This is a genomic window from Paraburkholderia sp. RL18-101-BIB-B (assembly GCF_046026985.1).
In the GTDB taxonomy this organism is placed as follows: Bacteria; Pseudomonadota; Gammaproteobacteria; order Burkholderiales; family Burkholderiaceae; genus Paraburkholderia.
This window is the reverse complement of record NZ_JARESV010000019.1, coordinates 1-57,671: the sequence shown is the minus strand read 5'-3', so window position 1 is coordinate 57,671 and position 57,671 is coordinate 1. Positions and strand designations below refer to the sequence as shown.

The window sequence follows — 57,671 nt, the reverse complement described above, 5'->3', positions numbered from 1 at the left end:
TGGCCGCCGACATTCCGCTCGCTATCGATCACTTCCGCTATTTTGCCGGCGCCGTGCGCGCGCAGGAAGGCTCGATCTCCGAGATCGATCACGACACCGTTGCGTATCACTTTCATGAACCGCTCGGCGTGGTCGGCCAGATCATTCCGTGGAATTTCCCGATCCTGATGGCCGTGTGGAAGCTCGCGCCCGCACTCGCCGCCGGCAACTGTGTGGTGCTCAAGCCGGCCGAGCAAACGCCCGCTTCGATTCTCGTGCTCGCCGAACTGATTCAGGACTTGCTGCCCGCAGGCGTGCTGAACGTGGTGAACGGTTTCGGCCTCGAAGCCGGCAAGCCGCTCGCTTCCAGCAAGCGCATCGCCAAGATCGCGTTTACCGGCGAGACCACGACCGGTCGTCTGATCATGCAGTACGCGAGCCAGAACATCATTCCTGTCACGCTCGAACTCGGCGGCAAGAGCCCGAACATTTTCTTCGACGACGTGATGAATGCTGACGACAGCTATTTCGACAAGGCGCTCGAAGGCTTCACGATGTTCGCGCTCAATCAGGGCGAAGTGTGCACGTGTCCGTCGCGTGTATTGATCGATGAAAAGATCTACGACCGCTTCATGGAACGTGCGCTAAAACGGGTCGCGGCGATTACGCAAGGGCATCCGCTCGACACCAAGACGATGATCGGCGCGCAGGCCTCGCAGGAACAGCTGGAAAAAATCCTCTCGTATGTCGACCTCGGCAAGCAGGAAGGCGCCGAATGTCTGATCGGCGGTGAACGCAATGCGCTCGACGGTGAATTGAGCAAAGGCTATTACGTGAAGCCGACCGTGTTCCGCGGCCACAACAAGATGCGCATCTTCCAGGAAGAGATCTTCGGACCGGTGGTATCGGTCACGACGTTCAAAACCGAAGAAGAAGCGCTCGAAATCGCCAACGACACGCTCTACGGTCTCGGCGCCGGCGTGTGGACACGCGACGGCACGCGCGCCTATCGCTTCGGCCGGCAGATTCAGGCAGGCCGCGTGTGGACCAACTGCTATCACGCTTATCCGGCGCATGCGGCGTTCGGCGGCTACAAGCAGTCGGGCATCGGCCGTGAAAATCACAAGATGATGCTCGACCACTATCAGCAGACCAAGAACCTGCTGGTCAGCTATAGCGACAAGCCGCTCGGTTTCTTCTAAGCGTCGCGTTCCTGTTCGAGCGGGCCGCATTGCGCGGCTCGCTCTTTTTTCTGCGAGGGCATGTGATGGCCGATAAGAAAGCAGTCGCCCGCGTGATCGCAACGCCTGCCGCTGTCGAGTTGATCGACAAGTTGCGCGCCGAGCATGGCGAGGTGCTGTTCCATCAATCCGGTGGATGCTGCGACGGCAGCGCACCAATGATGTTTCCTCAGGGTGAGTTCATGGTCGGCTCGTCCGATGTCAAACTCGGCACGATTGCGGGCGTGCCGTTCTACATGAGCGAATCGCAGTTCGAGTACTGGCAACACACGCAGTTGATCATCGACGCTGTGCCGGGAAATGGCGGAATGTTTTCTTTGGAGCGGCCCAGCGGATTGCGGTTCTTGACGCGCTCCCGTCTTTTCGAGGATGAAGAGAATGCGTGGCTGGAAACGCATCCGGTCGAGCGTGTCGATGGCTGATCGTTTACGTTCCGCTCGAGTCCGAATCGTCGCTGACGGCGGGTGCCGATGGTGTACCTGCCAGCAGCGCATCGCTGTCGTCTTTCAGGCCGACGCCGGTCAGACCCAAACGCCTTGCATGCGTCAGCAGATAGTGCAGCTTGTGCGCGGCTAACGGATAGTCGAGTCCTTCGGGACGCACATTCGAAATACAGTTGCGTTGCGCGTCGCTACAGCCCACTTTCGGCGCGTACGTAAGATAAATTCCGAGGCTATCGGGCGAACTCAAACCCGGCCGCTCACCGATCAGCATCACCACCAGTTTCGCATTCAGCAATTCGCCGATCTCGTCACCCAACGCGACGCGCGCCTGGCGTGCGACCACGATCGGGCCGATCTTCCAATCCGCGAGACGGGGAAGGACGGCTTGCAGCAGTGGGATCGATTGCTTCGATGCGGCGAACGCCGAAAGACCATCGCCGATCACGAAGACCACTTCGGGCGAATCGTTCGGCACCGCCGCCAGCGCCACGCGACTCTCTTCCGATAAACGCCGCCCAAGATCGGGACGCCGCAAATAGTGCTCGCGATCCGGCGCGGCGCTATGCACGTCGAGCGTCTTGAAGTTTTGCGCGCGCAATTGCTCGTGCAACACGTCCGTGTCCAGCGGATGATGCACAGCGTCGCGCGCCTGCGCGTGCGACAGGTTGAACGCGAGCAGCGGCGCGGTCGGCAAGCTATTGCCCGCGCGGCCCAACGCGATGCGCGCGTTGGTGAACTGCCGCAACGCGTTCCACGGATTCTTTTCGAGGAAGTCGCTCATGCGATGCCCATCCAGTCGCGCGCCCCTTCCAGCAAGGGTTGTTGCGTCGATGCGCTGAGCAACGCGCCGCGGGCGTCGGTGATCTGCATCGACTCCAGCCATTCTTCGAATTCCGGCGCGCGGCGCAAACCAAGTACGTCCCGCACGTAAAGCGCGTCATGGAAGGACGTGCTTTGATAGTTGAGCATGACGTCGTCGGCGCCGGGAATGCCCATGATGAAGTTGATGCCCGCCACGCCGAGCAGCGTGAGCAGGTTGTCCATGTCGTCCTGATCGGCTTCGGCATGGTTCGTGTAGCAGATGTCGCAACCCATCGGCACACCGAGCAGTTTGCCGCAGAAGTGATCTTCGAGACCGGCGCGTGTGATCTGCTTACCGTCGTACAGATACTCCGGCCCGATGAAGCCGACCACCGTGTTCACCAGGAACGGATTGAACTTGCGTGCAACTGCGTAGGCGCGCACTTCGCACGTCTGCTGGTCCACGCCGAAATGCGCATCCGCCGACAACGCGCTGCCCTGGCCGGTTTCGAAGTACATCAGGTTATTGCCGACCGTACCACGCTTTAACGAAAGTCCCGCTTCATACGCTTCCTGCAGCAGCGCGAGCGAAATGCCGAAGCCCGCGTTCGCTTTCTCCGTGCCCGCAATCGACTGAAACACCAGATCGACCGGCGCACCTTTTTCAATTGCGGCAATCGTATTGGTGACGTGGGTCAGCACGCACGATTGCGTCGGCACCTGATAGCGTTGGCGGAAGTCGTCGATCATCAGCAACAACTTGGTGATCGCGGCGAGATTGTCGCTGGCCGGGTTGATGCCGATCATCGCGTCGCCGCAACCGTACATCAGGCCGTCGAGCATCGAGGCGGCGATGCCTTTGACGTCGTCGGTCGGATGATTCGGTTGCAAACGCACCGACATGTGCCCCGGTAAACCGACCGTGTTGCGAAAGCGCGTGATCACCGGACGTTTGCGCGCCGCCGCGATCAGATCCTGATTGCGCATCAGTTTGGACACCGCGGCGACCATCTCCGGCGTGAGGCCCGCGGTGATACGCGTGAGCGCGTCGGCATCGGTCGTGCTGCTCAACAGCCAGTTGCGAAAGTCACCGACTGTGAGGTGAGATATCTCAGCGAATGCCTGCGGCGAATGATCGTCGATCACGAGACGCGTGACTTCGTCGCTTTCATAGGGAATCAGCGCTTCGTTGAGGAAGGTGCGCAGCGGCACTTGCGCGAGCGCCATCTTGGCCGCGACGCGTTCTTCCTCACTCGCTGCCGCCACGCCCGCGAGCTGGTCGCCGGAGCGTTGCGGGCTGGCCTTCGCCATCAGGGTTTTCAGATCGGCAAAGCGATACGTGCGGCTGCCGATCGTCTCGGTGTAGCTCATCTTTACGACTCCATCGCCGCTGCTCGCGCAGCGGCTCGATCCGTCATTCCTCGAGCAAGGCGTCCGCCGGCGCGGCTTCGCGTTGATGGCGCGTCATCAGGAAGTAGACGTAGCCCAGCGCGAGAAAGATTGCGAACACGATCGCCACCAGAAAATTGAAGTAGACCATCGTCGCCAGACAGATGACCGCGGCCACCAGCGCGAACGCCGGAAAGACCGGAAACAGCGGCGCGCGGAACGGTCGCTCCATGTTCGGCTCGGTGCGGCGCAGCTTGAACAGCGACAACATGCTGATGATATACATCACGATAGCCCCAAATACGGACATCGTCACGATGTTCGCCGTCAGCGTCTGGCCGCCGAACTGGATCAGCTCGTCGCTGTAGATCGCCGCGATGCCGACCACGCCGCCCGCAATGATCGCGCGATGCGGCGTCTTGAAGCGCGGGTGCACCTTCGAGAGCCACTCCGGCAGATAGCCGGCGCGCGCCAGCGCGAAGATTTGCCGCGAATAGCCGAGGATGATGCCGTGAAACGACGCGACGAGTCCGAAGAGACCCAGCCACACCAGCATATGCATCCAGCCGCTATGTTCGCCGACGATGAATTTCATCGCCTGCGGCAGCGGATCGTTGATGTTCGACAGCTTGGTCCAGTCGCCTGCCGCGCCGGCAAACACCATCACGCCAATGGCGAGCACCACCAGCGTCAGAATGCCTGCGACGTAGGCAATCGGAATCGAGCGCTTCGGGTTTTTGGCTTCTTCGGCGGCCATGGCCACGCCTTCGATCGCGAGGAAAAACCAGATTGCGAACGGAATTGCCGCGAACATCCCGTGAAACGAGCCCATGCTGAAGGTGTCGGCACCGGACCAGCCGCCTTTGGTGAAGTTCGACCACTGAAAACCCGGCGACACGACGCCCATGAAAACCAGCAGTTCGAAAATCGCGAGCAGCGTCACACACAACTCGAACGCCGCGGCAATCTGCACACCGACGATATTCAGCGCCATAAAGATGAGATACGCGCCCATCGCCGCGTGTTTCGGTTCGAGACCCGGAAACTGCACGTGCAGGTACGCACCGATCGCGAGCGCAATGGCCGGCGGTGCAAACACGAATTCGACAAGCGTTGCCGCGCCGGCCAGATAACCGCCGGTTGGGCCGAACGCGTGGCGAGCGTAGGCGAACGGGCCGCCCGCGTGCGGAATCGAGGTGGTGAGTTCCGTGAAACTGAAAATGAACGTCGTATACATCGCGGCAATGAAAATCGCCGTGATGACGAAGCCGAGCGTGCCGGCGCTCGCCCACCCATAACTCCAGCCGAAATACTCGCCGGAAATGACGAGACCGACCGCGATGCCCCACAGTTGCCACGTGCCGAGCGTCTGCTTCAACTCGTGATGCGTGACTTTGCCGACGTGCTGATTCTTGGACACTGATTTCATCGGGAGCTCCCTGATGGTGCCGCCGGCTCGACGCCGCAAGGCTTTGCGGTGCATTGGGCGGACAGGCTTCAGCCGATAGTAGTGAGCCATTATTCGAAGTGTTATCGAAATTCGGCAAAGTTCTGGCGGCGTAGTGTCAGTGGGTGCTTAATTGCGCGTCGCGTTAAGGGTGAAGTTCGCAGGATTTGGTAAATGGGGACGTGGTACTTTCGTTCGCATCCGTTCGACAATTTTTGTGCTCATTTGGTGTTCACCAGCCATGACCGAATCAGGTAATCGAGCTCCCTATGAAACCCGGCTCGGCCGCGTGCTCGACCATATTTACGATCATCTCGAAGAGCCGCTCGACATCGGTCGTCTGGCGGAAATTGCCTGTCTGTCGCCGTACCACTGGCACCGGATTTATCAGGCGATGTATGGCGAGACGGTGGCCACCACGGTGCGGCGTTTACGGCTGCATCGCGCGGCCGGCTATCTGGCGAACGGTTCCATGCCGATTGCGGAAATTGCCGAGCGCTCCGGCTACAGCAGTCTGCAATCTTTTTCCCGCACTTTTCGCGCGGCGTTTGGCATGCCGCCGGCGCAGTATCGCAAGCAAGGCACCCATAGCCGGTTTCGGCCGGCGCTATCAGGAGACGATCAAATGACGATGCGTGAAGTGGTGATTCGTCACGTGGAGACGATGGCGGTTTTGTCGGTGGATCACGTTGGACCGTATATGCAGATCGGCAAGGCGTTCGACGCGCTGTTCGGCTGGCTCGCAAAACACAATTTGCTCGCGGCTGAGATGCGCATGATCGGCGTTTACTACGACGACCCTGGCGTTGTTGCGGAGAGTGAGTTGCGGTCGAAGGCTGGGGTGTTGTTGCCGCATCCGGTTCAGGCGTCCGTGACGGTGAGTCCGCCGGTTTCCGTGGCGCATGTGAAGGGCGGTGAGTATGCGGTGTTGCGACATCAAGGACCGTATAGCGATATGCGTGCCGCGTATGAGTGGTTGTACGGGACGTGGCTCGTGCAGTCCGGGCGAGAAGCGGCCGACGCGCCGGTATTCGAGGAGTATCTGAATAGCCCGAAGGATACGGCGCCAGCCGATCTCATCACGGAGATCTGTTTACCGCTGGTTTGACGGTTTGCCTGCCCGGTGCTCGCTTGTGCAGCGTGCTGCGCGGATGCTTCTCTGGTTTTTATAGTCTTTGTATATGTATACGTAGTAATAGTTAACAAGCCTCGCATCTTTCTGTGGATAACTTGAAACTTCGTTTACGGATCAACGCACTGCGGAATCGATAACCCTGCGGAGCGTGCGCGCACAGGAACACGGAGCCAGGGAAAACTTTTGTGCGACCTGGCGACGTCGCGTTTTTATCAAGGTTCCACCCACAACGTGTTAGACGGCTTGTACAAAAGTTGTCCAGAGGGGGCTGTGGATAACTTGAGGGGCGTGGCGTCGCGCAACCGCACCGCGTTGGTCCGGCGTGAACTGCGCTGCGCCCGTCCGTTCGACGACGCGGCCGTCAGATTGTCGCCGTCCGTCTATGGCGAAAAATCGCTTCGTACTGCCAATGCGTTGACAAGCTCCGAGCGGCTCGTTTATTGTCGCCACGCGGGACGGCTGGTCAAGCACGCCTCTCAGTTGAAATCCACTCGGCAAGTCACACTGTTTTCATTGCACTACTATCTGCGGACTTGCTTCGAACGGGCGCATCCGAATCCTTGGTTGATCGATGCATCTTGTATCGAAATTCGACCCGACTTGTTGCAATTGAAAATGTCGAAAGCTCCGGATCGAACTTATAATCCATTAGCCATCCGCCCGGAGATTGAACGCATGCATTTGCCATTGCCAAAGTTGGTTAAGCTTACAGTTGTCCCGCTGACGGTATTCGCATTTTCTTTCCCGGCATGCAGCCAGACTGGCCAATCTCCTGAAGTCACAGCACTCGTCAAAAAATCGCTCGCGGATATGATTTTCGTGAAGGGCGGGACCTTCACGATGGGAGATTTCGGTCCGCAAGTGACACCGGAAAAACTTCCATTTACGTCGCAGCAGGAAAACAAACCTGCTCATTCGGTGACGCTGGATAGTTTTTCGATCAGCAAGTACAAGGTCACGTACGCAGACCTCGATATCTATACCGCTGCGACGGGCAAACCATCGTGGCCGCAAGACAAAGCGGATCGGCAATACAGGGCCGCCGACCACCCGGCCGGCGTTCCGTGGCAGATGGCCAAAGATTATTGCGAGTGGCTTGGCAAGCAAGGCGGCGCGCCGGTCGATCTGCCTACTGAAGCGCAATGGGAATATGCCGCCCGTTCGGGTGGCAAGCCGGTCATTTTCGGAACGAACAACGGCAAGTACGAAGCGGATCACAACCTGCCATCCGCCGATACGGTCGAGCAGAAGTACACGCCTGATACCGCCGTTTCACAATATGTTTATCCCGTCGGCAAATATCCGCCGAACGCCTTGGGTCTTTACGACATCGGTGTCGACGGTCGAGACTGGGTCAACGACTGGTTCGCCCCGGACTACTATGAACACTCACCGGCGAAGAATCCCACGGGACCGGCGAGCGGGACCATGAAAGTGATTCGTGGCGCGGAAGGCGACAACTCCGAAACCGCCATGACGGTTTATCGCTACAAGGCGCCGCCTGCCGGTTACGCCATCAAAACCAAGGACGGGCGCACGTTAGGACCCACGGCTGTCACGCTGACCTTCCGCTGCGCGGTGCAAAAGACCAGCCCTCTGTGAATTTCGCGGCGCGCCGTCAGACCACCCGCACGTCCGGCATGTTGTCGTAAAACGGGTGTCTGCCCACGGCAGCCTGGAACTGGTAATCGGTCGAGTCGACCTGCGCAACGGCATAGCCAGGCGTGGGGTCGACTTTCAGCATCGCTTGCAGGCTGTCGTAGTAATCGTCAATTTCTTTCCCGTCTCCCGCAGGAGCGCTCGTCAGCGACATCTCGAGAAATTCCTTTAGCTGTTGTCGCCGCACAGTAATGTCGCCGGAGCGCCCCTGCGGATGGATGTGCTGGACGACGTTGTTCAGATCGTGCTTGGTGTGCGACCACTTGAGGATCTGCTTAACAGCATCCTTGCGATTCCCGTACCACCGACCGTACTTGTGATTAGCCATGTCGATGCCATCCGTCGCGTACCAATGGCGAGTCAACTGATAGATCATGATGCCCTTCGCTTCGGGCGTCGCGTACTGGAGCATCCATGGATTGCTGAGAACGCGGTTCATCAATTGCACGCGTGCGGCCTCTTTCTCGTATTCCTCGATGAGGTCCGTGAAAAGCCTGTTTATTTCATCGACTTCCTGACCGACGGTGGAGGCCAGATCCTGAATGCCTTGAATGACCATCACCTGAATATGTGAGAAGGCGTTAAAGGCGGTCGTTTCGACGAACTTCAACTTTTGGAAGTTCGCGTGATAAAGCTGGTAGAAGAACCATTTGACGAATTCAGCAATGCGCAGCGCGTCGACCGACACCTCGATGTCGCCTTTCGCTCCCACGCCCAGGCATAGTCCGGCCTTCGCCTTGATTCTGAAACGGCCCGCCGCGTAGCTCACGTCGAGCATGCAGGTAAGTCCGGCGCCCGCCATTGCGGTGATGGTATCGCCGACCTTGGCGAATGGTTTGTACTTCCCACTCGGCCCTTGCTTCGCTGGCTCCATCCACTCGAGCGCGCCTTCGAGCGACAGATCCGCGCGCGCACCGGCGAATACGTCGAGGTCGGCATTCGCGCTTGGATCGACTGGCTTGCCACCTACCTTGATTTCGCGTTGCTTCGTAGTGGGGTTGTCGACCGCTGCGCCGTACAGACCCAGGTCTTTGCGCTTTTCGTCGCGATAGTCGACGACGACGCCCAACTGCGCGACCATACTTGCGCCCACCATCCCCGACAAGCCGAGTTCACACTTGAATCGAACCGCACCGAGCGGATAAGTCTTGCCGTCATCGCCGTCCAGACTCCACATCCAGCCGGCGATGTCCGGATAGTAGAACGCGCCGGAAACCTTGCCTTCGGCGATAGCGAATTCGGCCTGCGCCGACGCCTTGATGGCCACGCGGCCCTTTTGCGGTTGCCACTCCGTGTCCAATCCCGCGCCAGCCAGATACCGCATCAACTGCGCTTTGGCCTCGATGCTGACGTTGTTGCCGAATGCGGTCTGCTTGGGTTTCTCCGTCTCTTTCTTCTCGCCCTCACCACGTTCCGCCGGTTCCTCCGCGCCAGCGCTGTAACTGAGATCCTTGTTCCACTCTTCCGCCCAAGCGAAAAGCGTCCCCGTCACATGCTTCTCGACGATCTCCGAGGACACTTTGGTCTTTTCGTACAGCTGCGACTTGATCTTGCTCTCGCGATTAATGAGCACGCCTTCTTTCAGCTTATCGACGTCGATCTTGTACTTGCCGTTCGCATTTTTCTTGATGAAGCTTTTCGCACCGGTTTCTTTTTCTTCCTTGCGGCCCTTCATGTCTTCGAAAGCAGCGGGCCCGAATTTATGCCAGCCCGCCTTGATCTTGTTCGAGCGTACGTAGTGGAGTTTGTACTTGGCGAACTTGACGGATTTTTTTCCATCGCCGTCGATATGAATCGGGATCAACTCGACCATGGTGAGGTCTTTGCTATCCAGCTTGCTGAGCGGCTCCAGTTCCTTTTTTAACGCCTTGTGCGCAGTCTCGCGTTCCTTGAGGGCATCGTCGACGGCGGCCTTGTGCGCCTCACCGGCGCGCGGATCGGACATATGCTTCTGTACGTCCTCGGCATAGGCCTTCAGCACCACGTCGAGCTTCTCATTCGCCTTGTGAAATTTGTCGACGCGGTCATGCAGCAGATTGCATTCGCTTTGCAGACCGCTGACGTCCTCCGCCGGCACGAGAATGAATTCTCCCGTCTCGGGCCGGAAGTAGAGCCTGGGCGCCGGATCGTGCGGCACGTGCACGAGACTGTCGGGTGTCGTGTTAGTGGTGCCGTTGCCGTCTGGCGCGTGACTTGTGCTCGGAGCGTTCATGGATGTCGGTCTGCTTGAATGGGCGAAAGAATCAGCGCACCCAAAGGATGCGCGCGTACTCGTTGGCCGGAATCAGGTATCGAGGAAAACTTTCAGGGCACTCGGCGTGCTCGTCATGATGCGCGAGGTGAGACCCTGTTCATCGGTCATGCCCTCGAACACCTTGCCTTCCGCAGTCTCGACGCGGTAGCGCACGTAGGGGGCGGCCTCGCCGGTGTGCTTGTCGTGAATCTTGAACTGCTCGTTGTACGGGCCTTCGCCGGAGGGGAGCGCGGGCGGCTTGCTCGACAGGCTCGTGGGCCCGGCGAAGGAATGGCTGCTGCCTTTGATATCGATTTTTCCCGGCGCGTGGATTTCGATGTTTCCGTCTTTCAGGCGGATGTACGCGCCGCCACTCGTCAACAGGATGTCCTGCTTGGCAACGACCTCGATTTTTTCCGTCGCCGATAGCAGCTTCAGGCTCTTTTGCGCGGTGATTTCGATGTTGTCGGACTGGGCCTGGATTTCGACTTTGCCCTTCGCCGCGAACAGCTTCATGCCCGCGTTCTGAACGAACAGACTGATTTTTTCGCTGACGCTTGCCAGCAGTGATTTGCCGGTTGCGATATGTGTGCTCTGACCACTGACCAGATTGACGTGCTCGTTTGCCGCGATATGAACCGACTTCTGCGTTGACATCGCGATGCCTGCAGGCGTTGCGAACAGCATGATCGGTTCCTTGAATGCGTTCGCGCTGCCGGTGCCGCCACCGGCTGTATTGCCTCCGCTGCCTGTCGCCCCCGAGACGCTGTTCTGCGTGGCGTCGGTGAAGGACTTCAGCGAGTCGTAGCCATCTTTCAGGCTCTCGGCCTGATGCGTTTCGCTCGCCTGGCTGAGCGACTCGATCACGCTTTCCGAATTGACCAGCTGGCTGCCCGCTTCGCGTGTATCGAGCGGCTGGCTCGCTGCGCCGGTTGTCTGATGCGTCGAGACGTACATGCCTTGTGCAGCTCGCACTGCACCGTATGCGTCCGACTTCAAGTCGAAACCGCTGCCCAGATAGGCGCCGCGCGCGTTGCCGGTTTGCGCGATCAGATAGCCGAGATGCAGTTGCGAGTTAGCGCTGCTGCTGTACATCTGCACGCGGTTCTGGCCGGTGGCATCGTCCATCACCATCTGGTTGTAGCCGCTGCCCTGGTATTCCTTGGACTTGTAGCCGGAGAGAATACCGTTCGAATGCCAGTCCGGCGTTTTCGCGCCGTTGTAGACGCGACCGGTGACAATCGGTCGATCGCAGTCGCCGTCGAGGAACGAAATGATCACTTCCTCGCCGATGCGCGGGACGTGCACTCCACCGTGCCCTCCGCCGGCATTCGATTGGGAAACACGTACCCAGCAGGAGGCGTTCTCGTCGCCGGGATTCAGCCGGTCCCAGTGCATCTGGACTTTGACGCGGTTCAGGGAGTCGGTGAAAACCTCTTCGTTTTGCGGTCCCACCACGGTCGCCGTCTGCATGTGCATTTTCGGCTTGTGATGTTCGAGCGGACTGCGGAACGGGATGGCCTTGCGTTGGGCTTCAATCGTTGCCATGAAGAAGCCTTCGCCGCCGTCCGTGGCTTTGACGATCAGCGCTGGATCGCTGGCATGCTGCGCACGGACCGTAGAGATCGTTTGCTTCAGGCTATGTGGGAAATCCGTCGTGCCGCTCGAGACCGGCAGGTTGTTCTCCACGATCCAGTCGACGGCGATCACCGCAAACTGCCGATCCTGCTGGCTACCCGTACTGTGCTCCGGATGGTCCTGCAGTTCGAACCAGCGGCCGGCGTCGACACGACGCACTGCACCCACGCCGTGGAAACGCTTCGCGCGCGATTCCCACTCTTCCATTCTCACTTTCGAGAGCTGATCACCGCGGTCCTGCTTGCCGTACGTGTAGGCGCCTGTGTATTCGTACACTTCGGCCTGCTGCGGCAGGTCACCCTGGGTACCCAGCGTCGGGATCGTGGTGCCTTTCGGATTCGACCCGGTGGACGGCGACTTGTAGTCGAACGTGCGCGTAGTGAGCGAAGTACTTTGCAGCGTGCGCGTGCCGCTCCATTGCACGAAGGCATCGGTTTCGCTGTTGGTGCCCGAGTGGTAGAAATCCACCGTTTGCGGCGAAAGCGGTTGCAGGGTAGCGATATCGTCGGTAACGACCAGCGTGTGCGATTTGCCGTCGGTAGCCTGTTCGAAATAGCCGAACAGGCCTTCCGTTTCCATCAGCCTTTGACAGAAATTCCAGTCATCCTCGAATTGCACGCAGAATGAACGCTGCGGCAATGGGTTTCTCAAGCTGAAGCGGAAAGCACCCTGCGCCTGCGGATGCATATTGAATACATCCGTGAGAATTTCATCGACGGTTTTATCCTGCCAGATGCGTGCATCTTTTCTGAAGCGCAGAAAATGCATCCATGAGACAAAGCCGATCTGATAGCTGGTAATCGCGCTGTCGGAGCCTAAACGACGGGCGGTATGGACATAACCGTGGTGCGGGGCATACGACTGGTCGGTTTGCTGGATCCACAGCGTGACAGGCTGGGCGATCAGCCTCTTGAGTTCGATATTGTCGGTGGTTGAAACCGTATCCAGCGTGAATTCGTAATTACGGCCGATACGGGAATAGCCCACCAGCCTCTGTGGCAGAAGGACGTTCGCGCCCAGTGGTGTATCGAGTTTAAGCAGACGGTCACTCTGCAACAACCCGCCTTTAATTGCCGCGATAATGTCCTGCGCGCCCATACTGCCTCTTTTTATGCAATTTGCGCCCCCGCGCTATCGCGCGATAATACAAAAGATCAGACGTTTACCGCAATCGATTCAATGGAAACAAATGTTAAATCGGAATTTGTTCCGCGCCAATTCGACACGCGCACGAATTCGGTAAAAATAGCGTGCATGCCTGTAAATGGCCCGGCAGCGATATTCTTTCGCTCCTTTTTACTGAGCCTCGTTGCGGATTAGGTTGACCACGGATACACCGGTGATTCGCTAGGCATCGACGGACATCATCTGCTGCGACGACACCAGTCGCGGCGGCGGATGGCAACCGCATATACAGAGATCGTCGCTCAAGGCTGCATGCCTTCCGTCCGGTGCGGTCATGATCTGGCGCGGTCCATCGCACTGTATCTTCCCCCTTGTATTGCAAGCGGGACATGCAACCGGATCTCCTTCGTGGGCGACGTCTTTGTCGCTCAATTGAATGGAGGTGGGAACGGCTTGAACAACGCCATTGGCGGTCGTCTTGTCGCCGTTCAAAACCAGATATCGTTTCATGTTATCTCTGGGAGCTGGAGTTTGTGCGCGCTCAGCCGAGTTTTCGGCCTGTCATGTAATCCGCTTACGCTCTGCCTGTGTATGCGACGCTTGTCGTCACACCCATCGAGCGTAGGTCGGCGTGCACCGTAAGCGTCCCCCAGCTAAAGACAAAGGTATCCGCGCCTGTCGTGGACGATACACAAGGCGATTGTGCTTCTGTGGCGATTATTTTCGACAGCGTCTTCTTCTCCTTGACGAGATCTTCCTCGGTCGCCGACCAGTCGAGCTTTTTGGCCACGCCATCGGTCCAAACGAAGTCGAGCATTGCGAGCTTTTTGTCGCAAAAGCGAGCCGTCACGCCGAACGTCTTGCCCCAAACTTTCACGCTCTTGATGCCGTAGTTTTCCCACTCGCCGTACTTCGCCAGTTCCGTTGCTCCTGTCAAAGGCGATTCGTCAGGCGACGGCCTACCCCGAAACAGGTTCGTTGACGCATCGATAGCCAGCGTGCCAGTGGAAAAATCGAACGTAGCCATCTTTCATTAACTCCCAAACTTCAAAATATTGCCGCCGACGAGGCTGCCCTTGTCGGCGCTCGATACGAAATACTGAGTGCCTCCGCCTTTGCCCAGGTTGGGATTGGCGAGCGACTGTCCCTTCGCCACGCAAATGTCCTTGGTGACAACGAATGCCCTCAATTGGCTTCTCATCGGGCGGGCGTCGACTGTATTGCCTGCGTGCGAAATCTGCGTCATATCGTTGTACTCGCGCGCTGACCCGCCTGTGTTGAGAATCGTGCGAGCGTCGGAGAAATAGTTACCAGGCAAAGCGGTCGCGATCTTGTCGGGCGGCGCATACGGGTACAACGTGTACAACACTGTACCGCGCTTCAAGACCGTGTTCGTGTAGGAGTCGACTCCGGGATAAGGGTCTTTGCCTTGCCAGCTTCGCGCCTGCGCAGCCGGGTCTTTGCCGGCACAGGGATCCTTCTGGCAGCAATCCTTGTTCGGTGTTTGCGCTTTCTTCTTGAGCCCCAACGGGTCGATCCAGCCCGTGGGATTCGGCGCGTACTGGTACACATTCCCGCCGGCCAGCAGTCCGATCGGATCTTTGGACGTAAAACGTCCGGTGCCCGGATCGTAGTATCGGTGACGGTTGTACGCGAGGCCGGTTTCGTCGTCGTAGTGTTGACCCTGGAAGCGAATTGGATTCCGCACAGCGCTGGCCGTCGCTTTCGACACGCGCGCGATTACATTGAGCGCCTCACCCCAGGCCTTGTATTTGGCTTCCCAGACGACTTCACCGAATTCATCGGTAAGCAGTTGCGGCGTGCCGAGCTGATCGCAGTGGTAGTAAAAGATGTGCGCGGGGGGCGGAAGAACGACAGGCTTCAGCAGCGGATCGTCTTCCGGCGCATAGCGATCGGTCTGCTTCCAATCGGGCGTAGCGATACCCGCGATCGCGCCGGAGACGAACTGCGCCAGCGGCACGAATGACCCCGCTTCATATACATAATGCGTGCTGCCTTCATCGGCGCTTTCGTACGCCAGCGTATCGCCGTCCCAGCCGAACGTCGTGCGTTTGCCGTCGACCTCTTTACCGATACGGCGCCCGAACGCGTCGTAGAAATAACGCGCCTCGTGATGGCGCGCCGGCTCAGCAACACTGGCCGCCGTCATCCGGTTGAATTCGTCCCACTCGTAGCGCTGCTCGGCGCCTGCCGAGCGTTTGGAAATCAGGTTGCCGCGGGCATCGTAGGTAAAGTGTGTGCCGGCGTAGTCCTTCAAAAGATTGCCCAGCACTCTCGGCGTCTGCGCCGGCAAGGTACTCGATTGCAGACCGCCGCTAGTGCGTGCCTGGGCCGGATTGCCCGGATCGACAATATTGCTCGCCGGATCGAATGCGAAACGTTCGGTCGCAAAAGGGCTCATTGCTTCGACCAGCCGTCCGACGGGATCGTACTGATAACGCGTCACGCCGTCCCGGCTGTCGTCGATCTCTTTCAGTTGCCCCACGGCATCGTACCGATACCGCCGTGCCACGATCGCAGCGGGTGCGCCGGTGCGTTTGAGCGCCTGGGACTCCATCCGTCCGACCGGGTCATAGCGCGTGTTCTGCGCAATCCGGTTCGACAGCGTGCGTTGTGTTTCACGATGCAGGTCGTCGCGCTCGAACTGAATCAATTCCTGTCCGTCGAGCTGCATGCCGTGCACGTGGCCCGTGCCATACACCAGCCAGTCGACGGCATGACCATCGGGCCGCACGGTTTTGATGCGCGTGCCGATCTCATCGTACTCATGCCGCCACACATAGCTGCGGCGCTCGCCGAATAACGCTTGCGTGTGATGTTCGCGTACCAGATTGCCGACTGGATCGAAGAAGTGCTGCACCCGGCTGACGGCGTTTTGTGCATCGATGAGACGGCCAGTTCCGTCGTACATGAAACGCTCGTCGCCCGCGCCGGCGACGCGCCGCGCGAGGCGTCCACCGCTGTCGTATTCGAGCTGAGTCTTTTGTCCCGCTTCATCGACGGTTTGTAACTGGCCAGTCGCCGCGTCGTAGCCGTACCGGGTCGTCATCCCGTCGAAGCCGATTTCCTCGAGGAGGCGCCCAACCGGATCGTAGTGAAACTGGTAAGTCGCGTGGTTCGAATCGGTGAGTGCGCTCAGCCGTCCGGCGCGGTCGTAGCGATAGCTCAGCAGTTCGCCCGTTGCATCACGACGATGCGCGATTCGCCCGGCGGCATCGTATCCATAGCGGGTGACCTGGTTCAGCGGATCCGTATGCACGAGGAGCCGGCCTTCGGCGTCGTACTCCAGCTTCTCGATTCCCGCGGCAGATTGGACTTGAGCCAGTTGGCCGTTGCCGCCATAGCGATAGGCGACACTCCGCCCGCCCGCGTCCTTGCTCCCGAGCAGGCGGCCTTCTCCATCGTAGGTCCACTGCGTCGTCTTCCCCGAACAATCGGTATAGCTGACAAGGCGGCCCGCGGCATCATAAGCGAGTGCCTTCGCGCCGCCCTTTGCGTCGACGATCTCGGTCGGCTGTCCCTGAGCGTTGTAGCTGTATTGCGTCTTGTGACCCAGCGGATCGATCTGCGTGGTGACATTGCCTGCATCGTCATACTCGCGGGCCCAGCGATACGCGTGCGGATCGATGATGACCGTCATCTGATCCTTGGCGTCGTACTCCATGCGTACCACGCTGCCATCCGGGCGCGCCTGTTCGATCAGGTTGCCGCGCTCGTCGTAGGTGAAGCGCTCGACGCTGCCGTCCGGGTAAATATGCTGCGTCAGGTTGTGCTGGGCGTCGCGGTAGAACCACTCATCGAGGCCGTCCGCGTAAATGATCCGATACGTGTAGCCGTCGATATCGAAGTAGTAGCGGGTGAGGTTGCCGAGCCCGTCAGTCACGTCGACGAGACGGATATCCGGATGCCACGCGAGACGCGTGTCGAAGCTACCGTCGTCCGCGTATTCGCGCACGCACTTCGCCTTGGGTCCCGTGCCATCCCATTCGAGATTCATGCCACGACCAGTACGATCCGTGTATCGCGTGACGAGGTGATGTGTATAGGCATACTCGCGACGATTGCCGTGGCGGTCGGTTGCCGCAATCAGGTCGCCATGCTGGTCATAGGCGTAACGCACCAGCGTGCCGACTCGTTCGCCTTCCTGGTCGGTCTCCACCGCTTCGCTCAGACGGCCGCTCGCGTCGTGCGAAAACACGACGATGCTTTGCGAGGTGATCAGCCGCGTGAGCCGATGCGCGTCGTCGTAATCCAGCGTGATTTGACTGCCGTTGCGGTCCTTCAGGAAAGCGAGCCGGAAAGCACCACCGCGTTTCTCGTACGCTTCGAGCAGTTCATGGCCGCGCGTGAGCGTGAGCCATTGATTATCGAGCTGCGCGAGCGTGAGATCTTCGGCGAGATCATCGTGCGTCTCACCCGCCTTGAGCAGCGGGTAGTCGAGACTGCGTCCGCTCGGATCGTGATAGACAAGCTTCGCCGCGTGGATATCGAAGCGCGTGGTGTAGGGCGTGATCCAGCGCGCGCCCAGATTGCTTTCGTCGTAGGCGGAGAGAAATGAACGGTACGTGCGTCGCCAGACCACCGGCATTGCGCCGGGCAAAACGAAGTCCTGGTGATCGAAGCGTTCGTCGCCGAGTGCATAGCCGATCGAGCCGCCGCTGCGTCCCAAGCCACAGCTCTTGCAGTCGCTCGCTCCCGGATGCTTGGCCTTCGCCTGCGTCGCGATCGTCTCCAGTTCGCCTTCGGTTTTCTTCAACTCGGCTTCAACCTTGCCGGCTGCCTTGATGCCGACGGTCTGTTTGTGTTTCTGCTTTTCCTTCCACTTCGCCACGGCCTGCATCAGCGCGTCGAGCATCCAGATCAGGCCGCCGACATCCGCGCTATTCAAGCCCTTGATCTTCTCCATCACCATCGGAATCGCATGGCGCGCTTCCGCGGCCATCTGCCTGAGCCGTTGGTTCGTGGACGGCGAGATTTCATTCGCTGCACGTGACGCAAGATTCGCCGCGTCCTTCACCAGCACCTTGGTGCCGTCTTTCAGATACGACCACAGGTTCTCGGCGACCTTGCTCGCGTCATGGGCGGCAAAGCCGTCGCCGACTTGTGCGAGATGTTTGTCGGCCGCGCGATAGTTGCCCGACGTGTCGAAGAGCTTGCCCGATGCCGCGCCTTCGAAGACCTGCGCAAGACCTTCGAGCAGCTTCTTTGCATGATCCGCGCAATCGTCGAGCATCTGTGCGAGCTTCGCCTGCACTTCCTGAATGAATTTCTCGATATCGCCAGCGAACTTCGCGCTGATGTGCGCCACCAGCACCGAGATGATCGTATCGGCGATCATCTGCGCGCCGCCCTCCGCCACGGCCTTGGCGCTCTTCGCGAGTTCCTCGCGAGCGAGCTTCATCAGCGGCCGCGCGCCCATACGGAATTCGCCCATCACGGGCGGCAGCGGGATCACGCCGATGAGGTCGATACCTAGATTCAGATAATCGAAGAAGTCTTTCGACTCCGCTTCGATCAGCCGTTTGATATCCATCACGACATCGATCGCCGACAGAATGTTCGAAACGACTGGAATGTAATTGGCCAGTTGCTCGACGCGCTCCAGCGTGATGTAGCCGTCACTGACGCTCTTGAGCCACGCATCGAATTGCTCGAGCGCGGAGCCGACATCCTCCTTGGCGATGGTGACGAGCGGCGCGATGGCGACTTCGGTTCGGACAACGGCGGTAGTCTGGGCAGCGGCTGCGCTCATGCTGGATCAGGTCGGTTTAGTTGCTATGGGAAAAGAGTTTGTCGTAGGCGCATCCGAGCAGAATCCAGCCCGGGCTTTCCTGCTGATCGACAAGCAATCTGATTTCCTTCTCGCCGACCGGCTTGCGATAGTCGACGCCTCGCCAATGCGCGTTTTCGCGCAGTGAAATCGTGCCGGCTCCTTCGCTCATGCCGCCGATGCGTTCGGCCCATTGCCTGGCAACGTTGATTTCGTCGCCTTGGGCTGCGGGAATCGCGAGCAGCATTTGCCGCGGCGACACGAGCGACACCAGATTCGACGATGTACCCCAGGCCTCGATCGGTTTCTGCGTTTTCCAGGCGAGATCGACGGCCTTCTCGTGCGAGGGCTGACTTGCGAAACCCGGCACGGTGGCGTTGTCGACTCTGCCGATGAAGCGGTCGATCTGACGCGCGTCGAGCTTGCACTCGACGAAGCGGGCGATCGTCCGGAGGTCGGCTGTCGACTGGGCGTGCGCGCTTGCGGCAATCGCCACGCCGCACACCATCGCCATTATCGTGTGAGGGAATTTCATCTTCGACTTACTTGACCTTGCAATCGGTCGCGGCCGGGAACGTGGTCGAGAATGCGCCCACACAATGAAGCGTGATCTTTTGGCCGACGCGCGAGCGGATCTTGTCGATGCTTTTTTTGTCCGCAAAGGTCACGCGTACCGCGGAGTCCGAGTCGTCGCCAAGCGTGCCGATGACGTCATCGGTCAGGCCGGAATCGAGGGACAGCAGCTTGCCGGTCAGAGCGAGCGGCTTATCGGTGAATTTCGTCGCGGCGTCGACGTCGCTGTCGTATTGCGACGCCATCGCGGCGGCGGAAATCCTCAGTTCGGTTGCCCCGAAAGCCAGCGAGGTGACTGCAAACGCGAATGCGAGAAAGGCCGTTTTCTTCATGGTTGGACTGACCGTTGCTTGGTGTCGAATGATCGGCATCGCGTCAGACAATGCCGTTGATTGCCGGCAATGCGCTCCGTGCCGATTGCGCGATGCTGCTGATTTCCTTGGCCGTGCTTGCGGCCTGACTGGCTTGTGAGACCGCGGCGCTGGCGCCTGAAGGTAACGCCTTGGTGAGCGCGTTTTGGGCGTATCCGGTGGCCTGGCTTTTCGCCATCGACGTTAGGCCGCCGCTGCCTTGTGAGGCGATGTCGGCGAGGCTCGCGAGTTGCGACGCACCGTCGACGGCCGAGCCCACCGCGCCCTTCGCCGTACTGGCCAACGCGCTCGCTGCACTCGCTGCAACGCTGGAGCTTCCGGCCGCGGCGGCTGCGCCCGACGCGCTGCTAGCCGCGGCAGGCAGGAACGAAGCCATCTGCGATGCGGCTGCGGCGTCGCCGGACGCGTGCAACGGCTCGGCTGGCCAGTTCATGCTCTTGAAGTAATTGGCCGGCTGCGAGGGATCGCGAGGATCGGCGCCGAATTGCACTTGCGCCACGCCTGGCGGCAAACCGCTGACCGTCATGCGACCGTTTGCATCCAGCGCGCCTTGACGCAGAACTCCGCCGTTGGCGTCCAGTACCGAAAACTGCCCGCCTTTGACCGGCTCGCCATTCGCGTATTGATGGAGCAACTCGAGCTGTCCCGGTTGATCGGGACGGGCCGACGGCAGTGGATAGCCCTGACTCGTCGGGCCGTTGAAGCTATGCTGCGCACCTTTGACATCGACCATGCCCGGCGCGTGAATATCGATGTTGCCGCCCGCGATACGGATGTACGCGCCGCCGCTCGTCAACAGGATCTCCTGATCGGCGGCTGCTTCGATTTTTTCGGTTGCCGAGAGCAACCTGAAGGTTTTCTGCGCGGTGAGTTCGACGTTGTCCGACTGTGACTGGATTTCGACTTTGCCCTTCGCCGCGAACAACTTCATGCCCGCGTTCTGCACGAACAGGCTGATCTTTTCACCGACGCTGGCGAGAAGCGATTTTCCCGTGGCGATGTGTGTGCTCTGCCCGCTGACCAGATTGACATGCTCTGTCGCGGTGCTGTGCGCCGACTTCTGCGTCGAGATTGCGATGCCCGCCGGCGTGGCGAACAGCATGATCGGCTCCTTGAAGGCGTTGGCGCTGCCTGTGCCGCCGCCGGCTGTGTTGCCTCCGCTGCTTGTAGCGCCCGACACGCTGTTCTGCGTGGCATCCGTGAAAGACTTCAGTGCGTCGTGGCCTTCGTTCAGACTTTCGGCCTGGTGTGTCTCGCTCGCCCGTGAGAGCGCTTCGATCACGCTTTCGGAATTGGTCAGTTGGCTGTTGGCGTCGCGCACATCGAGCGGCTGGCTCGACGTGCCGTTGGCCGGATGCGTCGTGACGTAAAGACCTTGCGCCGCGCGAACTGCGCCATAGGCGTCAGACTTGAGATCGAAACCGCTGCCGAGATACGCACCACGCGAGTTGCCGTTCTGGGCGATCAGATAACCGAGGTGCAGTTGCGCGTTGGTGCTCGAGCTGTAGAGCTGCACGCGGTTCTGACCGGTGGCATCGTCCATCACCATCTGGTTGTAGCCGCTGCCCTGATATTCCTTCGACTTGTGGCCGGAGAGAATACCGTTCGAATGCCAGTCCGGCGTTTTCGCGCCGTTGTAGACGCGACCGGTGACAATGGGCCGGTCGCAATCGCCGTCGAGGAAAGAAACGATCACTTCCTCCCCGATGCGCGGGACGTGAACACCGCCATAACTACCGCCAGCGTCCGACTGCGCGACGCGGATCCAGCACGACGCATTCTCGTCGCCCGGATTCAGGCGATCCCAATGCATCTGAACTTTGATGCGGTTCAGTTGATCGGTGTACACCTCTTCGTTCGCCGGACCGACCACGGTCGCGGTTTGCATGTGCATCTCGGGTTTTTCATGCTCGAACGGGCTGCGGAAGGGGATGGCCTTGCGTTGGGCTTCAACCGTTGCCATGAAGAAGCCTTCGCTGCCGTCCGTGGCTTTGACCACCAGCGTCGGATTGTTCGCGTGCTGCGCGCGGGCCGCGGCGATTTTTTGCTTCAGGCTATGCGGAAAGTCCGTCGTGCCGCTCGAGACGGGCAGGTTGTTCTCGATCACCCACTCGACCGCGATGACCGCGAACTGCCGCTCCTGTGCGCTGCCCGCGCCGTGGTCCGGATGATTGGTGAGTTCGAACCAGCGGCCGGCATCGACACGGCGTACCGCGCCCACACCGCTGAAGCGCTTGGCGCGCGACTCCCATTCTTCCATCCGCACCTTCGAGAGCTGGTCGCCGCGGTTCTGTTTGGCGTAAGAATACGCGCCGGTGTACTCGTACACTTCGGCCTGCTGCGGCAGATCACCTTGGGTGCTCAAGGTCGGCGTCGCCGTGCCTTTCGGATTCGCGGCTGGGGACGGCGCCTTGTAGTCGAAGGTGCGGGTGATGAGCGACGTGCTCTGCAACGTGCGGGTGCCGCTCCATTGCACGAAGGCATCGGTTTCGCTGTTGGTGCCCGAGCGGTAGAAATCCACCGTTTGCGGCGAAAGCGGTTGCAGGGTAGCGATATCGTCGGTAACGACCAGGATGTGCGATTTACCATCCGCAGCCTGTTCGAAATAGCCGAACAGGCCTTCCGTTTCCATCAGCCTTTGACAGAAATTCCAGTCATCCTCGAATTGCACGCAGAATGAACGCTGCGGCAATGGGTTTCTCAAGCTGAAGCGGAAAGCACCCTGTGCCTGCGGATGCATATTGAATACATCGGTGAGAATTTCATCGACGGTTTTATCCTGCCAGATGCGTGCATCTTTTCTGAAGCGCAGAAAATGCATCCATGAGACAAAGCCGATCTGATAGCTGGTAATCGCGCTGTCGGAGCCTAAACGACGGGCGGTATGGACATAACCATGGTGCGGGGCGTATGAGTGGTCGGTTTGCTGAAGCCACAGCGTGACCGGCTGGGCGATCAGCTTCTTGAGTTCGATATTGTTGGTGGTGGAAACTGTGTCCAACGTGAATTCGTAATCGCGGCCAAGACGGGAATGCCCTACCACCCTTTGCGGCAATAGGACGTCAGTACCCAGCGGCGTGTCGAGTTTCAGCAGGCGCTCGCTTTGCAACAATCCGCCTTTTATCGCCGCAATAATATCCTGCGCACCCATACCGCCTCTTTTTATGCAATTTGCGCCCCCGCGCTACCGCGCGATAATACAAAAGATTACGAGGATTTCGCAATCGTATTATTAAAGGCAAATGTTAAATCGGAAATTGTTTCTGGGTGGGTCTTGACTTTGTTTTTGCCGGTAAAAATAACTTGTCGCTCGTATTCGGCATTGAGGGTGGCTAATGTCAAAACAAATACCGAACGCATCTGCAGCCTGCCGATGTAGCGAGCTCCATGGGCAGAGTCTTTGTCCAGTAGTCATCGGTCAGCGTTACAGCCTCCGCAGCGGCGAGACGCGCCAGAAACTGGTCGGCTGACTTCAAATCTCGTAGCTCGGCGCGATCCTGCTCCATTCTTGACTCAGGTGAAGAGGTGAAGCGAATCGTCCACCATCTAAGTGGTGTACACGGCCGAAGCTGAATGTTTCATACTCTGTAAAAACGCGGTATTGAAATTAGTGAAGCGTCGATAAGTTAATTGCGGCGCCCGATGTATCACCAACGTCAGTCCGATGCACCCCACGATCATCATCGCTGTATGCACCGGCCCACCAACGTCCCCCACTATTGAGCCGCCCGCCGCCTTATCGACGCCGCAATCCCCTTCGCCATCAGATCAAGCTCCTCCGCCGACACAGGCGCATTCCCCTTTGCATCCTTCGCGTTTCTCTCAACCAGGAGAAGCAGATTAGGCGTATCAACCGGTGCATTAGAATCCCCTTGCACCGTAGCCAGATACCCATAATCCGTCGAGCCGTCATCGCGTGTGATGATCGCCGATGTTTCAACGCCCTCCCGGCCATCGAGCTTGACCGTCCGGTAAGGCGCCGCACCAACAAGCTTGATCCGCTTGCCGATTCCGTATTCATAACCCCACACGAACTCGCTCTTTTGTTTAGACGTCAGCTTGGGGTCAACTGCCAACGCTTTCTCATCGAGAAAAAAAATTGTGACGTCGGGATGGTTCTTCAAACGAAACGATACGCCCACCTGGCGCGCCGAGTCTTTCCCGTTATCGGCAACGAACATGTCCGGCAGACATACACCATCGCCTTTGGGAATTTCGTAGGCATTGCGCGCGGAAAGACCCTTTAGAACCGCTTCAGTACGTTGCTTCGCCACAGAAGGATCCGACGATGACTCGCGAAAGCTGATTGCCCGCCCATTCTCATAAATGTAGAACCCAGCCGCACGATGCCCGGCCCAGGCAAATGCGTCCGGCCGTCCCGCCGGTATCACCTCAAACCGGCCGTTCTCATCGGTCGACGCTGAGCTCGAAACCACCCGCGTTTTAATCCCATCCAGGATCGAACCGAAGTCAGCATGCGACATCGATCCGGTTATCCGGAAAGTACCGTTATAAATAAAAACGGAGTGCATTGCCGGCTGATCGTCGGAAAACCGAATTGGATTTTCTTGCGGCTTGGAAAACGCGGTGGGAATGGTCAAAGCAACATCGACATCGCCAGGAATCGTCAATTCATAGCGGCCGACGCATTCCTGATGTGCTTCCGCCATGGCACGAGACGACACAGATTGCATCGCACACACCAACGACGCAAGTGCGACCAATTTCCAGCGACTTCTAAACTGTCTCATCAGCTAAGTTCTCCCCCCTTACTCGAATCGGCAGCCGACGCATCCTGTTCATATGCGTCAGTTGGTTTCGGCACCTGATAGTTCTCCGCAACAAGCGACGTGGCAAAACCCAAGTTGTTGTTCTCGCCTTTCGTCCACTCAATAGGAAGCGAAACAATGAATCCCGCGAGTTGGGACAAACTGGCCGCGGCCTTCTCGTGCTGCGGCTTCGCCCAGAAGGCCTCGTCGAAAGGCATCTTCCCACCAGTCGACTTTTTTTCCGGATCCCATGTTGGCCATATAGACGCGAAATCGCCTTGCTCATCCGGCGAATCTGACAAAGCTCGATTGCGAGGAATAAAGGAAAACGCCGCTTCATATAACTTCTGATTCGCGTCCGCCACCGTCTGTATCGCTTTCCAGTTCGCCGGATTAGCAGGCTGATTGATCGCTCCCATCAACTGCGTCGCCGGCCGGACGTTGCCCGCGATGCCAAACAATTTTTTCCAAACCTCCTGCCGCAGATGCCGTGCAAACGCCCTCGTCACCTTGACGTGGCCACTCCCGTCGATGTCGTGTTTCTCCGTTGCGCTATCCGCAACCAGAACGGCGATTTCAGAGTCCCGCGACCCCAACAGACTATAGCAGCCACATCATCTCCGCTACCAGTTGCTTAGCCGCGTCTTCAACGGGCGCGAGCTGCTGTTTCAGCTTCTCTAGGTACTTACCGTCGCCGAGGTCCGGCCTTCTGACGAAGTACTTGTCGAGCAGTTCCAGTGCCGATGACGTCCAAAGATGCTTGCTTGTGAGGACGGAACCGCTGCCTAGTAGCGCTGCTTCGCGCCAATGCGCGGCCGCCTCTAGGATCGATTTCGAATCGTCGTCGCCGCAGTACCTGCTCATATCATGCTCTCAGATTATTAGACGCGCCGACGCAGACGGGCGACAGTTGCCACAGTCGCGACGGCAAACGGGAGAATACTTTAAATATGATATCGGCGGAATGAAACTCGGTGGCTGCTCTAGTGCGTAATCCCCGGTGCGGAGGAAAATGAATCGGTAAAAAATCTTCAACAGAGATATCTGTGCATGCATCCTGGGATGCCGCGGGACGCGGACAGTCTGAACCATAAAAAAGACCCGTAAGTTTCTCAACTTACGGGTCCTGTGTTCTTACGTCATGCATTTATCTCAGCAGAGGAGGTCCTTCTTAAACATCAATATTCCCCGCCCGCAACGCATTCGACTCAATAAACGCCCGACGCGGCTCCACATCGTCCCCCATGAGCGTAGTGAAAATGCCATCAGCCGCAATAGCATCCTCAATCTGCACACGAAGCAAGCGACGCACAGTCGGATCCATCGTAGTCTCCCAAAGCTGCCCAGGGTTCATCTCACCGAGGCCCTTATAGCGCTGCTTCGAGATATTGCGCTCAGCATCAGCCAGCAACCACTTCATCGCACTCTTGAAGTCAGTAACAGCCATACTCCGCTCACCACGCTTAATGACAGCACCGACCCCAATCAACCCCTTAAACGTATTAGCAGTATTGATCAGCTGCTGGTAATCAGCGGTGAGTTGAAAATCCTGATCCAACACAGAAATCTTCTGATTCCCGTGATGCGTCCGCGCGACGCGCAACGAGCGCAGTTCACGCACCGGGTCATACATCGTCGTAACCTTAACTTCGGGCTTCAACGGATCATCCCGCAGCTTCGCTTCCAGAGCCTTAGCCGATGCATCAGCCGCTTCCTCGCTGGACAGATCGATCGCGATCCCATCCATCACAGCCTCGAGCGCGCCAGCGTCATACAACCGGCTCAGACGATTCACCACAGCCTGAGCCAGCAAATAAGCCCGAGCCAACTCACCCAACGCATCCCCAGTAATCGGCGTAGCCCCTTCAGAAGCCAGCAACTCCGACCCCTGCAAAGCCAGCTTCAGAATGTGAGCATTAACCTCAGCCTCATCCTTCAAATACCGCTCGTCCTTCCCGGCCTTGATCTTGAACAGCGGCGGCTGCGCGATATAGATATACCCACGCTCGATCATCTCCGGCATCTGCCGATAGAAGAACGTCAACAACAGCGTCCGAATGTGCGCACCGTCCACGTCAGCATCGGTCATGATAATGATGCGGTGATAACGCAGCTTATCGAGGTTGTAGTCTTCCTTACCAATCCCGCAACCGAGCGCGGTGATCAAAGTAACAATCTGCTCCGAAGAAAGCAGCTTGTCATAGCGTGCCTTCTCCACATTAAGCACCTTGCCGCGCAGCGGCAGAATCGCCTGAAACTTCCGATCCCGACCCTGCTTCGCCGACCCGCCTGCCGAGTCACCCTCGACGATATAAATCTCAGACTTGGCCGGATCCTTCTCCTGACAATCCGCCAGTTTCCCAGGCAACCCAACACCGTCGAGCACACCCTTGCGACGCGTCATCTCCCGCGCCTTCCGCGCCGCATCCCGCGCGCGCGCCGCATCCACAATCTTGCCGCAAATAATCTTCGCGTCATTCGGCGTCTCAAGCAGAAACTCTTCGAGCGCCTTCGCGACCACATCTTCCACTGGCGCGCGCACTTCCGACGACACCAGCTTGTCCTTCGTCTGCGCGCTGAACTTCGGTTCCGGCACCTTCACCGACAACACGCACGACAGCCCTTCACGCATATCGTCACCCGAAGTCTCAACCTTCGCCTTCTTAGCGACTTCGTGATCGTTGATGTACTTGTTCAACACGCGCGTCATCGCCGCACGCAACCCGGTCAAGTGCGTCCCACCATCACGCTGCGGAATGTTGTTCGTAAAGCACAGCACGTTTTCGTTGTAGCTGTCGTTCCACTGCATCGCCACTTCCACGCCCACGCCATCTTTCTCGCCGCTGATGTGGAAAATGTTCGGGTGCAGCACGGACTTGTTCTTGTTGATGTACTCGACAAAGCCCTTCACGCCGCCCACGAACGCGAAATCTTCTTCCTTGCCGGTGCGCTGGTCGGTCAGCTTGATCCGCACGCCGTTATTCAGGAACGACAGCTCGCGAATCCGCTTGGCCAGAATGTCGTAGTGATATTCGATGTTGCCGAAAATCGTCTCGTCCGCGAGGAAGTGCACTTCAGTGCCGCGGTTTTCGGTGTCGCCGGTGACTTGAATCGGCGAAACAGCCACGCCGTCGATCTCTTCGATAATGCGGTTCTGCGGCACGCCACGGTGGAATTCCATGAAGTGCTTCTTGCCGTCGCGGCGAATGGTCAAACGCAGCCATGCCGACAGCGCATTCACGCACGACACGCCCACGCCGTGCAGGCCGCCGGACACCTTGTAGCTGTTCTGGTCGAACTTGCCGCCGGCGTGCAACTCGGTCATCACAATTTCAGCGGCGCTGCGCTTCGGATCGTGCTTGTCGTCCATCTTCAGACCGGTCGGCACGCCGCGGCCGTTGTCGGTGATGGAAATGGAGTTGTCCGCGTGAATGATCACCTGGATGTCGTTGCAATGCCCCGCCAACGCTTCGTCGATGGAGTTGTCCAGCACTTCGAATACGAGGTGATGCAGACCGGTCCCGTCCGATGTATCCCCGATGTACATCCCGGGCCGCTTGCGCACCGCCTCCAGACCTTCGAGGATCTGAATCGAGGATGCGCCGTAGCTGTTGTCGGGTTGCGAATTGTTCGTTTCAGTCATGGATTTTTTCCGGTTCTGCGTTGCTGCAAGGTTGCTGCTCGGGACTTTTCAAAACACCATAAAAACGCCAAAGGGGCGCTGCGCCCCTTGGTGTGTTCTTGGTTTCTGGACGCGTTAGATGCGCATCGGCATCACGACGTATTTGAATTCGTCGTTCTCGGGAATCGTGATCAACGCGCTGGAGCTGGCGTCACCCAGGCTCACTTGCAACGTGTCGACCTTCAGGTTCGCGAGCACGTCGAGCAGATACGTGACGTTGAACCCGATATCGACGCTGTCGCCGTCGTATGCGATTTCCAGTTCTTCCTGCGCCTCTTCCTGATCGGCGTTGGTCGACATGATCTTCAACTGGCCCGGCTCGATAATGCAGCGCACGCCCTTGAATTTGTCCGAGGTCAGAATCGCGGCGCGTTGCAGCGAGCGCTGCAGTTCTTCACGGCCGATCACGAACTGATTCTTGTGCGACTTCGGAATCACGCGCTGGAAGTCGGGGAATTTGCCTTCCACCAGCTTCGACACCAGTTCGACCTGGCCGAACGTGAACTTGACCTGCGTCTGCGCGATGTCGATCTTCAGCGTGTCGTCGATGTCTTCCAGCAAACGCTGGAGTTCCAGAATCGTCTTGCGCGGAATGATCACTTCCTGACGCTGGAACGAGCCTTCGATCTTCATGGACGAGAACGCCAGACGATGGCCGTCCGTTGCGACCGCCATCAGCTGGTCGCCGTCCACCACCAGCAGCATGCCGTTCAGGTAGTAGCGGATGTCCTGCTGGGCCATCGAAAAATGGACCATGCCGAGCAACTGGCGGAACGTCTTTTGGGGAACCACGAGGTTCGCGCCGTAGTCTTTAGCTTGCGCGACCGTCGGGAATTCGTCCGCGGCGAGCGTTTGCAGCGCAAAGCGGCTCTTGCCGGATTGCACGGTCAGACGCTTGTCGTTCAGCGTGAGCGTGACCTGCCCGTCGGGCATGGCGCGCAGAATGTCGAGGAGCTTTCTTGCTGCCACCGTGGTCGCCACCGAATCGCCGCCCACGCCGAAATCGGCACGCGTGGTGATCTGCAACTCGAGGTCGGTCGACAGGAACGACACGTCAGGGCCGTTCTTGGTAATCAGCAAATTGGCGAGGATCGGCAACGTATGGCGGCGTTCGACGATGCCGCTCACGGTTTGCAGCGGCCTGAGGAGGTTATCGCGTTCGGTCTTGACCAGTTGCATAGAGTTCCTTCGTTGATATAACGGCCTGCGCGCCTTGCCAGGAAGCTTTTCCGCGCGCAGCCACGACTCCCCGCCGGCGCCACGCAGCGCCTGTCAAGGCGTGAAATCCGCCCACGGCCGCCGGGCGGTTAAACCTGTATTGTGCCTGAAAACGGAACCGCCTCACTAAAATGGGGGCGAGTTTGGAAATAAACAGGTCGTTTTTTCCAGACAGACCGCTCAGCCCTTCAGCGTCTGCTCCAGTACGTGCAGTTCGTGGTTCAGTTGCGCGTCCTTGCTGCGCTCGTCGGCAATTTTGCGCACTGCGTGCAGCACGGTGGTGTGGTCGCGCCCGCCGAACAGCTCGCCAATCTCCGGCAAGCTCTTCTGGGTCAGCTCCTTCGCCAGATACATGGCGATCTGCCGCGGCCGCGCGATGTTCGCGGGACGCTTCTTCGAATACATGTCCGCGACCTTGATGCTGTAGAAGTCAGCCGTGGTCTTCTGGATGTTTTCCACCGAAATCTGCCGGTTCTGCACCGTCAGCAGGTCTTTCAGCGCTTCTTTCGTCACTTCGATCGTGATTTCGCGGCCGTGGAACTTCGAGTACGCGAGGATCTTGCGCAACGCGCCTTCGAGTTCACGCACGTTCGAACGCAAGTGCTTGGCGACGAAGAACGCGACGTCCTCGTTCAGGCTCACGAACTCGGATTGCGCCTTGCGCATCAGAATCGCGACGCGCATCTCCAGCTCGGGCGGCTCGATCGCCACGGTCAGGCCAGAGTCGAAGCGCGAGATCAGGCGGTCGTCGATACCCGAAATTTCCTTCGGATACGTGTCGCTGGTGATGATCACCTGCGCCTTGTTCGCGACCAGCGCCTCGAACGCGTAGAAGAATTCCTCTTGTGTGCGCGACTTGCCTGAGAAAAATTGAATATCGTCGATCAGCAGCAGGTCGAGCGAGTGGTAGTAGCGCTTGAAATCGTCGAACGCCTTGCGCTGGTACGCCTTCACCACGTCGGACACGTACTGTTCAGCGTGGATGTAGCGAATCCGCGCGCCGGCCTTGTCCATCAGGAGCTGGTTGCCGATTGCGTGGATCAGGTGGGTCTTGCCCAGACCCACGCCGCCATACAGGAACAGCGGGTTGTAAGAGATGCCGGGGTTGTCGGCGACCTGAATTGCCGCGGCGCGCGCCAACTGGTTGGCCTTACCGGTCACGAAATTGTCGAAGGTCAGAACCGGGTTCAACTTGGAACGCTCGTACATCGAGTCGTTTTCGCCGCTGTTCGCGTTCGAACCCGCGCTTTGGCCCGGACGCCATGTGCGGCGGGCGGCCGCGGCTTCGTTCGCGTCGAGGCTGGGCAGATCGAGGTCGGCGGCATCTTCAGCCGCCGCGCGTGCGTTTGCGTTGTGTTCGGCTGCCGCGCGTGCGTTCGCGTTGAGGTTGGCCATCGCGTTGTTTGCGCCACCCGCGCGCGCGGCGTGCGCCGCTTGCACGGCGCCGACGGCCGCGTCCACCGCAGCGCCGTTGCCAGCGCTACCGCCCATCGAACCAGGTGCGGAAGCCAGGCGCGCCGGTGCCGGCGCGGCTGCCGCGGGGGCGCGCATACCGGCTTTCGGGTCCAGCACGAATTGGACGTCGACGGGGGCTTGCCAGAAATCGCGGGCCATATCCGCGATGCGGCCGGAGAACTGGCTCTTGACCCAGTCGAGCTTGAAACGGTTCGGCGCAGCGATGCTAAGCGTGTTCGCAGCGGCGTCGAAGGCGACCGGGGCCAACGGTTTGATCCACGTCACGTACTGCTGGGGCGTAAGCTCGCGCTCCAGCAATGCGGAACAGTGTTGCCAGAAATCGTTCATCGAGTTGCTGTCGTTATGGTGTGCACGGCGGTCGCCGCTGCCCCTGTCGCGCGCACGCAACAAGGCCCTGAGCAGCCAGGCTAACCAGGCGCAATGGCTCCAGGCGCTTGTGCCACAAGGGTTTGCGGGACAAGCGAGCCGGAGCCGCGTGCAGGATTTTTGGGAAGTAAGGCGAGATTCTAACGCCAAAACGGACCCGCAAGGGAGTTATCCACAGGGACGGATCATCGGGGGAACTCCTCGCGGGCCGCGGTCCAACCAGGCTAAACTATTGACGGTCAACGAAAAACCGGTTTAAATAGCGGGTTCCGCGAAAACCAATTCTGTAAACGCCCGGCCATTGCCGCTTCAGCGATGATCGTGCGGTTAATTTTCGATCAGTCGATCAAGTGAGAGCAACATGAAACGTACTTACCAACCCTCCGTTACCCGTCGCAAGCGCACCCACGGCTTCCGCGTTCGCATGAAGACCGCAGGTGGCCGCAAGGTCATCAACGCACGTCGCGCGAAGGGCCGCAAGCGCCTCGCCATCTAAGGCAGGCGAGCGGATTGCGCGCTCCGTTTGTGCCAGGTAGCGACGCCCGCGGTGAAGCGGGAACGGCTGGGGCGCTGCAACAGGGTTCGGTTCCGTTGCGAGCGCAAGCCGCCTTCCCAAAAGCCGCAAGGCTACTGAAAACGGATGAATTTTCATCCGTTTTTCGTTTGCGCCCGTGGCGCCGCACTGCGCACTTCGTGGTGTACGGCCGGCCCACCGGCAACGAAGCTCGCTTAGGCCTCGTGATCGGCAAGAAGTATGCGCCGCGCGCGGCCACGCGTAATCTGGTACGTCGAATCGCGCGTGAGGCCTTCCGGCTGCGTCGCGCGGAATTCGGCGGTTGGGATGTGCTGCTGCGTTTGCACACGCGCTTCGACAAGAAGGCTTTGCCGAGCGCCTCGTCGCCGCCGTTAAAGGCGCTGTGCCGCAGCGAAATCGAGGCGCTGCTCGACAAGGCAGCGCGCGAAATTACCCGTCGTGAGGCGCCGCCCGCGGAAGCGCCCAAGACGGAATGACGCTCAAGTGACCGCCCGCTTTGCAGTTCAGGCCGCCCAAGCAGCTTTGGCAGCCGTGCTGCGCGGGCGTCGCCCGGTATTCCACGTTGCGCGGCGCCGTCCGGCCGCACCAGCCATGCAAACGGTACTCTTCGCTTTACTGCGTTTTTACAAAGTTGCCGTGAGCCCAATGCTCGGCAACCGGTGCCGTTTTTACCCTTCCTGCTCTGATTACGCGCGCGAAGCAATCCAGTATCATGGCGCCGCGCGCGGGACTTATCTCGCCGCCAGGCGTATTTGCCGCTGCCACCCGTTTTCCGCGGGCGGCATCGATCTCGTCCCGCCTCCCACTTCTGAAAAGCGCTGACGCGCCGTTCCATCGACACTGAGACAACGCATGGATATCAAACGCACCGTCCTATGGGTCATCTTTTTCATGTCAGCGGTCATGCTGTTCGACAACTGGCAACGCGACCACGGACGCCCGTCGATGTTCTTCCCGAGCGCCACGCCGACCAAGACCGTCGGTAGCGCCGCACCGGGAACCACGACGCCGGGAACCCAGCCCGCCGATTTGCCGGCAACGAACGCAGCCGCACCGGGCAACGCGCCGGCGGCGACGCAAGCGCAACTGATCAAGTTCAGCACCGACGTCTATAGCGGCGAGATCGACACCCGCGGCGGCACGCTGTCGAAGCTGTCGCTCGTGAAGCAAGGCGACGGCAAGCAGCCGGATCTCGTCATCACACTGTTCGACCGCACCGCGAACCACACGTATCTGGCGCGCACGGGCCTGCTCGGCGGCGATTTTCCGAATCACAACGACATCTACACGCCGTTGCCGAACCAGCAACACGACCTGACGGGCAACGAACAATCGTTCCAGCTCAGCTTCGAGTCGCCGGTGAAGGGTGGCGTGAAGGTCATCAAGACCTACACGTTCACGCGTGGCAGCTATGTGATCGGCGTCGACACGAAGATCCAGAACGTCGGCACCACGCCGGTGAGCCCGTCGGTCTATATGGAACTGGTGCGTGACGACCAGCCGGTGGAAACGCCGCGCTTCTCGCACACGTTCATCGGGCCGGCTGTCTATACCGACCAGCATCACTTCCAGAAGATGACGTTCGGCGACATCGACAAGAACAAGCAGGACTACGCGACTTCGGCCGACAACGGCTGGATCGCGATGGTCCAGCATTACTTCGCGTCGGCCTGGATTCCGCAGCAAGGGGCGAAGCGCGACATCTACGTCGAGAAGATCGATCCGACGCTGTATCGCGTCGGCGTGAAGGAGCCGGTGGCGACCATCGCTCCGGGCCAAACCGTCGACGTGTCCGCTCGCCTGTTCGCCGGTCCGGAAGAAGAGCGCATGCTCGAAGGCATCGCGCCGGGTCTGGAGCTGGTGAAGGACTACGGCTGGGTGACGATCATCGCGAAGCCGCTGTTCTGGCTGCTCGAGAAGATCCACAGCTACGTCGGCAACTGGGGCTGGTCGATCGTGCTCCTCACGCTGCTGATCAAGGCGGTATTCTTCCCGCTGTCGGCTGCAAGCTACAAGTCGATGGCACGCATGAAGGCGATCACGCCGCGCATGCAGGCGCTGCGCGAACGCTTCAAGGGCGATCCGCAGAAGATGAACTCGGCGCTGATGGAGCTGTATAAGACCGAGAAGGTCAATCCGTTCGGCGGCTGTCTGCCGGTCGTGATCCAGATTCCGGTGTTCATCTCGCTGTACTGGGTGCTGCTGTCGTCGGTGGAAATGCGCGGCGCGCCGTGGATTCTGTGGATTCACGATCTGTCGCAACAGGATCCGTTCTTCATCCTGCCGGTGCTGATGGCCGTCTCGATGTTCCTGCAGACCAAGCTGAACCCGACGCCGCCGGACCCGGTTCAAGCCAAGATGATGATGTTCATGCCGATCGCGTTCTCGGTCATGTTCTTCTTCTTCCCGGCCGGTCTGGTGCTGTACTACGTCGTGAACAACGTGCTGTCGATCGCCCAGCAGTACTACATCACGCGGATGATGGGTCAGGCGAAGGCCAAAGCGGCCTGATGATGTTTTGCCTGAGGTGGGCGGCAACGCCCGCTCTCTGCAGGCTCTGATCCCAGTCAAAGCTGGCTGGTACAGCGGCAAAAGAAAAGCCGCCCGGTTTGCACCGGGCGGCTTTTTTGATGCTCGCGGGTAAACGCTTCACGCGATGCCGCCGTTACTCTTCTTCCGCGTCTTCGCCGTAAAAACGCACGATCATCTCTTCGACCAGAAAGCGGTCTTTCGGCGTGAGCGACTCGATCTTGGAAGCGAGCTCGATCGTTTCAGCCGACGGCGGATATTTCTCGCCACGCGCCAGCGGCCTGGCGTTCACGCCCGGCGACGGTCCGTAGTGCAGCCAATGCTCCTTGACGTTCAGCCATTCGGCTAACGTACGCAACTTATCGGGCTTGGGAATCGTCGTACCGGATAACCACTTGTGAGCGGTTTGCGGCGTCACTTCGCGCTCGCCTCGGTAGCGCAGATTGAATTGCTCGGCGAGCTTGGTCCCGCCGCGAATCTTGAGCGGCTCCAGCAGGTCCTTCAACCGTTTGGCGAAGGCGGCTTTTTCTTTGTTGGTCGGCATGAGCCGGATTGTGCAATTCAACGTCCAACCAGTTGACAACCGGGCAAGTTTAGTTTTAGCGTATTTGAGATACTTTTAGCTTGTAGTGCGCTTTGGGTAAAGCGTCGGCGGAATTTGTATTTTTTGGTGTTTTTTCCTTATCTGGTGCGCCTGTTCGCGATCTCACCGTCCTACAGCGTCCTATTTATTCTGAAGAAGCGCAGTAGTAATCCTAGCTTGTTTGAGATAAATCCCAACTGCTTGGATAATGCAGCTTCCGCCATCAATCAGAACTCGCGACACGGTCGCCGGATGCGCCCGCGTTACAATGCCTCGCGCCACGCTGCCCGGCGCCGCCCTGCCCTCCTCTCCGTTTTTGCCACGCTTTTTATGCTCACCACCGATTCCGATCCGATCGTCGCCATTGCCACCGCGCCCGGCCGTGGAGGGATCGGTGTCGTGCGGATTTCGTTCGGCCGCGCGGGCGAGGCGGCCGCCCAGCCGCTGATGCAGACGCTCACCGGCCAGATACTCGCGCCGCGCCATGCGAGCTACGTCCCGTTTCTCGACGCCAGCGGCAATGCGCTCGATCGCGGCATCGCGCTGTACTTTCCGGCACCGCATTCCTACACCGGCGAACACGTGCTCGAACTGCAAGGCCACGGCGGTCCGGTGGTGCTGCAACTCGTGCTGCAGCGTTGCATCGATGCCGGCCGCGCGTTCGGTTTGCGGCTAGCCGAACCGGGCGAATTCACGCGCCGCGCGTTCCTCAACGACAAGCTGGATCTGGCGCAAGCCGAAGCGGTCGCCGATCTGATCGAGGCCAGCACCGAGGCTGCCGCGCGTTCGGCGGGCCGCTCGCTCGACGGCGCGTTCTCGCGCGACATTCACGCGCTGGTCGAAGACGTGATCACGCTGCGCATGCTGGTCGAAGCGACGCTCGACTTCCCCGAAGAAGAAATCGACTTCCTCGAAGCCGCCGACGCTCGCGGCAAGCTCACGCGCATACGCGAGCGTCTCGCGCACGTGCTGAGCGAGGCACGGCAAGGCGCGTTGTTGCGCGAAGGACTCTCGGTGGTGCTGGCCGGGCAGCCGAACGTCGGAAAGTCGTCGCTGCTAAACGCGCTGGCCGGCGCTGAGTTGGCCATTGTCACGCCGATCGCCGGCACGACGCGCGACAAGGTCGCGCAGACGATTCAGATAGAAGGCATTCCGCTGCACGTGATCGACACAGCCGGCCTGCGCGATACCGAGGACGAAGTCGAAAAGATCGGCATTGCGCGCACATGGAGCGAAATCGAGCGCGCGGATGTGGTGCTGCATCTGCTCGATGCGCGCACCGGCATGACCGCTGAAGACGAGGCGATTGCCGGGCGTTTTCCGGGCGGTGTGCCGGTGGTGCGCGTGTTGAACAAGACGGACCTGACCGGCCTCGCGCCGACGACGCAGGCGCTCGACGCAGACCTCGATCTGAGCGAAGTGCGGCTGTCGGCGAAACAGGGCGATGGTGTTGCGCTGTTGCGCGACGAGTTGCTGCGGATCGCCGGCTGGCAAGCGGGCGCGGAAAGCGTGTATCTGGCGCGCGAGCGGCATCTGATTGCACTGCGCGCCGCCGAGGAGCATCTGGCGACTGCGGCAGCGCACGCCGATCAGAACTCGCAGGCGCTTGATTTGTTCGCCGAGGAACTGCGGCTCGCGCAGGATCAGTTGAATTCGATTACTGGTGAATTTAGTTCGGATGACCTGCTCGGAGTGATTTTTAGCAGGTTCTGTATTGGGAAGTGAGCGGGGATTGGGGAATTGGCTCTGAGGTCATATCCATAAAGGTTTTCTGAGGAATTCAAAGCACGGATTTGCGAGCAAAGAATCCCGCTGCGTTGACCCAAAATTCGCTAAATCTTTGGTACACATCCAACATGGGGTTTAAAATCGCCGCTATCCGCCAATCAGCGATCCGAGCATGCCCCGCTTAGCCGTCCCCCTCACCGAAGCCCAGATCCGCGCGCTCGAACCACGCGCCACCCGTTATTGCGTCGCTGACGGCAGCGGCCTCGTCATCGAAGTCATGACGACCGGCACCAAGGTCTGGCGCTTCCGCTACACGTTGAACGGCAAGCGTCAGCCGCTCGCCACGATCGGCGACTACCGGATGATCTCGCTGCGCGTCGCGCGGGCCAAAGCACAGAAATATGCGGAGATGGTCGCGCAAGGCATCTCGCCGGTCGCCACGGCGCGGCGCGACCGCGGCGCGGAAAGCAAAGCCGATGTCCTGCGCGAAGCCGCCGAGCTTTATCTCGCAACGGAAATGGCGGGCAAGTCGGAGGAATACCGGCGCACCACGCGTCGCGCGCTCGACAAGGATGTTCTACCCGCCATCGGGCACCTGCCGATCAAAGCCGTCACCGCCGACGACATCGTCGCGATATGCGACAGAATCAAAAGCCGTGGTTCGCCGAAGATGGCGCTGCATACGCGCAATGTCGTCAAGCGTCTCTACGAGTATCTGATCACCCGGCAACTCGCGGCCAGCAACCCGGCCGAGGTCGTGCCGGCGCGCTCCATCGCCACGTTCGACAGCCGCACCCGAGTGCTCTCGGGCGACGAGATCGGCACCATGTTTCGCTCGATCGACGCATCGGGCATTCGTCGGCCTCTGAAGTTGGCGCTGCACTTGCTCGTGCTGACGATGGTGCGCAAATCGGACCTGGTCGAATCGACGTGGGCCGAATTCGATCTGGACAAAGCGCTATGGACGATACCCGCTGCGCGTCTGAAAAAAGATCGTGATCAGCGAGTGCCGCTTTCGCAGCAGGCGGTCTCCACGCTGCGCGAGCTTTACCAAGCCCGGGCCAGCCGAAAGTTCGTATTCCCGAGCGTCAGGGGCGACGATCGGCCGATCGCCAAAAGTACGCTGAATCAGGCAGTCAAGGCGCTCGGCCTCGACGTGGAGCATTTCGTCCTGCATGACTTCCGGCGCACGGCAACGGCGCACCTGCGCGAGATCGCGCAGCCTTCGAGCGAAATAGACCGGGGTTCGGCTGAGATGCCCGAGCGTATCAAGCAAGACGCGAGCGCGGAGAATGACGCGAAGCAGCGTTGGGGCATGCAGCAATGGGCGGATTTTGTGGACGCGCAGATCGAAGGTGCACGCAGAGAGTCGACCAGCACGCCCTGAAGGGGCCGCGTCGGGTGCCTAGCCCTTAAACAAGAGATTATGATGGTACACAAAACCCATCACTCCAAACTCAACTAATTGTTCAAAAGAGTAAATTCAGTTTCTCACTAGGTTTCAAAGGTGAGGAATAATGGACGGATGAGCATCCGCCAAAATCGCATCACATGGACCTTTTCTCCCGCGTTTCATCGCCTAAACTGTAGGGTGGACGCAACTCGATACGGAGGCTCCCATGTCTGAATCGTTGATCGCTTATCTGCTGGGGCCTGCTGTCATGCTGCTGGTCGGCGTCGCTATCTGGGCCGCGTCCCACTACCACCAGAAGACAAAGCCGCAAAGACTCGAGCGCTGGCTCGACACGCACTATGCGGAGTGGCTGCATCACAGGCACTGAGTCGCGCATTTGAAATGAAAAGGCCGTCGCGTAACACGACGGCCTTTTTGCCTGTGGCGCGCGCAAAGATGCGCGCGCTCCACGATTGATTACCAACCCGGCTGCGGTTGCGGATACCCGTATTGCTGCTGCGGCGGTGCACCGCACGCCACGTAGGCACGTTGGTATTGGTCATAGCAGTATCCCGGCGGCGCTTGCGCATAGACCGGCGCGGGCTGATACGCCGGCTGCGCGTACACAGGCTGCTGGTAAGCCACCACCGGCGCTGGATTCAGCGCCGAGGTAACCACCGCCCCCAGCACGGCGCCGCCGATCAGCGCACCGACGACATCGCCGCCATTACCGTGCGCCGACGCTTGACCCGCCACGCTCAGACTTCCCACCATCACCAACGCCACTGCGATCTTTTTCATGTTTCACTCCCCGCCGTTCAGGCATGGAGCAGATTGTGGCTGGCGCGCGCAGAAATAGATGCTGCAAGTGGTAACCGGACATTACCCATGTAACGCCGCGCGGCGTTGCAGGGCAATGCGCGCGCAAGCGCTACCACTGGCACCTCCACCGAATCCAGCCTGATACCCGCTACCCCATTCCACCGATCAATGTAAAATCCGCCGCATAACCTGTCGGATAAATCCGGCAACTCGCCAAGCTCTCCGGCCCGTCGATCGCAGGATCGGACCACGTCGACAACACGGGTCGAGACAAGCGAAAAAAGTAAGGGGCGTGCGCGTGAAACAATGGACCATCCGGCAACGGATTCTGTGCAGCTTCGGGATCGTGCTGATCGTGATGCTGGCAATGGCAATCGTCACCTTCCAGCAGCTTGGCGGCATCGATCGCGACGCGAAGAGCCAGCAGCAGGACTCGATGCCCGGCCTCTACTACGCGACCGCGATGCGCGCGGCCTGGTTCGAGAACTACAGCGTCACGCAACGCCTCATCTACGTCGACGCGGACCCCGATTCCGTCAAGCGCGACACCGCACGTTTGCAGGAAACCCAGCAAACGCTTCAGAAGCTTATCAACGACTACGGCGTGACCATCGTCCGCGACGTCGATCGTGAGGTCTTCAACGATTTCCGCCAGCAACAGGCGCAGTACCTGCCGATCCAGGCTTCGGTGCTGGACAACCTGCCGGCATCGAAAGACAACGCCGAGCGCATCTTCAACACGCAACTTACGCCGCTCTGGGAAACCGGCCGCCTCTCCGTGCGCAAGCTGGTCGACGACAACAAGAGCTATGCCGACCAGGCCGCTGAAAGCATCCGCAGCTCGGTTGAGACGACCGGCATCGTGATGCTGGTGATGCTGCTGATCGCCGTCGTCGTCGCCGTGCTAGCCGGTTACTGGCTGTTGCGCGCCGTCACCACGCCGATGGCCAAAGTGCTGCAAGTCGTCGACGTGATGCGCACGGGCGACCTGACCCAGCGCCTGCAACTGAATCGCGCCGACGAAATCGGCGCGCTCGAAGCGGGCTTTAACCGCATGACCGACGAACTCACCGCGCTGGTCGGCCAGGCGCAAAAATCGGCGGTACAGGTGACGACATCGGTGACGGAAATCGCCGCGACATCGCGGGAACAGCAGGCCACCGCGAACGAAACCGCCGCCACCACCACCGAGATCGGCGCGACCTCGCGTGAAATCTTCGCGACCTCGCGCGACCTGCTGCGCACCATGAACGAAGTCTCGGAAGTGGCCGGCCAGTCGGCGGCGCTCGCGGGCACCGGCCACGCCGGTCTCGCGCGCATGGAAGAAACCATGCGTCTCGTGATGGAAGCGGCCGGCTCGGTCAACGCGAAGCTCGCAATCCTCAACGAGAAGGCCAGCAACATCAACCAGGTCGTCGCCACCATCACCAAGGTCGCGGACCAGACCAACCTGCTCTCGCTGAACGCGGCGATCGAAGCGGAGAAAGCCGGCGAATACGGCCGCGGCTTCGCGGTCGTGGCAACGGAGATCCGCCGCCTCGCCGATCAGACCGCCGTGGCGACTTACGACATCGAACAGATGGTCAAGGAGATCCAGTCCGCAGTGGCCGCCGGCGTGATGGGCATGGACAAGTTCTCCGAAGAAGTGCGGCGCGGCATGCTCGATGTGCAGAACGTCGGCGGCCATCTCACGCAGATCATCCAGCAGGTGCAGCAACTCGCGCCGCGCTTCTCGATGGTCAACGAAGGCATGCAGACGCAAGCCACCGGCGCCGAGCAGATCACCCAGGCGCTGACGCAACTCTCGGAGGCCGCGCAGCAGACGGCGGAATCGCTGCGTCAGTCGACCCAGGCGATCGACGATCTGACGCACGTCGCCAACAGTCTGCGCACGGGCGTGTCGCGCTTCAAGGTGACGGCCTGACGCGCCACGGCGCGCTGATCGAAGCCGACAGTCGCACGCCCTTCCACCGCCCACGCACACGTCGATGCTCTTCATCCTCTTCACGCTCGATAGCGAACGGTATGTGATCGACGCGACACAGGTGGAGCGTCTGATGCCGCTCACGCCGCAGTCGCCGCCGAAGACAATCCCCGGGGCGCCGTCGTGGGTGGCGGGCGTGCTCGATCACGAAGGCGCGCCGCTGCCGCTGATCGATCTGCCGGCGCTCGCGCTCGGCCGTCCCGCCGCGCAACTGATGTCGACGCGCATCGTGCTGGTGCGCTATCCGCTTGCCGGCACGACGCGCTTGCTCGCGCTGCTGCTCGAAGGCGCGACGCGCACCATTCGTCTGGACGTGGCGGCGTTTCAGGATGCCGGTCTCGACATGCCGCACGCGCGTTATCTCGGCCCGGTCGCGAGTGAAGCGGGTGGCCTCGTGCAGTGGATCCGCGTCGAGCATCTGCTGCCCGACGACGTTAAAGCGCTCCTCTTTCCCGAGGCGCACGCATGAACGCGCATCACGACAACGCGCCGCTCTATCGACGCTTTGCGGAGCTGTTGCATCGGACCATCGGGCTCGATGCGGCATCGCTCGGTCATAGTGCGATCGAGCGCGCGGTCGACCAGCGCGTGGCGGCGTGGTGTGCGGACGGTCACTCCGAGGCCACGCTCGCCGACTATTGGGAAGCCGCGCAATGTTCGCCGTCGATGTTGCAGGCGCTGATCGAAACGGTCGTCGTGCCGGAAACCTGGTTCTACCGCGACGCCGACGCGTTCAAGGCACTCGCGCGGCTCGCGCATGAGCGTCTCGCCGAGCGCGGTAACGCATTGCCGCTACGCGTCCTGAGCCTGCCCTGCTCGACCGGCGAAGAACCGTACACGATCGCGATGACGCTGCTCGACTCAGGCATCGACGCCGCGCAGTTGCGCATCGACGCAATGGATATCAGCGACCGTTCGCTCGCCGTCGCGCAACGCGCTGTCTACGGACGCAATTCGTTTCGCGGCAATGCGTTTCCGTTTCGCGACGCGCACTTCACGCGCACCGAAGACGGCTGGCGTCTCGCGCCGCGCGTGGTCGACGCAGTGCGTTTTTCGCGCGCCAATCTGATGCAGCTCGATGCATCGTCGCTTGGCGTCTACGACTTCGTGTTCTGCCGCAACGTGCTGATTTACTTCGACCGCGACGCGCAGCAAAAAGCCTTGCAGGCGCTCGATAGCATGCTCGCCGAAAACGGCACGCTGTTCGTCGGCCCCGCGGAAACCGGGCTGCTGATGCGTTACGGCATGCAGTCCGCGAAGATCCCACTGGCGTTCGCGTTTCATCGCGGCGCGCCCGAGGAAGCGCAGTTGAAAAGCTGGCACACTGCGCCGCTCGCCACTGCTGCCGCGCTCGCGATGACGCGTTCACAGGTGCCGGCGCGTGCTCCGCCACACGTGTTTTCCGCGCAGCCTTTCGCGTGGCCCGATCCGGTTGCGCGCACGCCGTTCAATGGTGTGACGTCGTTCACGCCGCGTGACAGGGTCGCGCCGTACATGCGCGAGACGTCGACGCCCGCTCCACCGCCGGCACACAACCCGCTGTCGCCGGCGGCCAACGCAGCACGCGACACATTGAAAACCGCGCACGCGCTAGCCGACGCCGGCCGCCTCGCGGAAGCCGCCACGGCGATCAACGCCTATCTGGAACACCACGCCCCGCACGCCAATGCGTTTTATCTGCTCGGCGTCCTGGCCGATGCCAACGGTGATGCGAACCTCGCACGCAGCCAGTATCGCAAGGCGCTGTATCTCGACCCTCAGCATGCGGAAGCGCTCGCGCATCTTGCCACCTTGCTTGAACTCGAAGGCGATCGCGACGGCGCACGCCTGTTGATGCAACGCGCGTCGCGCGCGCAAGGGGCGCAACGTGGCTGACGCGCAGACGGTGACCTTCGACGATTGCTGGAATCGCATCGGCGTGCGCGGCGATTCGTCGTGCGAGCGCCTTGTCGAATACGTGCGCTGCCTGAATTGTCCGGTGTTCGAAACGGCCGCGGCCAAACTTCTCGAACGGCCGATTTCCTCGGTGGATCTCTCGCAGCACGACCTGCGCGCGCCGGTGCAATCGCAGCAGAATGTGCAAGGCGCGAGCGAATCGTTCCTCGTCTTTCGCATCGGCGACGAATGGCTGGCGCTGCCCACGCCGATCTTCAAACGCATCGTGCAGACGCGGCCGATTCATACGTTGCCGCATCGGCAGCATCGCGCGGTGCTGGGCGTGGTGAATGTGCAAGGCGAGTTGCTGGTGTGTCTGTCGCTCGCGCACCTACTCGGTTTCGAAGCCGACGCCGCCGCACGCGACGATCGCGCGCGTCACGATCTGCCGCGTTTGCTGGTGGTCTCGCGCGCTGAAGAACACGCGGTGTTCCCGGTGGATCAGGTCGACGGCGTGCACCGGATTGCGACGGCCAGTTTTTGCTTGCCGCCCGCCACGCTTTCGCAAGCGGCGGCCGCGCATACGCGCGCAGTCGCGCCGTGGCGCGGCATGAGCGTCGGCCTGCTCGACGCCGACGCACTCTTCGACACCTTGAACCGGAGTCTCGGATGACGGACGATCCACGCCGCCCGTCGCTGATCGATCTGTTCCGCGAAGAAGCGCGGACGCAGGCGCGCGTGCTCAACGATCGCCTGCTCGCGCTCGATCGTGCACCGCGCGATGCCGGTGCGCTCGAGGCCTGCATGCGGGCCGCGCATTCGTTGAAGGGCGCGGCGCGTATCGTCGGCGTGCAGGTCGGCGTCGAACTCGCGCATGCCATGGAAGATTGCTTCGTCGCCGCGCAGGAAGAGCGTGCGTTGCTCGACGCCGCATGGATCGACGAGTTGCTGCGCGGGGTGGATATCGTCGCGCGCATCGGCAATGATGAAGACGAGTCGGCGCGTGACGCGGTCGGCACATGTGTCGCGTCGTTGCAGGCGCGTATGGCGGGCGTGGTGCCGCATAGCGTGGCGGTGCGGCGGGATGTGGCGCCGCCGGCAGCCGCGCCGCTTGAACCCGCGCGCAGCACTGCCGCCGAACCTCCAACAGCCTCAGTCGCCTCGCTACCTTCGGGCTCAAGTTCGGACGCAGACGCAGACCCGGACGCCGCATTCAATCTGCTAGCCGATGCGCTGCGCGCCGAAGCGACACCGGCCTCCACCGCGCCACCGCCCGCACCGGACGGTACGCCTGCCACGACACCCGCGTCGAACAGCGCGCGAGGCACAAGCACCACAACCACCGAACCCGGCCGCATGCTGCGCGTACGCGCCGACAACCTCGACCGCCTGCTGTCGCTATCGGGCGAATCACTGGTCGAATCGCGCTGGCTAAAACCCTTCGCGCAATCGATGCTGCGCGTCAAGCGCGTCCAACGCGACAGCACTCGCGCGCTGGATCAACTGCACGAAACGCTCGCCGACCTCAAGCTCGATCCGCGCGCGCAAGCCGCGCTTGAAGAAGTTCGCCGCCTAACCGCCGAATCGCAGCATCTGCTGGCCGAACGTCTCGCCGATCTGGAAAGCTTCGACCGTCGCTCGACCCATCTGTCGCAGCAACTCTACGACGCCGCCCTGCAATGCCGCATGCGCCCATTCGGCGACGGCACCGGCGGACTCGCACGAATGGTGCGCGACGTCGCGCGTTCGCTCGGCAAGAAGGTGCGCTGGCAGTTGGTCGGCGAATCGACTCAGGTGGACCGGGACATTCTCGATCTGCTCGAAGCGCCGCTGGGCCATATGCTGCGCAACGCGCTCGACCACGGCATCGAAACACCCGCCGTGCGCCTCGCGTGCGGCAAGCCGGAAGAAGGCACGCTCACGCTCGACGCGCGTCACACAGCCGGCGCGCTGCTCATCACCGTTTCCGACGACGGCGCGGGCATCGACCTCGACGCCTTGCGCGCGTCGATCGTCCGCAAGAAACTCGCGAGCGACGAAACGGCCGCGCGTCTGTCCGAAGCCGAGCTGCTCGAATTCCTGTTCCTGCCGGGCTTCTCGCTACGCGATCAGGTGACCGAGGTCTCGGGCCGCGGCGTCGGACTCGACGCGGTGCACGACGTCGTCAAACGCGTGCGCGGCACGGTGCGAATCACGCACGAACCCGGCCTCGGCACGCGCGTCCAATTGCAGTTGCCGCTGACGCTCTCGGTGATCCGCAGCCTGCTGATCGAAGTCGCGGGTGAGCCATACGCGGTGCCGCTCGCGCATGTGAACCGCACGCTGCACGTGAGCCGCGCCGAGATCGAATTGCTCGAAGGGCATCAGCACATCGCGTTTTCCGGCCGGCGCATCGGCGTGGTCACTGCGCATCAGATTCTCGACACCGCGCCGCCCGCGGATGAAAGCGGCACCGTCAGCATGATCGTGATCGGCGACGGCCCGCAAACCTACGGCGTGGTGGTCGACCGTTTTCTCGGCGAGCGGATGCTGGTGGTGCAACCGCTCGATCCTCGTCTCGGCAAAATCCGCAACATCACCGGCGGCGCGCTGATGGAGAACGGCGATCCGGTGCTGATCGCCGACGTCGACGACTGGCGGCGCTCCGTCGAAAGGCTCGTTGCGGGCGGCGACCTCAAGCATACGCAACACGGCGTCGCGCACGCGGCGCAGCGCGCCACGCGCCGCGTGCTGGTGGTCGACGATTCGCTCACCGTGCGCGAACTCGAACGCAAGCTGCTGGCCACGCGCGGTTATGACGTGACGATCGCCGTCGACGGCATGGACGGTTGGAACGCCGTGCGCGGCGAGCGCTTCGACCTCGTCATCACCGATATCGACATGCCGCGCATGGACGGTATCGAGCTGGTCACGCTCATCAAACGCGATCCGCAGTTGCAGTCGCTGCCGGTGATGATCGTGTCGTACAAGGACCGTGAAGAGGACCGCCGCGCCGGCCTGAACGCGGGCGCGGACTACTATCTGGCGAAAGGCAGTTTTCATGACGAAGCACTGCTCGATGCGGTGCGCGATCTGATCGGCGAAGCTTACGGTTAAACCTACGGGTAAAACGGATGAAAATCGGAATCGTCAACGACATGCCGCTCGCCGTCGAGGCGCTGCGTCGAGCGCTCGCGGCGCGCCACGACTTCGAGGTGCTGTGGATCGCGCAGGACGGCCAGCAGGCGGTCGATTTCTGCACCGCGCAACGGCCCGACATCGTGCTGATGGATCTGGTGATGCCGAACGTCGACGGGATCGAAGCCACGCGCCGCATCATGGCGCGCGCGCCCTGCGCGATCCTGATCGTTACCGTCGATGTGGGCGCGAACGCGTGGCGCGTTTATGAAGCGATGGGCGCGGGCGCGCTCGACGCCGTCGATACGCCCTCGCTGAGCGGTCCCGATGCGCACAAGAGCATCGCCACGCTGATCGCGAAGATCGACCGCATCGCGGCGCTCGTCAAGGAACGCAATGCGCCCGGCGCGGCGGCCGCGGCAACGCCCGCCTGCTTGACGAACCGCGACACGCCGCTGGTGGCGATCGGCGCATCGGCGGGCGGACCGGCGGCGCTTGCCACGCTGCTCGCCGGTTTGCCGAAGGATTTTGCGGCGGCCATCGTCATCGTGCAGCACGTCGATGCGGCGTTCGCCGCCGGCATGGCGGACTGGCTGAACCAGCAATCGGCGTTGCCCGTGCGAATCGCCCGCGAAGGCGACCGGCCGCAAGCGGGCGTCGCGTTGCTCGCCGCCACCGACGATCATCTGCATCTGAAATTGCCCAACGTGCTCGGCTACACGCCCGTGCCGGAAGAGACGCCTTATCGGCCTTCCGTCGACGTGTTTTTTCACAGCGTGGTGGCGCGCTGGCCGGCGCGCGCGGTCGGCGTGCTGCTCACCGGCATGGGCCGCGACGGCGCGATCGGCCTCAAGGCGATGCGCACCAAGGGCTATCACACGATCGCGCAGGACGAGGCGACCAGCGCCGTGTATGGCATGCCGAAAGCGGCCGCGGCGCTCGACGCCGCCGCCGCGATCCTGCCGTTGCCGCGCATCGCCGCCGCACTTGCGACGGCGGTCAACTCGCGCTAGCCGCTCACTCGCCGCCGATGAGCCGCTTCGATTCACTCACATTCATTCTGGCTGAACAACATGGACACTCCTAAACCGCATCAGAACACCGCCGCGCAGGACTTCGCGTCGGACGCGGCGGACGCTCCCAATCTCGCGATCGATGACGCTTTGGCGCGCATCCTCGGCAATCCGCCCGCGGCGGAGTGCCCGATCATGGTGTTGCTGGTCGACGACCAGGCGATCATCGCCGAGGCGATTCGCCAGGCGCTGGCCGACGAAGCGAGCGTCGACTTTCACTACTGCGCGTCGCCTGAAGACGCACTGCGCTGCGCTGCGGAAACGCGCGCGACGGTGATCCTTCAAGACCTCGTGATGCCGGGCACGGACGGTCTCACCCTCGTGCGCCAATACCGGCAGAATCCGGCGACGCGCGACATTCCGATCATCGTGCTGTCGACCAAGGAAGAGCCGCTCGTGAAAAGCGCGGCCTTCGCCGCCGGTGCCAACGATTATCTGGTGAAGCTGCCGGACCGCATCGAGTTGATCGCGCGCATCCGCTATCACTCGCGCTCGTATCTGAACCTGATTCAACGCGACGAGGCCTACAAGGCGCTGCGTCAATCGCAGCAACAATTGCTCGCAACGAATCTGGAGTTGCAGCGGCTCACGCATTCGGACGGCCTGACGGGTCTGTCGAATCGCCGCTACCTCGATCAATATCTGGCTGCCGAATGGCGTCGCAGCACGCGCGACAAGACCGGCCTCGGCTTTCTGATGATCGATGTGGATAACTTCAAGGCGTACAACGATACCTACGGGCACGTCGCCGGCGACGAAGTGCTCAAGCGGGTCGCGCAAACCGTCGAATCGTGCCTCGGACGCTCGGCCGATCTCGCGGCGCGCTTCGGTGGCGAAGAGTTCGCGGTGGTGGTGCCGGGCACGTCGGCGGGCGGCTTGCGTCTGCTCGCGGAAAAGATCCGCATTGCAATCGAAGGGCTGGCGATTCCGCATGCGGGCTCCGCGACCGGCGGCGTGACGATCAGCATCGGCGCGGCAACGCTCGTGCCTTCGGCCGCCGAGCCGGTGACGAAGCTGATCGAAGCGGCTGACGTCGGTCTGTATCGAGCGAAGCGGGATGGGAAGAATCAGGTGGCGGTCAGCGATTGATCGTTGCGGATGCGGTTCTACTACCGTGCAATGAAAGCGCGTCCGTTTGCAGGGCGCGTTTTCATTTGCAGCGATAGCAGCAGCAGCCGTGCGTTAGTCGGTTTCTAACGCATGCGCTTTTCTAGCATTGCCAGGACGCTGCGCCGACCGCTGCGTCGCCGAGGTACTTGCTGCGTGCTTCAACAAGCACGCTTGTGTCGATGGCGCCCTCGTCGGCCAGCGCCTTCAGCGCGGCGATCACGATCGCCTTGCGGTCCACTTCGAAGAATTCACGCAACGCCTGACGCGTGTCGCTGCGGCCGAAACCGTCGGTACCGAGCGTCACATAACGGCGCGGCACGTATGCGCGAATCAGTTCGGGCACGGCACGAACATAATCCGTGGCGGCGATGACCGGGCCCTGCGACGCTTCGAGCGCGTGCGTGACGTACGGCGCCGAAGTCGCTTCGCCAAGACGCGCGAGCCGTTCTGCCGCCATGCCGTCGCGTTGCAACTCGGTGAAGCTCGTCACGCTCCACACCGCAGCGTCGATCCACCAGTCGTCCTTCAACATCTGCTGAGCCGCAATCACTTCACCGAGAATCGCACCCGCGCCGAGCAATTGCACCCGAGCTTGCGTGCTCTCCTGCTCCTGAGTTTGCGCCGTCAGCGGATAAATGCCCTTGAGAATCCCTTCGCGCAACGCCGGCAAGTCGCCGCCCGGCACCGAAGGCTGCGCGTAGTTCTCGTTCATCACCGTGACGTAATAGAACACGTCGCGCTGCTGCTCGACCATCTCCCGCATACCCTCGTCGACGATCGCGGCAACCTCGTACGCGAACGCCGGGTCGTAAGCGCGGCAGTTCGGAATCGTCGATGCCGCCAGATGGCTCGAGCCGTCCTGATGCTGCAACCCCTCGCCGCCGAGCGTCGTCTTGCCCGACGTCGCGCCGATCAGGAAACCGCGCGCACGTTGATCCGCCGCAGCCCAGATCAGATCACCGATGCGCTGGAAGCCGAACATCGAGTAGTAGATGTAGAACGGCAGCATCGGCAGATCGTGCACGCTGTACGACGTCGCCGCTGCGATCCATGACGACACCGCGCCGGCTTCCGAAATGCCTTCTTCCAAAATCTGGCCTTTCGTATCCTCACGGTAGTAAAGCATCGAGCCGAGATCTTCCGGCTCGTACAACTGCCCGAGCGGCGAATAGATACCGACCTGGCGGAACATGTTCGCCATGCCGAAGGTGCGCGCCTCGTCGGCGACGATCGGCACCACGCGCGGGCCCACTTCCCCGTCCTTGAGCAACGCGGTCAGCATGCGGACCAGCGCCATTGTCGTGGACATGTCGCGGCCGTTCGAGTCCAGCGCGAATTGCCCCCAGGAGGACACCGGCGGGACGGTCAGCCCCTTCGATGCAACTCTCCGCCTTCTGGGCAGATAGCCTCCGAGAGCCGCCCGGCGTGCATGCAGGTATTGCATTTCCGGACTGTCTTCCGCGGGTTTGTAGAATTTCACCTGTTCGACGTCCTCGTCCGTGAGCGGCAGGCGGAAGCGATCGCGAAACGCCTTGAGGTCGTCGAAGCCAAGTTTCTTTTGCTGATGCGTGGTCATGCGGCCCTGGCCCGAGGTGCCCATGCCGAAGCCCTTCATCGTTTTCGCAAGAATCACCGTCGGCTGGCCGCGATGGTCGAGCGCCTTCGCGTAGGCCGCGTGCAGTTTGCGCACGTCGTGGCCGCCGCGACGCAGGCGGTCGATGTCGTCATCGCTCAATTGGGCGGCGAGCGCGGCAAGCTCCGGATTCTGGCCGAAGAAGCGTTCGCGGTTATAGGCGCCGTCGTTCGCCGAAAAGGTCTGGAACTGGCCGTCCACGGTATGCGCGAACGCGCGCAGCAAGGCGCCGGTGCGATCGCGCGAAAACAGCGCGTCCCAGTCCGAGCCCCACACTACTTTGATCACATTCCAGCCGGCGCCGATGAAGTGCGCTTCCAGTTCATCGATGATGCGGCCGTTGCTGCGCACCGGACCGTCGAGCCGCTGCAGATTGCAGTTGATCACGAACACGAGGTTGTCGAGCCCCTCGCGCGCGGCCAGCGAGAGCGCGCCGGTCGATTCCGGCTCATCCATTTCGCCGTCGCCGAAAAAGCCCCACACCTTGCGGCCTTCTGTTTGCACGAGGCCGCGATTGGCCAGGTAGCGCATGAAACGCGCCTGATAAATCGCGTTGATCGGGCCGATGCCCATCGAGCCAGTCGGGAACTGCCAGAAGTCCGGCATCAGCCACGGATGCGGATACGAGCACAAGCCCGGTCCGCCGATCTCGCGACGGTAGTGCTGGAGGTTTTCCTCCGAGAGAAAGCCTTCGAGGTAAGCCCGCGCATAAACACCCGGCGACGAATGCGGCTGGAAGTACACGAGGTCGCCCGTGCCGTCTTCCCCGCCAGGTGCGGCCGCGCGAAAAAAATGGTTGAAGCCGACCTCGAACAGATCTGCCGCCGACGCGTAACTCGCAATATGCCCGCCGAGTTCGCCGTAGGCCTGGTTCGCGCGCACCACCATTGCGAGCGCATTCCAGCGCAGCGCGGCGGCGAGCCGTTCTTCGAGTTCGAGATTGCCCGGATAGCGCGGCTGTTGCTCGAACGGGATCGTGTTCTGGTACGGCGTGACGTTGGTGCGCGCCGATTCAACACCCAGCGAAAGCGCATGGCTCGCAAGTTTGTCGAACAGAAACTGCGCGCGGTCGCGGCCGACATGCGCGACGACCGCGTCGAGCGCTTCCAGCCACTCGGCGGTTTCCTGCGGATCGGTGTCCGCCTGCTCCGCGCTTTCAACACGCTGCGCATTCAACGACTTCAACTGCTCGCTACCGCTGGACAAATCTGTCATGGCACCACTCCCGCATCGACGCGGTCGGTTCAAGATCGAGTGAGTCAATGGTAACCATGTGCCCACAAAATGAGCGTCTCATTTGCTTGTGATCCCGCGCTGCGATAGGCTATTTATTCCGAATTTTGCCCGCATGACGGAATATTTCATCTATGACCACACCGCCTAGACGGCTCGACCGCATCGACATCGGCATCCTGAGCCAGTTGCAGCAGAACGCGCGCATCACCAATGCGGATCTGGCGCGCTCGGTGAACCTGTCGCCCACGCCGTGCTTCAACCGCGTGCGGGCGCTCGAAAAGCTCGGTCTGTTCAAGCAGCAGGTCACGTTGCTGAACCCGGAGCCGCTCGGGCTGCGCATCAACGTCTTCATTCAGGTGAGTCTGGAAAAGCAGGTGGAAGACGCGCTGCTGCGCTTCGAACAGGCGATCTCGGAGCGTCCCGAGGTGATGGAGTGCTACCTGATGACGGGCGACGCCGACTATCTCCTGCGCGTGGTGATGCCGGATATGCAGACGCTGGAGCGCTTCATCGTCGATCATCTGACGAAGATTCCGGGCATCTCCAATATTCGCTCGAGCTTTGCGCTCAAGCAGGTGCGTTACAAGACGGCGCTGCCGCTGCCGTCGTCGGGATTGACGCTGGTCGATCCCGACGACGTGTCGACTGACTGGCGCTAAGGCTTTCCGCCCGCTCGGCTTTATGCCGTGGCGGCGCCGCTCGTGTAGCGTGCGGCCGGCAGCTTGTGCGACAGGTTCGGCTGCAGCTGCTGACGTGCGCTGTTGAAGCGCTCCCAGTCCGCCGCGTCCGGCAACGACGGAATCGTCACCAGTTCGCCCTGGTCGAGCCCGACTAAGGCGGCGTCTACCATGTCTTCGGCGGTCATCACGATCTGCTGCGGCAGATGTTCGACCGCGAGGCCCGCGCGGTCCCAGAATGCGGTGCTGGTCGCGCCCGGCAAAACCGCCTGCAACTGCACACCCTTGCCGCCCACTTCGTGATGCAGCGACTGCGTCAGGTTGAGCACGTAGGCCTTGGTGCCGCTGTAAGTGCCGTTCAACGTTTCCGGCGACAGCGCCACGATCGACGAAATATTGATCACGATGCCGTTGCCCCGCTCCACTAGGCCCGGCACGACCGCCGCCGTCAGGCGCGTGAGCGCGGTCACGTTCAGGTCGATCATTTTTTCGAGCTCGTCCACGTTCGAGTCGATCAGCGAGGCGGTCGCGCCGACGCCCGCGTTGTTGACCAGCATCGTGATGCCACGGTCCGCGCGCAGCCGTTCTTCGATGCGGCGCACGTCGGCTTTGACAGTGAGGTCCGCGCCGATCGTCTCGACATGGCGGCCGGTTTCCGTCTTCAGACGATCGGCCAGACTGTTCAGCCGCTCGACGTCGCGCGCCACCAGAATCAGGTCGTAGCCGCGCCGCGCAAGGCGGTCCGCATACACCGCGCCGATCCCCGACGATGCGCCCGTCACCAATGCCGTTCCTTTGCCTGCTTGCGTTGCCATTTGAATCTCTCCTTGCGGGCGTGGCGCCTCGCGCCTGTGCCCTGTCCGATGAATGAATGGGAAAACCGGGAAACCTCCGCCACCGCGCCGTTGTTTGCGGTATTGCGGTGTTGACGAAGCAAGTCTAGGCGCGTAGCCTGTTGTCTCAAATGTCGTATTTACCTCGTTTTAGGACATCGCAATGAGACACGTCGGCGTGGTGGTTTTTCCCGGCTTCCAGATCCTCGATATGGTCGCGGTCTCGATCTTCGAGCTGGCCAACCTGGAGGCCGGCCAACCTGAGTACGACGTGGAGGTCATTTCCGAGCATGGCGGCATGGTGCGCAGCTCGGCGGGCGTGGAGATCGCCACCCGCCCGTTCGACGATCCGGCGTATGACACCGTGGTGGTCACTGGCGCGATGCAGATCGCGCCGTCGTCGCCGGGATTGCTGGCGTTTCTGAACGAGGCGCTCGCCGCGTCGCGACGCACCGCCAGCATCTGCACCGGCGCGTTCGTGCTGGCCGAGGCCGGGATTCTCGACGGCCGCCACGCCACGACCCATTGGATTCACGCTCGCGATCTGCAGCGGCGCTTTCCGCAAACGCGCGTGGACGAGGACCGCATCTTTATCATCGACGGGTCGGTGTGGACGTCGGCCGGCATGACAGCGTGCATCGATCTGTGTCTGGCGCTCGTTGAAAACGATCTCGGCATGGAGGTGTCGCGCGCGATCGCCAAGAAGCTCGTGGTGTATCACCGCCGCACTGGCGGCCAGTCCCAGTTCTCGGCCATGCTGGACCTGGAGCCGAAATCCGACCGCATCCAGAACGCGCTCTCTTACGCCAAAAGCCATCTGCGCGAGCCGTTGACGGTCGAACAGCTCGCCGACGTCGCGCATCTCAGCCCGCGCCAGTTCAGCCGCGCGTTTCGCGACGAAACCCGTCAATCGCCGGCCAAAGCCATCGAGGCATTGCGCGTCGAAGCCGCGCGCGCCATGCTGGAAGCGGGCCGCCATTCCATGGAGGCGGTAGCCGCGGAAACCGGTTTCGTCGATACCGAACGGATGCGGCGCGCCTTTCTGCGCGCGTATGGTCAGCCGCCGCAAGCGATCAAACGCGCGGCGCGCGTGATGTAACACATGTGGTGGACAATATCGGCAACAGCGCTTTACCCGATATGACCATCCACCATGAGAGGAACGCGATGAACTACGACGACAGCAATCCCTTCGCAAGGATTCTGCGTGGCGAACTACCCTGCATCAAGGTGGCCGAAACCGATGCCGCCCTCGCCTTCATGGACCTCATGCCGCAAGCCGACGGCCATCTACTGGTGGTGCCGAAGGAAGCCGCCGCGGAGATTTTTGAATTGTCGGATGCTTCGACGGTGGCGTGCATGCGCATGACGCAGAAGCTCGCGATTGCGGTGCGCGCAGCGTTGCGGCCGGACGGCGTGTTCATCGGACAATTCAACGGCGCGGCAGCGGGACAAACGGTGCCGCATGTGCATTTTCACGTGATCCCGCGCTGGGAAGGCCAGCCGCTGCGTATGCATGCGCGCGATGTCGCCGACGCGGACACGCTCGAAGCGCTCGCCAAACGCATTCGCTCGCATTGGCGCGCCGACTGAGGCGGCGCGCGGCGCGGTTCTGCGCGCCGTCATGCGCCGTAATATGTGTAAAAGCCGCTGAAACCAGCGGTGCGTGCCGCGCGGCTAGACTGGTACTTGCCTTGTACCCACAAGGCATTGAGTGTGGATCTCTTTTGGCCTGCCCGAAACGGCAGGCTTTTTTATTGGCGCGCTTTCGCGTTGCCTGACCGCTGCGCTTACGGCGCGCGTTAAAAAACCCGCACGCGGCGGGTTTCATTTCCTAGCGATGGTACGGTGTCGGCCGTGATGCGGCGGCGGCGGACGACGATGATGGTGATGCGGCGTTGGCACACGGCGGCAACGCTTTTAGCAGACGACCACCAAACGCCCTTGCACACGAATCCCCTGCTCAATCGGCCGCCATGTTGGTCGATTCGTGCAGTGCAGCACGCAGGAGAGGCAATCCGCTGGCGAACGCAACGTGTCACAGACGATGCCGCGAGCGGCGCAGCGGATGCCGCCAGTCGATGCGACGCGGTTTCACGGGCATCGGACGCATGTCGTGCAGGTGCCGGTGTTCCTGCCACAATTCGTCGGAGAAAAGAAATGCGACGATCAGCAGCGGAATGACCAGAAAGACGCCCAATATCAAGTTCTCGATCACGGTGGCCTCCGATTGCAGGAGCATGATTTCATTGTAGAGCACCGCGCGTACCCGTACCGTGCCGCGCGCCTCATAAGCGCCACGATCGAGCCGAACACAGGCCTGCGACAACGCGACGCCCTTTACTCGCCGGACCCGCCTGCCGCCTGGTTTATCGCAAGAAAGCGCCGTGCGGGCGCGAGAGCTTGCAAGAACTCCCCGCACCGCGCCCTGACTAACTGGAAAGCGCGTGAGCCTGCATCGAACGCGCGCATCCAAACCAATAATTCTCAAGGGGAATCCAATGACGACCGAACGCAGTAGCGAACTCACCCTGCGCCCGCTCGAGCGCACCGATCTGCGCTTCGTCCATGAAGTGAACAACAACGCGAAAATCATGCGTTACTGGTTCGAGGAGCCGTACGAAACCTTCTCGGAACTGACCCAGCTTTACGACCAGCACGTGCACGACCTGCGCGAGCGGCGCTTCGTGGCCATCGACAACGAGGGGCAGACCGTCGGCGTGGTCGAGCTGATCGAACTGGACTATATCCATCGACGGGGTGAATTTCAGATCATCATCGCGCCGCATGCGCAAGGCCGCGGCTACGCAACCCTCGCAACGCAGCTCGCGACGGACTATGCGTTTTCAGTGCTGAACCTGCGCAAGGTCTATCTGATCGTCGACAAGTCGAATACGGCGGCGATCCACGTCTACGAAAAGTGCGGCTTCAGGCATGAGGCCGAGCTGATCGAGGAATTTTTCGGCAATGGCAGCTATCACAATGCGTTGCGTATGTGCATGTTCCAGTCCGAGTTCTTCGAGGCCAATCGACGCGTCGATTGACCCCCGCAAATGCGCATACGACTGCCGTTTGGCAGACCCTGTGTGCAGCGCTCCTCACACCTGGCACCATTTATCTTCTGCAAACACACCGTTATTTCGTGATTTCGGTTTAGTCGGTTGAATGACTTTGTGTGCAATGCACCAAGTACGTCGATTAAATGTAGCAAATCACTTAATTGTCGCCTCTCGTTTACGCGAACACGCGCCGCAAACCTTTACTAGTTAAAGCGGCGTGCCCTGCCCGTCTTTTAGTTATCCGTTTCAATCATGACTAATTAACCCATGGCTCAACGATTAAGCAGGTGCGATGGACGGTGCGACAATTCGCCGCTGTTGCGACCGCACACAAGATGTGCTTGTCGTTCTCTCGCATTCTCCTAAAGTGCAAGATGCGGGTTCAATCTTAAAGTTAAATACATAGCTAACCTGAGTATCCACCCGCACCGGAGGAAAATATGAAAATGCGAGTCGCCCTTGTTTTCGCCATTGCGGGATTGGCTGCCGCCACTGTTCAGGCGCAAGACGTCATGATCAAGCCGCAGCAAACCATCCAGTTCAAGGCTAATGCCTATGGTTGCCTGTCGAAGGATAAACTCGACGCCGCCGACCAGCATGCGCAAGCCGGTGAACAGCAAAAGATGCAGGAATTCTTCTCCGGATATCAATGCGTTTCGACACCGGAAAACTCGAGTTTCCGCGTCGTCCGCGTGGTCGGTCACGACGTCGAATTCGTGAATTCGGGTAATAGCGATACGCAAGGCCTCTGGGCAAACGATCGATTCATCAAGCAATAAGCTGAAACCTGACATTCCGGCGAAAACGCCGGAATGTGATTTTGCGCGCCTGTGCGTCCGTCCTCCGACTTAATAAGTCGGAGGCGGTGAACCTGTGAGTTAAAAAATCGGCTGGGCATGAAAATGCTTGGCCGTTTTTATTTGCGCACGTTAGCGTCGCTTTGAAACAGACAGAAAAAAGCCGATGCGGATTGTCTGAATCCGCATCGGCAGTACGCCTTCTCGCAAAGCGCAGGGAACAACAGTTAGCTCACTACGAGCCGATCAATGCGAATCGCGCGGTACCGGAGCGCCGCTCGATCCGACGAGGAAGTCGAGATCAGCGCCCTGATCCGCCTGCAGCACATGTTCGACGTAGAGCTTGTAGTAGCCGCGTTTGGGCGCTTCGGGCGCCTGCCATGCGGCGCGCCGGCGCGCGAGTTCTTCGTCGGTGACGTCGAGATGCAGGCGGCGTGCTTCGACATCGAGTTCGATCATGTCGCCGGTCTGCACGAACGCGAGCGGCCCGCCCGCTGCCGCTTCCGGCGACACGTGCAACACGACCGCGCCGTACGCCGTGCCGCTCATGCGGCCGTCGGAAATGCGCACCATGTCCGTAATGCCCTTTTGCAGCACTTTTTTCGGCAGCGGCATATTGCCGACTTCCGCAAAACCGGGATAACCCTTCGGCCCCGCGCCTTTGAGCACCATGATGCAATGCTCGTCGATGTCGAGCGACTCGTCGTCGATCTTCGCGTGCAGTTCCTCGATGTTCTCGAACACTACCGCTCGACCGCGATGCTTGAGCAACGCCGCGGTGGCCGCCGACGGCTTGATCACTGCGCCATTCGGCGCCAGGTTGCCCTTGAGCACCGCGATGCCGGCCTTCGGCTTGAACGGTTCGGCGAACGTCGTGATGACTTTCTCGTCGTGATTCGGTGCGCTGCGCACGTTGTCCCAGATCGTCTTGCCGTTCACGGTCAGCGCTTCACGATGCAGCAGGCCTTGCTCGCCGAGTTGCTTCAACACCGCCGGCAAACCACCCGCGTAGTAAAAGTCCTCCATCAGATATTCGCCCGACGGTTGCAGGTTCACCAGACACGGCACATTCGAACCCAGTTCCCAATCTTCTAGCGACAACTCCACGCCAATCCGCTTGGCCAGCGCGATCAGATGAACGACCGCATTGGTCGACCCACCGATCGCCGCATTCGTGCGGATCGCGTTTTCGAATGCCTGGCGCGTCAGGATCTTGTCCATCGTCAGATCCTCGCGAACCATGTCGACGATGCGCCGGCCCGCGAGATGCGCGAGCACCTGGCGGCGCGCATCGACCGCGGGAATCGCCGCGTTATGCGGCAAGCCCATGCCGAGCGATTCGACCATCGAC

General features: G+C 60.7%; 47 protein-coding genes (1 of these 47 running past the window's edge). 24 read left to right on the top strand and 23 right to left on the bottom strand.

The window, feature by feature from the left end; translation table 11 throughout:
• Positions 1–1,181, top strand: partial view of an aldehyde dehydrogenase gene (adh, locus tag P0D73_RS25020; protein WP_132376439.1) — the 3' portion only. 340 nt of this gene lie to the left of the window's left edge; 1,181 of the gene's 1,521 nt are visible here — the last part of the coding sequence; the start codon falls outside the window, past its left edge; the stop codon is at positions 1,179–1,181.
• A 65-nt stretch (positions 1,182–1,246) separates the two neighbouring features.
• Positions 1,247–1,642: a DUF779 domain-containing protein gene (locus P0D73_RS25015; protein WP_408312623.1), complete on the top strand. Its 396-nt coding sequence runs from the start codon at positions 1,247–1,249 to the stop codon at positions 1,640–1,642.
• A 4-nt stretch (positions 1,643–1,646) separates the two neighbouring features.
• Here the strand turns inward: P0D73_RS25015 and eutC are convergent, their stop codons facing one another.
• From eutC to eat, 3 genes are read right to left on the bottom strand one after another with little or no spacing between them, the layout of a single operon-like run.
• Positions 1,647–2,444, bottom strand: a complete 798-nt coding sequence (gene eutC / locus P0D73_RS25010; protein WP_408433193.1) for an ethanolamine ammonia-lyase subunit EutC — start codon at positions 2,442–2,444, stop codon at positions 1,647–1,649.
• Positions 2,441–3,835 (bottom strand): ethanolamine ammonia-lyase subunit EutB, encoded by a 1,395-nt coding sequence (locus P0D73_RS25005; RefSeq protein WP_132376442.1) that lies wholly within the window; start codon positions 3,833–3,835, stop codon positions 2,441–2,443. Before P0D73_RS25005 ends, eutC begins: the two co-directional genes overlap by 4 nt.
• A 43-nt stretch (positions 3,836–3,878) precedes the next feature.
• Positions 3,879–5,282, bottom strand: coding sequence for an ethanolamine permease (gene eat, locus P0D73_RS25000; protein ID WP_408433191.1), 1,404 nt, complete (start codon positions 5,280–5,282; stop codon positions 3,879–3,881).
• A 259-nt stretch (positions 5,283–5,541) separates the two neighbouring features.
• Here eat and P0D73_RS24995 point away from each other — a divergent pair, with 259 nt between their 5' ends.
• Both P0D73_RS24995 and P0D73_RS24990 read left to right on the top strand, forming a co-directional pair.
• Entirely contained in the window at positions 5,542–6,408 is an 867-nt protein-coding gene (locus P0D73_RS24995) for an AraC family transcriptional regulator (RefSeq protein WP_408284513.1), read from the top strand.
• A 297-nt stretch (positions 6,409–6,705) separates the two neighbouring features.
• Positions 6,706–8,037 carry a formylglycine-generating enzyme family protein gene (locus P0D73_RS24990; protein ID WP_408433189.1) on the top strand — a complete coding sequence of 444 codons (1,332 nt, stop codon included), beginning with the start codon at positions 6,706–6,708 and terminating at the stop codon, positions 8,035–8,037.
• A gap of 16 nt (positions 8,038–8,053) precedes the next feature.
• Here P0D73_RS24990 and P0D73_RS24985 read toward each other — a convergent pair whose 3' ends face one another.
• From P0D73_RS24985 to P0D73_RS24950, 8 genes are all read right to left on the bottom strand, one after another.
• Positions 8,054–10,306: a hypothetical protein gene (locus P0D73_RS24985; RefSeq protein ID WP_408433187.1), complete on the bottom strand. Its 2,253-nt coding sequence runs from the start codon at positions 10,304–10,306 to the stop codon at positions 8,054–8,056.
• Between the two features lie 72 nt (positions 10,307–10,378).
• The gene (locus tag P0D73_RS24980) at positions 10,379–13,063 is read right to left on the bottom strand and encodes a type VI secretion system Vgr family protein (protein ID WP_408433185.1); all 2,685 of its coding nucleotides are present in this window, start codon (positions 13,061–13,063) and stop codon (positions 10,379–10,381) included.
• Positions 13,064–13,312: 249 nt separating this feature from the next.
• Positions 13,313–13,600, bottom strand: a complete 288-nt coding sequence (locus P0D73_RS24975; protein ID WP_408284524.1) for a PAAR domain-containing protein — start codon at positions 13,598–13,600, stop codon at positions 13,313–13,315.
• A gap of 64 nt (positions 13,601–13,664) precedes the next feature.
• Entirely contained in the window at positions 13,665–14,117 is a 453-nt protein-coding gene (locus tag P0D73_RS24970; protein WP_408284527.1) for a hypothetical protein, read from the bottom strand.
• Between the two features lie 6 nt (positions 14,118–14,123).
• Positions 14,124–18,863: an RHS repeat-associated core domain-containing protein gene (locus P0D73_RS24965; protein WP_408433183.1), complete on the bottom strand. Its 4,740-nt coding sequence runs from the start codon at positions 18,861–18,863 to the stop codon at positions 14,124–14,126.
• A 16-nt stretch (positions 18,864–18,879) separates the two neighbouring features.
• The gene (locus P0D73_RS24960) at positions 18,880–19,416 is read right to left on the bottom strand and encodes a hypothetical protein (protein ID WP_408176281.1); all 537 of its coding nucleotides are present in this window, start codon (positions 19,414–19,416) and stop codon (positions 18,880–18,882) included.
• Between the two features lie 7 nt (positions 19,417–19,423).
• A complete protein-coding gene (locus P0D73_RS24955; RefSeq protein ID WP_408312601.1) occupies positions 19,424–19,786 on the bottom strand; it encodes a hypothetical protein in 363 nt (120 codons plus the stop codon).
• Positions 19,787–19,829: 43 nt separating this feature from the next.
• Positions 19,830–22,976 (bottom strand): type VI secretion system Vgr family protein, encoded by a 3,147-nt coding sequence (locus P0D73_RS24950; RefSeq protein ID WP_408433181.1) that lies wholly within the window; start codon positions 22,974–22,976, stop codon positions 19,830–19,832.
• Here P0D73_RS24950 and P0D73_RS24945 point away from each other — a divergent pair.
• The gene (locus P0D73_RS24945; protein ID WP_408433243.1) at positions 22,929–23,204 is read left to right on the top strand and encodes a hypothetical protein; all 276 of its coding nucleotides are present in this window, start codon (positions 22,929–22,931) and stop codon (positions 23,202–23,204) included. The genes P0D73_RS24950 and P0D73_RS24945 overlap by 48 nt on opposite strands.
• 337 nt (positions 23,205–23,541) lie before the next feature.
• On the opposite strand, the gene P0D73_RS24940 is transcribed toward P0D73_RS24945, so the two are convergent.
• From P0D73_RS24940 to dnaA, 6 genes are all read right to left on the bottom strand, one after another.
• Positions 23,542–24,519, bottom strand: a complete 978-nt coding sequence (locus tag P0D73_RS24940) for a T6SS immunity protein Tli4 family protein (protein WP_408312595.1) — start codon at positions 24,517–24,519, stop codon at positions 23,542–23,544.
• Between the two features lie 56 nt (positions 24,520–24,575).
• A complete protein-coding gene (locus P0D73_RS24935; protein ID WP_408433179.1) occupies positions 24,576–25,055 on the bottom strand; it encodes a hypothetical protein in 480 nt (159 codons plus the stop codon).
• Positions 25,056–25,194: 139 nt separating this feature from the next.
• Complete coding sequence (locus P0D73_RS24930; protein ID WP_408176287.1) at positions 25,195–25,458, bottom strand: hypothetical protein; 264 nt, start codon at positions 25,456–25,458, stop codon at positions 25,195–25,197.
• A gap of 307 nt (positions 25,459–25,765) precedes the next feature.
• Complete coding sequence (gene gyrB, locus P0D73_RS24925; RefSeq protein WP_132376457.1) at positions 25,766–28,237, bottom strand: DNA topoisomerase (ATP-hydrolyzing) subunit B; 2,472 nt, start codon at positions 28,235–28,237, stop codon at positions 25,766–25,768.
• Between the two features lie 114 nt (positions 28,238–28,351).
• Positions 28,352–29,455 carry a DNA polymerase III subunit beta gene (gene dnaN, locus P0D73_RS24920; RefSeq protein ID WP_007180118.1) on the bottom strand — a complete coding sequence of 368 codons (1,104 nt, stop codon included), beginning with the start codon at positions 29,453–29,455 and terminating at the stop codon, positions 28,352–28,354.
• A 219-nt stretch (positions 29,456–29,674) separates the two neighbouring features.
• Complete coding sequence (gene dnaA / locus P0D73_RS24915) at positions 29,675–31,297, bottom strand: chromosomal replication initiator protein DnaA (protein WP_408433177.1); 1,623 nt, start codon at positions 31,295–31,297, stop codon at positions 29,675–29,677.
• Between the two features lie 400 nt (positions 31,298–31,697).
• Here dnaA and rpmH point away from each other — a divergent pair, with 400 nt between their 5' ends.
• The 4 genes from rpmH (at position 31,698) to yidC (ending at position 34,382) form a co-directional block, all read left to right on the top strand.
• Positions 31,698–31,832, top strand: a complete 135-nt coding sequence (gene rpmH / locus P0D73_RS24910; RefSeq protein ID WP_004198824.1) for a 50S ribosomal protein L34 — start codon at positions 31,698–31,700, stop codon at positions 31,830–31,832.
• Between the two features lie 14 nt (positions 31,833–31,846).
• Positions 31,847–32,347, top strand: coding sequence for a ribonuclease P protein component (locus P0D73_RS24905; RefSeq protein ID WP_408176290.1), 501 nt, complete (start codon positions 31,847–31,849; stop codon positions 32,345–32,347).
• Positions 32,348–32,462: 115 nt separating this feature from the next.
• Positions 32,463–32,693 carry a membrane protein insertion efficiency factor YidD gene (yidD, locus tag P0D73_RS24900; RefSeq protein WP_081936011.1) on the top strand — a complete coding sequence of 77 codons (231 nt, stop codon included), beginning with the start codon at positions 32,463–32,465 and terminating at the stop codon, positions 32,691–32,693.
• Between the two features lie 30 nt (positions 32,694–32,723).
• Positions 32,724–34,382, top strand: a complete 1,659-nt coding sequence (yidC, locus tag P0D73_RS24895) for a membrane protein insertase YidC (RefSeq protein WP_408176291.1) — start codon at positions 32,724–32,726, stop codon at positions 34,380–34,382.
• 154 nt (positions 34,383–34,536) lie between these two features.
• Here yidC and P0D73_RS24890 read toward each other — a convergent pair whose 3' ends face one another.
• A complete protein-coding gene (locus tag P0D73_RS24890) occupies positions 34,537–34,944 on the bottom strand; it encodes a transcriptional regulator (RefSeq protein WP_012434886.1) in 408 nt (135 codons plus the stop codon).
• 369 nt (positions 34,945–35,313) lie between these two features.
• Between P0D73_RS24890 and mnmE the strand changes: the two genes are divergently transcribed.
• The 3 genes from mnmE (at position 35,314) to P0D73_RS24875 (ending at position 38,492) form a co-directional block, all read left to right on the top strand.
• Positions 35,314–36,708 carry a tRNA uridine-5-carboxymethylaminomethyl(34) synthesis GTPase MnmE gene (gene mnmE / locus P0D73_RS24885; protein WP_408284548.1) on the top strand — a complete coding sequence of 465 codons (1,395 nt, stop codon included), beginning with the start codon at positions 35,314–35,316 and terminating at the stop codon, positions 36,706–36,708.
• Positions 36,709–36,883: 175 nt separating this feature from the next.
• Complete coding sequence (locus P0D73_RS24880) at positions 36,884–38,098, top strand: tyrosine-type recombinase/integrase (RefSeq protein WP_408433175.1); 1,215 nt, start codon at positions 36,884–36,886, stop codon at positions 38,096–38,098.
• 232 nt (positions 38,099–38,330) lie between these two features.
• On the top strand, positions 38,331–38,492 hold the full coding sequence (locus tag P0D73_RS24875) for a hypothetical protein (protein WP_012434883.1): 162 nt from the start codon (positions 38,331–38,333) through the stop codon (positions 38,490–38,492).
• 89 nt (positions 38,493–38,581) lie between these two features.
• On the opposite strand, the gene P0D73_RS24870 is transcribed toward P0D73_RS24875, so the two are convergent.
• A complete protein-coding gene (locus P0D73_RS24870) occupies positions 38,582–38,905 on the bottom strand; it encodes an ecotin precursor (protein WP_132376462.1) in 324 nt (107 codons plus the stop codon).
• A 319-nt stretch (positions 38,906–39,224) separates the two neighbouring features.
• Between P0D73_RS24870 and P0D73_RS24865 the strand changes: the two genes are divergently transcribed.
• The 7 genes from P0D73_RS24865 (at position 39,225) to P0D73_RS24835 (ending at position 48,064) form a co-directional block, all read left to right on the top strand.
• Positions 39,225–40,850 (top strand): methyl-accepting chemotaxis protein, encoded by a 1,626-nt coding sequence (locus P0D73_RS24865; protein WP_408433174.1) that lies wholly within the window; start codon positions 39,225–39,227, stop codon positions 40,848–40,850.
• 64 nt (positions 40,851–40,914) lie between these two features.
• On the top strand, positions 40,915–41,379 hold the full coding sequence (locus tag P0D73_RS24860) for a chemotaxis protein CheW (RefSeq protein ID WP_408176296.1): 465 nt from the start codon (positions 40,915–40,917) through the stop codon (positions 41,377–41,379).
• Entirely contained in the window at positions 41,376–42,785 is a 1,410-nt protein-coding gene (locus P0D73_RS24855; RefSeq protein WP_408433172.1) for a CheR family methyltransferase, read from the top strand. The genes P0D73_RS24860 and P0D73_RS24855 overlap by 4 nt, the downstream gene beginning before the upstream one ends.
• Positions 42,778–43,458: a chemotaxis protein CheW gene (locus P0D73_RS24850; RefSeq protein WP_408433170.1), complete on the top strand. Its 681-nt coding sequence runs from the start codon at positions 42,778–42,780 to the stop codon at positions 43,456–43,458. Before P0D73_RS24855 ends, P0D73_RS24850 begins: the two co-directional genes overlap by 8 nt.
• Entirely contained in the window at positions 43,455–45,881 is a 2,427-nt protein-coding gene (locus P0D73_RS24845) for a hybrid sensor histidine kinase/response regulator (RefSeq protein WP_408433168.1), read from the top strand. The genes P0D73_RS24850 and P0D73_RS24845 overlap by 4 nt, the downstream gene beginning before the upstream one ends.
• 17 nt (positions 45,882–45,898) lie before the next feature.
• Positions 45,899–46,915 (top strand): chemotaxis response regulator protein-glutamate methylesterase, encoded by a 1,017-nt coding sequence (locus P0D73_RS24840; protein ID WP_408176302.1) that lies wholly within the window; start codon positions 45,899–45,901, stop codon positions 46,913–46,915.
• Between the two features lie 60 nt (positions 46,916–46,975).
• On the top strand, positions 46,976–48,064 hold the full coding sequence (locus tag P0D73_RS24835; RefSeq protein ID WP_408176303.1) for a diguanylate cyclase: 1,089 nt from the start codon (positions 46,976–46,978) through the stop codon (positions 48,062–48,064).
• Between the two features lie 121 nt (positions 48,065–48,185).
• Here P0D73_RS24835 and mdeB read toward each other — a convergent pair whose 3' ends face one another.
• Positions 48,186–50,933, bottom strand: a complete 2,748-nt coding sequence (gene mdeB, locus P0D73_RS24830) for an alpha-ketoglutarate dehydrogenase (RefSeq protein WP_408433166.1) — start codon at positions 50,931–50,933, stop codon at positions 48,186–48,188.
• Between the two features lie 152 nt (positions 50,934–51,085).
• On the opposite strand from mdeB, the gene P0D73_RS24825 reads away from it, so the two are divergent.
• Positions 51,086–51,613, top strand: a complete 528-nt coding sequence (locus P0D73_RS24825) for an Lrp/AsnC family transcriptional regulator (protein WP_132376471.1) — start codon at positions 51,086–51,088, stop codon at positions 51,611–51,613.
• 20 nt (positions 51,614–51,633) lie between these two features.
• Here the strand turns inward: P0D73_RS24825 and P0D73_RS24820 are convergent, their stop codons facing one another.
• Complete coding sequence (locus tag P0D73_RS24820; protein WP_408433164.1) at positions 51,634–52,446, bottom strand: SDR family NAD(P)-dependent oxidoreductase; 813 nt, start codon at positions 52,444–52,446, stop codon at positions 51,634–51,636.
• A gap of 181 nt (positions 52,447–52,627) precedes the next feature.
• On the opposite strand from P0D73_RS24820, the gene P0D73_RS24815 reads away from it, so the two are divergent.
• Both P0D73_RS24815 and P0D73_RS24810 read left to right on the top strand, forming a co-directional pair.
• A complete protein-coding gene (locus P0D73_RS24815; protein WP_408176307.1) occupies positions 52,628–53,563 on the top strand; it encodes a GlxA family transcriptional regulator in 936 nt (311 codons plus the stop codon).
• Between the two features lie 68 nt (positions 53,564–53,631).
• Complete coding sequence (locus tag P0D73_RS24810) at positions 53,632–54,057, top strand: HIT family protein (protein WP_106284957.1); 426 nt, start codon at positions 53,632–53,634, stop codon at positions 54,055–54,057.
• Between the two features lie 445 nt (positions 54,058–54,502).
• Here P0D73_RS24810 and P0D73_RS24805 read toward each other — a convergent pair whose 3' ends face one another.
• Positions 54,503–54,955 (bottom strand): hypothetical protein, encoded by a 453-nt coding sequence (locus P0D73_RS24805; protein WP_408312567.1) that lies wholly within the window; start codon positions 54,953–54,955, stop codon positions 54,503–54,505.
• A 10-nt stretch (positions 54,956–54,965) separates the two neighbouring features.
• On the opposite strand from P0D73_RS24805, the gene speG reads away from it, so the two are divergent.
• Positions 54,966–55,508: a spermidine N1-acetyltransferase gene (gene speG, locus P0D73_RS24800; protein ID WP_012434867.1), complete on the top strand. Its 543-nt coding sequence runs from the start codon at positions 54,966–54,968 to the stop codon at positions 55,506–55,508.
• 455 nt (positions 55,509–55,963) lie between these two features.
• The gene (sap1, locus tag P0D73_RS24795; RefSeq protein WP_132376475.1) at positions 55,964–56,302 is read left to right on the top strand and encodes a surface attachment protein Sap1; all 339 of its coding nucleotides are present in this window, start codon (positions 55,964–55,966) and stop codon (positions 56,300–56,302) included.
• 264 nt (positions 56,303–56,566) lie between these two features.
• Here the strand turns inward: sap1 and P0D73_RS24790 are convergent.
• Positions 56,567–57,671 (bottom strand): dihydroxy-acid dehydratase (locus tag P0D73_RS24790; protein WP_408433161.1); only part of this gene is annotated, 1,105 nt, incomplete at its 5' end.

What these genes read in the sequence shown, in the direction of transcription:
- P0D73_RS25015 (WP_408312623.1), top strand. Translation starts at nt 1,247, where the DNA reads ATGGCCGATAAGAAAGCAGTCGCCCGCGTGATCGCAACGCCTGCCGCT.
- eutC (WP_408433193.1), bottom strand. Translation starts at nt 2,444, where the DNA reads ATGAGCGACTTCCTCGAAAAGAATCCGTGGAACGCGTTGCGGCAGTTC.
- P0D73_RS25005 (WP_132376442.1), bottom strand. Translation starts at nt 3,835, where the DNA reads ATGAGCTACACCGAGACGATCGGCAGCCGCACGTATCGCTTTGCCGAT.
- eat (WP_408433191.1), bottom strand. Translation starts at nt 5,282, where the DNA reads ATGAAATCAGTGTCCAAGAATCAGCACGTCGGCAAAGTCACGCATCAC.
- P0D73_RS24995 (WP_408284513.1), top strand. Translation starts at nt 5,542, where the DNA reads ATGACCGAATCAGGTAATCGAGCTCCCTATGAAACCCGGCTCGGCCGC.
- P0D73_RS24985 (WP_408433187.1), bottom strand. Translation starts at nt 10,306, where the DNA reads ATGAACGCTCCGAGCACAAGTCACGCGCCAGACGGCAACGGCACCACT.
- P0D73_RS24980 (WP_408433185.1), bottom strand. Translation starts at nt 13,063, where the DNA reads ATGGGCGCGCAGGACATTATCGCGGCAATTAAAGGCGGGTTGTTGCAG.
- P0D73_RS24975 (WP_408284524.1), bottom strand. Translation starts at nt 13,600, where the DNA reads ATGAAACGATATCTGGTTTTGAACGGCGACAAGACGACCGCCAATGGC.
- P0D73_RS24970 (WP_408284527.1), bottom strand. Translation starts at nt 14,117, where the DNA reads ATGGCTACGTTCGATTTTTCCACTGGCACGCTGGCTATCGATGCGTCA.
- P0D73_RS24965 (WP_408433183.1), bottom strand. Translation starts at nt 18,863, where the DNA reads ATGAGCGCAGCCGCTGCCCAGACTACCGCCGTTGTCCGAACCGAAGTC.
- P0D73_RS24960 (WP_408176281.1), bottom strand. Translation starts at nt 19,416, where the DNA reads ATGAAATTCCCTCACACGATAATGGCGATGGTGTGCGGCGTGGCGATT.
- P0D73_RS24955 (WP_408312601.1), bottom strand. Translation starts at nt 19,786, where the DNA reads ATGAAGAAAACGGCCTTTCTCGCATTCGCGTTTGCAGTCACCTCGCTG.
- P0D73_RS24950 (WP_408433181.1), bottom strand. Translation starts at nt 22,976, where the DNA reads ATGGGTGCGCAGGATATTATTGCGGCGATAAAAGGCGGATTGTTGCAA.
- P0D73_RS24940 (WP_408312595.1), bottom strand. Translation starts at nt 24,519, where the DNA reads ATGCAATCTGTGTCGTCTCGTGCCATGGCGGAAGCACATCAGGAATGC.
- P0D73_RS24930 (WP_408176287.1), bottom strand. Translation starts at nt 25,458, where the DNA reads ATGAGCAGGTACTGCGGCGACGACGATTCGAAATCGATCCTAGAGGCG.
- gyrB (WP_132376457.1), bottom strand. Translation starts at nt 28,237, where the DNA reads ATGACTGAAACGAACAATTCGCAACCCGACAACAGCTACGGCGCATCC.
- dnaN (WP_007180118.1), bottom strand. Translation starts at nt 29,455, where the DNA reads ATGCAACTGGTCAAGACCGAACGCGATAACCTCCTCAGGCCGCTGCAA.
- dnaA (WP_408433177.1), bottom strand. Translation starts at nt 31,297, where the DNA reads ATGAACGATTTCTGGCAACACTGTTCCGCATTGCTGGAGCGCGAGCTT.
- rpmH (WP_004198824.1), top strand. Translation starts at nt 31,698, where the DNA reads ATGAAACGTACTTACCAACCCTCCGTTACCCGTCGCAAGCGCACCCAC.
- yidD (WP_081936011.1), top strand. Translation starts at nt 32,463, where the DNA reads ATGCAAACGGTACTCTTCGCTTTACTGCGTTTTTACAAAGTTGCCGTG.
- yidC (WP_408176291.1), top strand. Translation starts at nt 32,724, where the DNA reads ATGGATATCAAACGCACCGTCCTATGGGTCATCTTTTTCATGTCAGCG.
- P0D73_RS24890 (WP_012434886.1), bottom strand. Translation starts at nt 34,944, where the DNA reads ATGCCGACCAACAAAGAAAAAGCCGCCTTCGCCAAACGGTTGAAGGAC.
- mnmE (WP_408284548.1), top strand. Translation starts at nt 35,314, where the DNA reads ATGCTCACCACCGATTCCGATCCGATCGTCGCCATTGCCACCGCGCCC.
- P0D73_RS24880 (WP_408433175.1), top strand. Translation starts at nt 36,884, where the DNA reads ATGCCCCGCTTAGCCGTCCCCCTCACCGAAGCCCAGATCCGCGCGCTC.
- P0D73_RS24875 (WP_012434883.1), top strand. Translation starts at nt 38,331, where the DNA reads ATGTCTGAATCGTTGATCGCTTATCTGCTGGGGCCTGCTGTCATGCTG.
- P0D73_RS24870 (WP_132376462.1), bottom strand. Translation starts at nt 38,905, where the DNA reads ATGAAAAAGATCGCAGTGGCGTTGGTGATGGTGGGAAGTCTGAGCGTG.
- P0D73_RS24860 (WP_408176296.1), top strand. Translation starts at nt 40,915, where the DNA reads ATGCTCTTCATCCTCTTCACGCTCGATAGCGAACGGTATGTGATCGAC.
- P0D73_RS24855 (WP_408433172.1), top strand. Translation starts at nt 41,376, where the DNA reads ATGAACGCGCATCACGACAACGCGCCGCTCTATCGACGCTTTGCGGAG.
- P0D73_RS24845 (WP_408433168.1), top strand. Translation starts at nt 43,455, where the DNA reads ATGACGGACGATCCACGCCGCCCGTCGCTGATCGATCTGTTCCGCGAA.
- P0D73_RS24840 (WP_408176302.1), top strand. Translation starts at nt 45,899, where the DNA reads ATGAAAATCGGAATCGTCAACGACATGCCGCTCGCCGTCGAGGCGCTG.
- P0D73_RS24835 (WP_408176303.1), top strand. Translation starts at nt 46,976, where the DNA reads ATGGACACTCCTAAACCGCATCAGAACACCGCCGCGCAGGACTTCGCG.
- mdeB (WP_408433166.1), bottom strand. Translation starts at nt 50,933, where the DNA reads ATGACAGATTTGTCCAGCGGTAGCGAGCAGTTGAAGTCGTTGAATGCG.
- P0D73_RS24825 (WP_132376471.1), top strand. Translation starts at nt 51,086, where the DNA reads ATGACCACACCGCCTAGACGGCTCGACCGCATCGACATCGGCATCCTG.
- P0D73_RS24820 (WP_408433164.1), bottom strand. Translation starts at nt 52,446, where the DNA reads ATGGCAACGCAAGCAGGCAAAGGAACGGCATTGGTGACGGGCGCATCG.
- P0D73_RS24815 (WP_408176307.1), top strand. Translation starts at nt 52,628, where the DNA reads ATGAGACACGTCGGCGTGGTGGTTTTTCCCGGCTTCCAGATCCTCGAT.
- P0D73_RS24810 (WP_106284957.1), top strand. Translation starts at nt 53,632, where the DNA reads ATGAACTACGACGACAGCAATCCCTTCGCAAGGATTCTGCGTGGCGAA.
- speG (WP_012434867.1), top strand. Translation starts at nt 54,966, where the DNA reads ATGACGACCGAACGCAGTAGCGAACTCACCCTGCGCCCGCTCGAGCGC.
- sap1 (WP_132376475.1), top strand. Translation starts at nt 55,964, where the DNA reads ATGAAAATGCGAGTCGCCCTTGTTTTCGCCATTGCGGGATTGGCTGCC.